The sequence below is a fragment of the Nesterenkonia pannonica genome (assembly GCF_019575955.1).
Classification (GTDB): Bacteria; Actinomycetota; Actinomycetes; order Actinomycetales; family Micrococcaceae; genus Nesterenkonia; species Nesterenkonia pannonica.
This window is the reverse complement of sequence record NZ_CP080575.1, coordinates 754,430-808,035: the sequence shown is the minus strand read 5'-3', so window position 1 is coordinate 808,035 and position 53,606 is coordinate 754,430. Positions and strand designations below refer to the sequence as shown.

Here is a 53,606-nt window from a genome sequence, read left to right as displayed (position 1 = left end):
CATGCAGCGCGGCGCGCTTGACCCCCAGGCCGCCGGCGATCTCGTAGCCCATGCAGGAGAACGCGTACTCCACGTGATAGCCGTAGGGGTCCCTGACGCGCCACAGCTTGTGGAGGTCGCCGGGAAGGGATCCCGCTGCGCAGACGACGACGTCGCGATCATCCATGGCCGCGTTCACGGCGCCGATGATCTCGGTCTGCGCGGGGAGCGGCTGATGGCGCACGCTGAAGGACTCGTCGACGGCCGCATTCCACCGGGCCCGCTCCCTGCGCACCAGCTCCGCTGCCTCCGACGGCAGCCGGAACCCCGCGGCGCTGAGCCCATCCTGAAGCTCGGGGAGCGTCTTGCCTGCATCCGCGACGATCTGCACCGACGCCCCGGCCTTGTAGGCATCCATGCCCGCAATGTTGACGTTGACGAATCGGACATCCGGGTTCTGGAACGCGGTCTTCGAGGCCGTGGTGAAGTCTTCGTACCGGGTGCCGATCCCGAGGATGACGTCAGCGTCCCTGGCGTACGCGTTCGAGGCCGTCGACCCGGTGGAGCCGATCGCGCCCAGGCACAGCTCGTGGTCCCACTCCATGCTTCCGACGCCGGACTGGGTGTACGCGACGGGAATGCCGGTGGCCTCCGCGAACTCCCGGAGCCTCTCCGCTGCGAACGCGTAGTGCACTCCCCGCCGGCGATGATGAGCGGCTGCCTGGCATCGCGGAGCACCTCAACGGCCGCGGCGATGTCCTCGGCCTCAGGCCCGGGCCGCCGGATGCGCCATCGGCGGGGAGCGAGGAACGCCTCCGGGACCTCCAGCCGCTCCGCCTGGACGTCCTGGGGAAGCGCAATCGTCACCGCGCCGGTCTCGGCCGGGTCCATCAGGACGCGCATCCCGCTGAGCAGTGCGGAGAACAGCTGCTCGGGCCGCTGCACCCGGTCGAAGTACCGACTGATCGGCCGGAAAATGTCGGCACACGTGACGTCGTAGGAATGCGGCAGCTCCAGCTGCTGAAGCACCGGGTCCGGGGCACGGGTGGCGAACTCGTCGGAGGCGAGCAGCAGGGCGGGCAGACGGTTGGTGGTGGCCAGGGCGGCACCGGTGGCCATGTTCGTCGAGCCGGGGCCTATGGACGCCGTCACACCGTAGGTCTGCCGGCGGCGGGTATGCCTGGCGTAGCCGACCGCCTGATGCACCAGAGCCTGCTCATTGCGACCCTGGTGGTAGGGCATGAGGCCGGACGCCTTGACCTGCGACTGCTTGAGCGCCTGACCGACTCCGGCAAGATTGCCGTGCCCGAAGATGCCGTGCATCCCCGGAATGGTGCGAACCTCGACGCGTTCGCCGTCGACGACGTCCACGGTCCACTGGTTGGCGAGGAACTCCACAGCCGCCTGCGCGACGGTGAGGGTGCGGGTGCGCGTGCTCATCGGGTCTCCTGGGTGGTGTGAGTCAGCAGGGATGCGGCGGTCTCGACGGCGGAGGCGACGTCGCCGTCGTCCGGGTACAGGAGGGTGCGGCCCACGGTGAGCCCCTGCACTCCGGGAAGGCGCAGGGCGCTGCGCCACGACTCGAGCGCCTCGTCGGTGCTGCTGCTGGGGTCGCCGCCGAGGAGAACCGTCGGAAGAGTGGTGGCGGCCATGACCCGCTCCATCTCCTCGACCACGGGCAGCTTCATCCAGGTGCGCGCCGAACGCGCGCCCAGGCCCTGGGCGATGGCAACCGACTGGATGACCGCCTCTGTGGTGAGCACGTTGGTGACACGCTCGCCCCGGGCGGTGGAGAGGAAGGGCTCCACCATGGCGATCATGCGCCTCTCATGCAGCGAGTCGACCGCCCGCGCCGTGGCCTCGAGGGCCGCGGTGGTGTGCTCGGAATCGAAGGCGATGCGGGTCAGCATCTTGCCCCCGTCGGCTCCGATCTCGGCGAGGGCCTCAGCCGTGTGGCCGGTGAACCGGTCATCGATCTCGTTGACCAGACCGGGCAGCCCGCCGCGGTTCATGGAGCCGAACAGCAGCTTGCCCTCCAGCGCCCCGATGAGGAGCAGGTCGTCCAGCACGTCCGGGGAGGCGAGAACCCCGTCGACCATGGGGTTGGCCAACGCGATGCGCAGGCGGTCCAGCAGGGACCGGCGGTCGGCCATGGCGTGGACGTCGTCCTTCACGGCGAGCGCGCCGCGTGCCGGATGGTCGGCGGCGATGATGAAGTTCTGCCGTCCGCAGACGGGCCCCGGGTGGGGGCGACGGGCCCGCGCGGCACGGAGCACGGCGTCGGGATCCTCGAGACGGATGCGGGTCAGCGCTTCGTAGCGCGCGGGGCTGTCATCGCCGGGTTCGCTGAGGGTCAGACTCTCGGTGGTCATCGGCTCAGCCCTGGCCCTGAGGCGCCGACGGCTGGGCTGCGGCGGTCGGAGGAAGGTCGCGGCCTCGCCCCTGCAGCATGGCGCGCAGCTCGGCCTCTGCGGGCATCGCTTCGGAGCATGCGATCCGGGCCGCCACGTGCGCCCCGGCGGCGTTGGCGAAGTCGAGGATGCTGCGCAGCGGCCAGCCTACCAGAAGCCCGTGGCAGAGCGCGCCGCCGAAGGCGTCCCCGGCCCCGAGGCCGTTGACCGTCTCCACGGGTATGGGCTCCGAGACGACCCGCTCCTCAGGCGTCGCCGCCATCACGCCGGCCGAGCCCAGCTTGACGACCGCCAGCTGCACTCCCGCCGCAAGGAGCCGGTCCGCCTGCTCGTCCGGTGTGCCCTCTCCGACAGCGACGGAGCACTCCTCGGAGTTGCCCACGGCGACCGTGACGAAGGGCAGGATGCGCTGGACCTGCTCACGGGCCTGCTCCTTGGACGACCAGAACATCGGCCGGTAGTCGAGATCGAGGATGGTGTGCTGCCCCTCGGAGAGCATGTCGCGCGGACGCACCCGATGCATCGCGACCTGGGCCTCGCGGGATGCTGGGCGCACCATGCCGGTGACGGTGGACCAGAAGATCGATGCCTCGCGCACCGCTTGGTAGTCCACCTCAGCGGCGTCGATCTCCCAGTCCGGCGCGGTGGGGCGCCGCCCGTAGAAGTACAGAGGAAAGTCTTCGGGCGGCTGGATCGCACAGAAGGTGACGGGGTCTGCAGGTCCGGCACAGGCGTGGCCCACTTGGGGTCCACGCCGTAGCGGGAGAGCTCGGACCGGAGAAAGTCTCCGAAGGGTCGTCCCCGGTCCGGGTGATGAGAGCTGTGCGACGACCGTGCCGGGCCGCGGCGACTGCCACGTTGGAGGGGAGCCTCCGAGGTACTTGCCGAAGGTTTCGACGGACTCGAGGCCGACTCCGATGTCGTGGGGTAGATGTCGACGCTGATGCGACCGGTTGTGATGACGTCGTAGTTCAACTGTCTCTCCTCAGCGGATTCGGGTGCGGGAGCCGCAGCCGCAGAGATAGCGGCGCGTTCGTGCGGCGATGGGCAGCGGAGCGTCGAAGGAGGAGACCGGGTACATGTCCTGCTCAACAATGCCGAAGAAGCTGCGGCCGAGCTTTCGAGCTCCTCGACGATCTCGGACAGGTCAGGCAGCCCGGTAAGCGGCTCCACCATGACCCTGCCCTGTTGGCCTCTGCCCAGGTCATGCTCTCGCGGCGAACAGTCTTCAGAACTGCGGGGTCGACCTGCTTCAGGTGCAGGTACTCCACACGCTCCGGGTGCTGTGTGAGGATCTCCGCGGAGGATGCGCCGCCGTATTCGGCATGGCCGGTGTCCAGGCACAGCGTCACGAACTGGGGATCCGTCCCCTCCAGGAACCGGGTGATCTGATCCTGGCTGCACACGTGGGAGTCGGCGTGGGAATGGAACTGCTGCCGCAGGCCGTACTCCTCCTGAAGAACCCTCCCGAGCTCGTTGTGGTAAGCGAAGAGACTCTCCCACTGCTGTGGGCCGAGGTGCTCCTCCTCGACGGCCTCGCCGGTGACGTCGTCGCGCCACATCGCGGGAATAACGACGATGTGCTGACCGCCGACGGCTGCCGTGAGCTCTGCAACCTCGTGGACCTGCCGCCAGACGGCCTCCCGCTCCTCAGCGTCAGTGCGGTGGAATCCGGTGAAGACGGTGCCTGCGCTCACCTGCAGATCGCGTGCGGCCAGCTCGTCCCGCAGCCGCGCCGCATCGGTGGGCAGGTATCCATACGGGCCGAGCTCCACGTAGTGGTATCCGGCTTCGGCCACCTCATCGAGAAAGCGGTGCCAGGGGGTCTGGAGCGGGTCCTCGGCGAACCAGACTCCCCACGAGTCGGGGGCGGTCCCGATGAGGAGGGGCGATGCCGTGCCGTCCTGCGCTGCGGAGGGTGTGTGCGTGGGCTTCACCGTCACCGGAGACCTCCTCGGATCCGTCCTCAGGGATGCCGCGCCGGGGACGCGGACATCACAACGTGTCGTAGAACACTCTCCACTTTGTGATGTCCGGTTGTCAAGACAATTAGGTGACAGCGCCCGCACTGTCCTGCCGCGGGCCGAACGACCGCATGCCGTCCGACGGCGCCAGCGTGCCGCTCAGCACGGACTCGCCCAGCAGAATTGGTTCCGCACTCGCCGGGCGGACCGTCGACCTGAGGTCGGGGCACCCCTCTCAGAAGCAGTCACGCCCGTCGCCCCCGAGAGGCCATGGCGCATTCGTGCAGCCTCAGAGCCCTTTCACGTTCGCAGGACACCCACGCGCTCAAGGGCGCCAGACGCGGCTTTTCGCCGCTGACCTGCGCTTTTCGATGACTTACCAGAAAAGTCCAGTGCGGCACCATAGCGGCCCTCTGCACGTACGTGCAGTTTCGTTGACTGTCGAATGTGAGCCTCCTCACAATAGTCATAGGCGAATTTTCGCTCCCAAGAAATATCAATCTAAGGACGATCATCTTGAGTGTTAAAAGTTCGCATTCATCTGATTCTCAAGATGTTTTTCGTTCGTCCTGTCTGCGCCCGTCGGCGGAGGCCCTCGCCTCACGGCCCCACGCTCAGGTTCTGGTCATCGGCGGGGCATCAACGGAGTCTCCGTCTTCCGCGACCTGGCTCTGCAGGGGGTCGATGCGGCGCTGGTCGAGAAGAATGACTACTGCAGCGGAGCCAGCGGCGCCTCGTCACACATGATTCATGGGGGCATCCGCTACCTGGAGAACGGCGAGTTCCGGCTGGTGTCGGAATCCGTGGACGAGCGCAACGACCTGCTGAAGACCGCACCGCACTACGTCAAACCCCTCAAGACCACCATTCCCATCTTCACGACCTTCTCCGGACTGCTCTCCGGTTCCGTGGGCTTCCTCTCGCGTCGCCGCGCAGAGCGCACCGAGCGCGGCGCCGCGCTCATCAAAGTGGGCCTCACCGTCTACGATGCCTTCTCCCGCCGGCGCGGCTCGGTGCCCCGTCATCGATTCGTGGGCCGCACGACCGCGCTGCGCGAGATGCCCATGCTGCACCCGGGCCTCCGCTACGCAGCCACCTACTTCGACGCCTCCGTGCACAACCCGGAGCGACTCACCCTCGACGTGCTCTCCAGCGGACTGGAGGCGAACCCCTCGGCGCGGGCCTCCAACTACGTGAGCGTCCGGTCCATGGGGCCCGACGGCATCCTCCTGCGGGACGAGAGCACCGGGACGGACTTCGGATTCACCGCCGATGTGATCCTTAACGTCACCGGCGTGTGGGTCGACGAGACCAATGCCGCCTCCGGCAGCCCCACCGCCTACATGGGCGGCACCAAAGGTTCGCACATCGTCCTGGACCACCCGCTGCTGCTGAAGGCCTGCGCGGGCCGGGAGGTGTTCTTCGAGCACTCCGACGGGCGGATCGTGCTCATCTACCCCATCGGCGAGCGCGTGCTGGTCGGCACCACCGACATCGAACCGTCGGAGGACGAGCCCGTGGGCGAGGCGGTCTGCACCGAGGAGGAGATCGACTACTTCTTCGACCTGATCGCACACGTCTTCCCCGCCATCACGGTGGACCGCAGCGCCATCGTCTACTCGTTCTCCGGAGTGCGCCCCTGCCCAGCCACGAGAATCTCGAGCCCGGGCTGATCTCCCGGGACTACCGGCTGGAGCGCAACGAGGAGACCGCCCCGAAGGGCACGCAGGCCATCATCAGCGTCGTCGGCGGCAAGTGGACCACCTTCCGCGCCCTGGGGGCCCAGCTCGCGGATGAGGTGCTGCCCATGCTCGGCATGAGCCGACAGACGACCACCCAGGGCCTGCCCATCGGCGGCGGCCGGGACTACCCCGCCTCCCGACGAGGCGGCCGCGTGGATCGATCAGCACCTCTCCGACCGCGTCAGCCGCCCACGTGCCGTCCAGCTCTTCGAGCGATACGGCACACGCGCCCCTGAGGTGCTCGACCACCTGCAGCGCCACGACGACCGGCCGCTCGCCTCAGCCCCGGAGCTGGGCACCGCCGAGGTCATACGCATGATCGAGCGCGAACAGGCCCTGCACCTGACCGACATCCTCCAGCGGCGCACTGACCTCGCCTTCACCGGACGCGTCAGCGACGAGCTGCTGGACGAGCTCGCCTCGCTCATGGGTGAGCACCTCCGCTGGAGCGACGCCGAGAAGGCATCCGAGATCACCACCACCCGCCACCTTCTGAGCCGACGGCACCATATTCGGCTCTGACCAGCACAGCCCCACACCTTCGATGAGATTGGAAAGCACATGTCACTGCTAGAAATATTCGTCTCCGAAATGTTCGGAACCGGGATCCTGATCCTGCTCGGCTGCGGCGTCGTCGCGAACGTCGCCCTGACCAAGACCAAGGGCAACAGCGGAGGGTTCCTGATGGTCAACTTCGGCTGGGGCCTGGCTGTCTTCGCTTGCGTCTTCGTCGCGTTCGCCTCCGGCGCGCACATCAACCCTGCTGTCACGATCGGGCTCCTGGTCAACCCTGACACCGCCGAGTACGCCCCGGGGCCGAGATCACCGTGGCCACCACCCTGATCTACTTCGCAGGCCAGATGGTCGGCGCCACCCTCGGGGCCGTCTTCGCATGGCTGTCCTACAAGCAGCACTTCGACGCCGAGCCGGACCCCGCCGCGAAGCTCGGCGTCTTCTCGACCGGCCCAGCGATACGGTCCAAGGGCTGGAACATGGTCACCGAGATCATCGCCACGTTCGTCCTGGTGTTCGTCGTCATCCTTTTCGCCAACACACCCAGCGGCCTCGGACCATTGGCCGTCGCGCTGCTCGTCGTCGGCATCGGCGCCTCCCTCGGTGGACCCACCGGCTACGCCATCAACCCGGCCCGTGACCTGGGCCCCGCATCGCCCACGCCCTGCTGCCCATCAAGGGCAAGGGCACCAGCGACTGGGGCTACTCCTGGGTCCCCATCGTCGGACCCGTCATCGGCGGCGCCATCGCAGGGCTCACCGCACCCTCCTCACCATGGCCAACGGCGGGTGATCCATCTCGCCCCACAGCACCGCATGACCTGAATGCCGCGCGATGCCCCGCGTTGCAGGACCCGACACCCTAAGGAGAGCACCATGTCGAACTACATCATTGCCATCGACCAAGGCACCACCAGCACTCGTGCGATCATCTTCGACCACGAGGAACCATCATTTCCAGCGGGCAGAAGGAGCACGAGCAGATCTTCCCGCACGCCGGCTGGGTGGAGCACGACCCGCCGAGATCTGGGCCAACACCCGTGAAGTCATCGGCCAGGCCCTGTCCAGCGCGAACCTGACGCGCCACGAGATCGCCTCAGTCGGCATCACCAACCAGCGCGAGACGACGGTGATCTGGGACCGGCACACCGGAGAGCCCGTCTACAACGCCATCGTCTGGCAGGACACCCGGACCCAGCACATCGTCGACGAGCTTGCCGCCGACGGAGGACCCGAGCGCTTCAAGGACCGCGTCGGGCTGCCGCTGGCCACCTACTTCGCCGGAACCAAGATCAAATGGATCCTGGACAACGTCGAGGGCACCCGCGAGCGTGCAGAGGCTGGCGACCTGCTCTTCGGCACCACCGACAGCTGGCTGGTGTGGAACCTCACCGGAGGCACAGACGGCGGAGTGCACATCACCGACGTCACCAACGCCTCACGCACCCTCTTCATGGACCTGAAGACGCTGGAGTGGGACGACGAGATCCTCGACATCTTCGGGGTTCCCAAGTCGCTGCTCCCGAGATCAAGTCATCGTCTGAGGTGTACGGCACGGTGCACGGCCGCCAGCTGCTCCGCGAGGTGCCGGTGGTGGCATCCTCGGGGACCAGCAGGCTGCGACGTTCGGCCAGGCAGCCTTTGAGAAGGGCGGCGCGAAGAACACCTACGGCACGGGAAACTTCCTCATCGTCAACACCGGCGAGGAAATCGTCCACTCCAAGAACGGGCTGCTCACCACTCTGGCCTACAAGCTCGGCGACCAGAAGCCGGTCTACGCCCTGGAGGGCGCCATCGCGGTGACGGGCTCGCTGATCCAGTGGCTGCGGGACAACCTGGGCCTCATCAGAACCGCCCCGGAGGTCGAGGAGCTCGCCAGGACCGTCGAGGACAACGGAGGCGTCTACATCGTCCCCGCCTTCTCGGGCCTCTTCGCCCCTACTGGAAGGGCGACGCTCGGGGCGTCATCGTCGGGCTCACCCGGTACGTCAACAAGGGGCACATCGCTCGGGCCGCCCTGGAGGCCACCGCGTTCCAGACCAGGGAGGTCCTCGACGCGGCGAACGCCGACGCGGGCGTGGACATGGAGGATCTGCGCGTGGACGGCGGCATGGTCGTCAACGACGCCCTCATGCAGTTCCAGTCCGACATTCTGGGAATCCCTGTCATCCGACCGAAGGTCGTGGAGACCACGGCCCTGGGCGCGGCCTACGCAGCTGGGCTCGCTGTGGGCTACTGGGAGACCACCGACGCGGTGACGGCCAACTGGTCCGAGGACAAGCGCTGGGAGCCGCAGATGGACGCAGCGGAGCGCGAGCGGCAGCTGCGGCTGTGGAAGAAGGCCGTGACCCGCACCTTCGACTGGGTCGACGACGACGTCAGGGGCTGACCCCATCCTCTGATGCGATGAGGGGCTGCGATGCACCGGCGGGCGCCGGTCGTCGCGGCCCCTTCGCGACTACTCCACGCGCTGCCGGTACGGGTCGTACTGCGGACGCTGATAGGAGAATTCCCGCCCTGGCGGCCCCGAAGGGCCTGCCGTGATCGGCGTACTCCTCACGGAAGAAGATGATTCTCCACGGGCCGATCTGCAGGCGTGAACCGGTCCGCAGGACGACTCGGTCCGTCGAGTCGGCGTTGACGCTGCCTGTGGTGACGCCGCGACTGACCACGATGTACTCGTCGCGCTCATCGTGGATGATTTCGGCGTGCTCGGCGGAGATGTCGCTCAGCTGAAGGTCGCAGTGGTCCGCGCTGCCGATGAGGGTGCGGCCCTTCTCGAGGTTGAACTCCATCAGGGGCCCCGGACCGAGCTCCGGATGGTTCTTCACCAGTCGCAGCCTGGGACGGCCCGAGCCGGGGGCGCTGTGGGTGGTGGTGACCCTGCGACGGATGCGGCGGTTGACCGTCGGCACCAGGGGCCACGGCGTCGCTAACGGCAGGAATGCTGCCCCGGCGGAGTCGTCGTCGGCGCTGGGCTTGGTCATCCGCGACAGGGTCCGCAGCGACTCGTAGCGGACCCATTTGGAGCGGGAGAGGATCCGCTGGGGCAGTCGCGCCGAGACATCGCCGATGGTCAGAACCTTGCCCTGAGGCACCACGAGCGAGAGTGTCATCCCCTGACCGGCCAAGCCTTCAGCCAGCGTACGCACCGCCTCGGTGAGAGCCCGAGACCTCTGCAGGACGGGACCTTCGCTGGTCAGAGTGACCGTGATGTGCTTCCCGGAGGCCGTGATGGACCCTTCCAGCGGTGCCGGGGTGCGCCCATTGGTTTCAGGCTCAGACCAGCTGAAGGTCATATCGATGTCCAGGCGCACCATGGGTCACCTTTCGGTCCAGTGATCGGAAGGATCAGCTTTCGTTGTCAGTGGTGGACACGCGCAGAGTGCCGTCGAACTTCCAGACGGCTCGTGGTGCGTCAGGCCCGATATCGCGGGGAACCTCCACCGTCATATCGACCAGCGTGTAGTCCACCATTGCTCCGCGGCCGGTGAGATAGGCCCACATCTCACGTCCCAGATCGGCCCAGTCACCAATTTCATGAGGCTGGTTTGATTCGTTTCCCTGAAGGTTCGATTCCGTCATGACATTCCCTTCGATCAATGAAAAACTCTCACCAAAAGAGCGTGCAACCAGTCAACTAAACCCAATTGCCGATTGAGTATTGTCAACGGTATCACCAGTTAAGCCTCTTGGGAACGGTGCAGAGCGCACTCGCAAGGGGTCCGGCTCGGGTGCTCGCGCCGGACCGTCCGTAAGGAGAGCCTCACCCTCCCTCCGAGCCTTCTCCGAGCTCTCTCTCCGGGTGGGGGCCGAAGGTGAAGTGCCTTCCGCTGATCTCGGTGGGCCGGATCTGCACGTAGTAGTCCTTCAGCGTGGACACCCAGGGCTGCAGCCCCAGCGACTCGGCCTGCTCGATCTCCGCTGCTCCCTGCAGCCAATGGGCGTGCCCTCTGACGATGACGGACCAGCCTTCATCTGTGGAGATCTGATCCGCCTCGAAGAGGACTTCATCGTTGACCGTCAGCTCGGCCAGCTTCTTGCCCGGCGCTGTCCTGAAGATGAGCGTGCGGTCCGGGGCCACTGCATAGTTCACAGGAAAGATGTCCGCCCTCGACCCAACGACGAGGACGAGTCGCCCGACCCGGGCGCCCTCGAGTCGATTCCATGCCTGTTCGGCGTCCAGCACGAGCACCGGCTCGCCCTTCTGGCGCTCGGGGCTCATGATCGGTCCTTGTGCGTGGGCACCACGAGCACGGGGCATGCCGAACGGTTCAGCACAGACTGGCTGACCGATCCGAGCAGCAGCCCGGCGAATCCGCCGCGGCCGCGTGTGCCGATCACCACCAGCCCCGCGGTCCGGGAGGCCTCGGAGACCGCCCCGGAGGGTGAGCCGTCGATGAACTGCCACCGCACCGCCACATCCGGGAACTTCTCGGCCACGTACTGCGCCATCTCCTGCAGGTGGGCGGTGTACTGGCGGCGCAGGCTCGGCAGCTCAAGGTTGTACTGCACCGGGTTGGGGTACCAGTGCGCCCCGTCGAGCGGTGCTGCCGAGACCAGCGTGAGGGGCCACTCCACAGCTGAGCCGCCTGCGCCGCCGCATCCACCACGTCTGTCGATGCGCTGTCGACGTCGACGCCTGCCACGACCTCTGAGTCGAAGTTCAGATTTTGGACGACATTGGAGAATCTGCGGCGCTGATGCGTTCGAGGTGCGGATTCCTCCATCGACGTGATCGGCTCATCCGGGGCCCCCTCAGCAGCAGGGTGCTCCTGGGCCGGGGCGAGAAGCTCCTCTGCGGACCCGGCCTCCCATTTGGCCGGTATGACAAGCGTCGGACAGTGACTGTGCGCGGCCAGCTTCGCCGACACGCTGCCCAGCATGCGCCCGGTGAACCTGTTCCGACCGCGCTTGCCGACCACCGCCACCTCTGCGGAGCTGCTCTCCTTCACCAGCGCTGCTGCCGGGTCGCTCTTCACCGCGAGGATGGTGACCTCAACGCAAGCCTCCTGGGCCTGCGCCGCGTATGACTCAAGCACGCTCTTGGTTGCTGTCGCCATTGTGTCGAGGAACTGGTCCACCTCGGGCACGTAGTCAGCACCAACCACCGCCGGGTACGCAAAGGCTCCCACGAGCCGCAGGGAAGTTCCGCTTCTCCGCGATCCGCAATGCGGCGCGGAATGCTCGCTCGCTGTCTGCAGAGCCGTCCAGCCCCACCAGGACGCCGGGGGTGCGGTCATCATGTGCTTCGTTCGAAGGATCCATAGCCTGACCGTAGACCTGCTTCGATGCTCGGAGTAGGGTCCAAAGTCCTTCGGCGAGAGATGAGGTCAGCGCTGGGCAGCGAGGATGACCTTCAGCGCCCAGAGGTCCAGTCGCATCACTGGGCAAGGGGCCCCGCGGGGTGCGCCTCTCGGTCCAGCAGCGACTGCTTCAGGCCTGTCCCCATGCGAAGCCGCCGAGGGATCCGTCGGCACGCAGAACCCGGTGGCAGGGGACGAAGAGGGCCACCGCGTTGCGGGCGCAGATCGACGCCGCTGCTCGCACGGCTCCTGCGCTTCCGAGGAGCTCGGCGAACTCGGTGTAGCTCACAGTGAGACCGGGCGGTATCTCTCGGAGCGCGGACCAGCCTCGCTGCTGCAGAGCGGTCCCCGATGGGCCACCGGCACGGCGGCTGCGGCCTCGGGGTCTCCCGCATAGTAGGCGCGTACTGCCTCTGCCGCGGCAGTGGTCCCTGCGACCATGCTCTGCGGCCGGAGGCTGGGGTGGATCCGCTGCGCTGCTGCGTGCGGATCGGCGGTCCAACCTGACGCCAGCACCTGCCCCTGAGCGTCGACGATCAGGGTGAACGCGCCGTCGGGCGTATCTATGGTCTGGGCAATCGCACTCTCGGCCATCAGGTCACTTTCTCTCTCGCTGGTGGTGTGGGGACGTCGTCTGGCGAGGGCTCAGGGCCGCACGCCAGAGGTGGGCGGTGACGTAGCTGCGCCACGGCGCGCTTCGCGAGGCCCGCTCGGTCAGCGCCTTGGTCTCAGCGGGCAGGCCTGCGCGGCGCGCCCCGCCGCGCATTGCACTGTCGCCGGGCAGGAACACATCCGGGTCATGCACCACCCTCATGCGGACGTAGTCTGCGGTCCAGGGTCCTATGCCTGGCTGTGCGAGGAGTCTGGCGCGCAGCTCAGCCGAATCGTCGGCCACCCCGAGCGTCAGTGTGCCGTCGGCAAGGGCCGCTGCAGCTCGCGTGATCGCGCGGATTCGGGCAGTAAGCCCGCGCAGCTCCTCGTGGCCCCGCTCAGCGATCGTCTCCATCGACGGGAAGAACCGCTGCGGCTCGCCTGTCCCGTCCTCGCCGACGGCCCCGAGGCTGTGCACGAGCGAGGTGACCATGGTGCGCGCCGCGGCCACGGAGATCTGCTGGCCGATCATGGCCCGGATCAGCATCTCGTGGGGTCGCTGACCCCGGCACACGGATGCCGGGAGTGCGTGCGACCAGCGGGCTGAGCCGCGGGTCGCCCGAGAGTGCCGCGTCGATGGCCAGCGGGTCAGCGTCGAGGTCGAAGAGGCGTCGCGCCCGAGCCGCGAGCATTCCCACATCGCTCAGCTCGGTGACGTGCACCTGCAGCCTCAGACGGTCGGTCCTGCCGGGATCTTCGCGCAGTGCGAACCGCGCGGGTCCGCCCGGCAGAAGAAGTGTGCGGGCGAAGCCGGTCGCGTCCGCAGCTTCCATGCCGGGGATCGCTCGGTCGGCCATCCAGCGAAGTGTTCCCCTCAGGTCGAACGGCTCACGAACCGGAAGGACGAGGTGTATGGAGCCTGGGGCTGGGGTAGGCCCGCGGCGGCGTGCTCGGAGCTCGGTGGGGGTCATGCCGAAGACTTCGCGGAGCGTGTCATTGCACTGTCTGATGCTGCCGAAGCCTGCTGAGAACGCGACGTCGGCGATCGTCAGCTCTGTGCTGGTCAGCAGCAGTCGCGCAGAGTGCGCTCGGTGGGAACGGGCAAGAGCGAGCGGTCCCGCTCCGAGCTCTTCGGTGAGCAGGCGGGTGAGGTGCCGGGGAGAATACCCGAGTCGAGCTGAGAGCGCGTGCACGCCGTCACGCTCCACGACCCCTTCAGCAATGAGCCGCATCGCCCTGCCGACGGTGTCCTGCCGCACGTTCCACTCCGGGGATCCGGGGACCGCATCCGGCAGGCAGCGCCTGCATGCCCGATAGCCAGCTTCGTGCGCGGCGGCGCTGGTGAGGTAGAACTCCGCGTTCTCGCGCTTCGGAGTACGCGCAGGGCACGACGGACGGCAGTAGATGCCGGTGGTCCGCACAGCCATGATGAACTGACCGTCGAAGCGGCTGTCACGTGCCTCGACAGCCCTGTAGCGCTCGTCGAAGCTTCGCGGGACGATCGTCATACGATCAACATCTCACGGATGCATCCGCTCCACTAGCGGGAATCGGACACGGCGGTGGTTCGGGAGCGCGACGGCCTTCCGTCGGACGAAACAGTCCCTGGCCAGCCGTCCCTCGGTACCCCAGAGTGGTCACACAGCAGTGATGCACCACCGCCCACCGCCACCGTCTGCACCCGACGCCCCTCGACACATGACTGGACTGATCACTATGACCACCCTGCAGCTCCGGCGCTCAGGTGCCACCTCATGAGCCCCGGGTCGCGCTCGTCACCGGCTGCGGGAAGGCTGATGGCATAGGACAGGCCATCGCCCGGAATCTGGCCGCGAAGGAGATCAGCGTTGTCGTTGCTGACCGGCAGGCTGCTGGGATCCCCAATCACGCGCAGGCCGCGCGCGATCAGCACAGCGATTGGCAGGGCGTCGATGCCCTGGCTCAGCAGATACAGGACGCCGGAGGCAGAGCCTTGGCCGTTCTGGGAGACATCTCTGAGCCGGAGGACGCCGACCGACTCATCGCGGAGGCGGCTGACTTCGGCGGCAGACTGGACATTCTGGTCAACAACGCAGCGGCGCCCCAGGGACTGGACCGACAGGATATCGAGGAGATCCCGCTGGAGCTCTGGGACCAGCAGATGCAGGTCAACCTGCGCGGAACGTATCTCATGTCCAGGGCTGCGGTGCACGTCATGCGCCGTCAGCGGTATGGCCGGATCGTGAATATCTCATCCATGGCGGGAGTTGACGCGGCGCCGCACTCGACTGCGTACTCCGCCTCCAAGGCAGGGGTGCTCGGCCTGACCCGCTCCCTCGCGATGGACGTGGGCCCCTGGGGTGTGACCGTCAACGCAGTCTGCCCTGGACTGATCGGGACCAGCCGGGCCTTTCTTCGACAGAATCCAGCAGATCTTGATGTTGACTCCTACCTGGCCAGCAGGGGACGGAAGATCCCGGTCGGCCGGGTGGGCACGTCGGAGGACGTCGCCGCCGCCGTCTCCTATCTCTCCTCCGAACAGGTAGGCTATGTCACGGCCCAAACACTGATCGTCGATGGCGGAGGGCTGACTCCCTTCCCCTCGCCCAGCCTGACGAGTAAGCGTAGGCGCAGCGGGCCCACCATCACGGCGGTCCGGTGAGGCTCCCGTCGGTTTATTCCCTCTCGCGCGGCCACTGCTGGTGCACCAGCTGCACCACGCTGACTCCGCGACGTGCGGCCTCGCGCTCCAGAGCAGCCACCAACGCGGGGTCGAGCGGTTCACCAGGGCGGCTCACGGGTTCGCGCTCGACGGCGGCGCCCTCTGACATCGGCGGCTCGGCGACCGCGTGGCCCGGCCCGGGGTTCGGCCTGCGCGCTTCCGCAGGCTCGAGAGCAGGGCGCCAAGACTCCGCACAGAACAGCGAGGATCAGCACCACGCCGTACAGGCGCGGAAATGATTCCCCTCCCATCCGGAGTCCCATATGAGCAGCAGCGTGAGAAGGACTGCCACCGCTGTGAGGCCCAAACATGCTGCCAGCAGGAGGCGGATCAGCTGGTCGCGGTGGGCCGTCGACGCCACCACCAGGTTCGCGAAGCTCAGCGCGATGGTCAGCGTGATTCCTGAGAAGAGAACCTGGAACGGTTCGAAGTCCCAGCTCCACTCTCTCCAGATCAGCACGAGGCTCCACCCCAGGGTGAGCATGCTGACGACCACGCCCGCCACCCCGAGGGATCTGCTTAAGCACGAGCGAAGGTGGCCCCGCAGCAGAGCATCGCCAGGCTGAAGAGTCCCACGGTCACGGTGCTCAGCAGCACCTTTCCCCGGTCTCCCGAAGCTCACTCCGAGGAGGACCAAGATCCCTGCGCCTGCCGCCACGCAGAACGAGACGACCATTGCCCAGAGAAAGACCCGCCGAATCCGCAGACCTACACCCCGCTCATCCATTGCGCCACCATCTCCCCGGCTCAGCGACATATCTATGGGCTGAGACTACCCCGCAGCGCACGTTCAGCCGGTTCGACGGCGAGCACGCGGTGCCGGGCGACGCCGCGCGGGGGCAGCGCGTGCGGGTGCCGCGCTCGACCGACAGTGCCCACCAGCTCTCCGAGGCCCTCCACGACCATGCGCACTTCGTCGTCCTCAGACAGCGGCGGGGGCACCAGATCTCCTCCGGCCTTGCCCCACAGCTCAGCGAGACACCCGCCGTTGCCGACCGTTCCTGAGCCGAGCACATCGCCGGGGACCACTCGCGACGCGCGGGATGCGTAGGCGATCAGTTCCGGGAAGGTCCAGGCCATGTTTGAGACGAGGTCTTCACCGACAAGTTCGTCGTTGACGTAGACCTCGGCGCGCACGGCGAGGAACCCGTCGGCATCACGGTGGACAGCCATCTCATCGGCGGTGACGATCCACGGCCCCAGGGATGTGGCGAAGTCCTTACCCTTCGCGGGCCCGAGGCTGTTCCGCATCTCAGCAGCCTGGATGTCGCGGGCCGACCAGTCATTCATGATGACGTAGCCGAACACATGCTCCTCGGCTGCCTCGACATCCAGGTCCTCCCGGAGCGGCCCTCGACCCCTCCGACCACCACCGCAACCTCCAGCTCGAAATCCAGCCTCTCGGTGGTAAGCGGCCGAATTCGACGACCCGCCCCAAAGACCTGATGCGGATTCGTGAAGTAGAACGTCGGAGCTTCGTACCAGGCGGCGCCGACCCGCGGATTGCCATTCTCATCAGCGCTCATGCCCTCAACATGCTCCTCGAAGACGGCGAAGTCACGAATCGATGCAGGGACCAGGGGCGCCAGCAGCGTCACCGCTGAGAGCGGGGTCGCCCGGTGAGGGTCGGCGCGGGCATGGAGCTCCGACGCCGTGCCGAGTCCCACCGAAAGAACGTCCGCCACGGTGAAGCCGTCAGGGAACGGCACGACCCCGTCATCGATCACGAAGCCCTCACCGGTGGTGCCCGCGTGGTTCCAACGCGCGATCCTCATCGCTCATCCCTTCTCTTCGGCGCTTCGAGCGCAGCCGCGTTGTCACCGAGGACAGCGCGCTCGGCCTCGGCGCTCAGCCCGCTCGCTCGGACGAACCCGACGGGGTCCTCGCTGCCCATATCGAATGGGTAGTCGCTGCCCATCAGCACCTGAGACTCTCCCGCGACCTCGATCAGCTGCCGCAGAGCACGGGGTCATGCACCACAGTGTCGAACCACATCTTCGTCAGGTAGTGAGAGGGCGGATGCTGGCACCCTGAGCATCGGCCCGGACTCGCCACGCATGGTCAGAACGACCGATCGCGGTGGGCACGTAGCCGCCGCCGTGCGCCGCCACAATCCGCAGGTCCGGATGGCGGTCCAAGACGCCCGAGAAGATGAGATGCGAGAGCGCCACAGCGTTCTCCACCGGCTGACCCACGGTATTCGCAAGATAGAAGCGATCCAGACGCTCATCGAGGCTGCACCCGAAAGGGTGGATGAAGACCGGAGCGCCGAGTTCGGCCGCCCGCTCCCAGAAGGGCTCCAGACGTTCATCTGAGAGTTCCACGTCTCCGGCGCCTGAGGAGATCTCCACACCGAGCAGCCCACGTGCGATGACGGCGTCGTCGAGCAGCTCGCGCGCGCGTTCGGGCCACTGCAGCGGTACGAGGCCGAGCCCCAGCAGCCGCTCAGGTTCGTGGGCCGCATGTTCGGCGATGAGTCGGTTGGCCTCCCCGCAGGCGAACACGGCCAGCTCCTCCCCGCCCATGGGTAGTAGTGATTGGGCGAGGCGCTGACCCACTGACGATCCACTCCTGCTCATCCATCACGCGCAGCCGCTCCGCGACGTCGATCAGACGCGGAATGCGCGCGGCGACCATGGGACCGGAGACGCGTTGGCTGGCGGCTCCGTTGCGGCGAGTGTCGAGTTCCGCTGCAGCAGCCACACCCTCGGGCGCTCGAGACTCGACCTCAGCATGAAGCGAGGGAGCAGGACATGTGCGTGAACGTCGACGATCATGCCGGCACCGCCACTCGCTGGGCCACCGACGCTAGGAGCTGGGGCACGTCGGAAGAGTGGTCCTCGCCGTCGCGCTGCCACTCCGCGAGTTGGACCGAGGCATTCACAATGGCCGCGGCCCGCTCGACGCGTCGCTGGTGGAACTGATCCCACAGGTCCTGATCCACTGCGCTGTGAGCGAGAAGCAGCTCCGTCAGCACCAGCGCATCCTCCAGGCCCTGGGCAGCTCCTGCGCGATGGTCGGCGGACACGAATGGGCCGCATCTCCGATGATCACTGCACGGCCCCTGTTCCACTGCCCGGGGACGACGTGCTTGGTGAACCAGGTGTAGTTCACCTGCGCGGCTCCGGCGGTGAGGTCCGCACGCACCTGCTCCCAGGGCCCTCCGTATCCGCGACTCTGCTCGATCACCAGTTGAGCTGCATCATCGGGGCGCATCTCGAAATGGTCCTGCGCGTCCGAGACCAGGAAGGCATACATCGAATCGTGCCCAGTGGGTGTATACCCTGCGATGTAGCAGGGACCACCGTAGTACAGCTCGGTGCATTCGACCTCAGCAGGGCGAGATACGAAGGCGCGCCAGATCCCCATCCCGGTGCGCTCAGGCCCGGATTCGATGCCCATGGCCGAGCGCACCGTGGAATGGATGCCGTCTGCCCCGATGAGGAGGTCGTAGCGGCCCGCCGAATCCGCCTCGAGGATGACCTCGACGGAGTCCTCGTGGTTGATCAGATCGACCACCCGCCTACCGAACTTCACGTGTGCCCCGGCGCGGACGGCGTGCTCATAGAGGATTCGGGTGAGCTCCGCGCGAGGCATCCCCATGGCCGAGGGCAGTCCCGTCTGAGGGTGCTCTCCGTCCTTCATGCGGGCGATGACCGGAGCCTCTGGACCGGGGGCGCGCAGACCCATCCCATCGAAGGGGAAACCCGCATCGCGGGCCTCCTCCCAGACCCCCAGCTCTTCGAAGGCGCGCAGCTGTTGCCCTGCAGAGAGATTCCCGATCCGACAGATGTCAGTTCGTGGTGGGCCTCGAAGACGTCGACTGCCACGCCTCCTTTGGCCAATTGGATGGCGGCGGCAAGTCCACTCACGCCGGTGCCGACGACGGCCACCTTCTTTGCTGCGGTCATGACGGGAACTCCTTCGGATTCAGGGGTGCTCAGAGTGTTGCGATCGGGTTGATCGGCGAACCGACCGCCCCGGTGATGGGGAGCGGCTGGGCCGAGAGCAGAAAATCAAAGCGGCCACGTTCAGCACATGCCTGCCCGATCCGTTCCAGGTCCCACATCTCGCCGACGGTCAGTCCCATGTTGGGGATGACAATCTGATGCAGCGGCTGGAAGGACTCGTGGAACTCATTGGGACGAACTTCGAACCCCACGTATCGGTCGCGATCGCGGCGATCTCGCTCCGGTAGAGCCAGCGGGCCGTGGTGATCGAGAGGCCCGGCGCAGGTCCCCCTGCGTAGTCGCCCCATCCCTCGCGACGAACCCGCGCGAGCTGGCCGGTTCGAACAAGCAGAATGTCGCCGCGGCCGACCGCGGAGGAGGCTCCCTGGGCAGCGATGCACGAGTCCAGATCCTCTTCAGTGATGGCGTACCCGTCCTCGAGCTCACCGGTCTCCGGACGCAGGTGCCTACCCATGTCGAGCAGCACCCCCGCGAGACGATGACCGACGCTGCCTTCTCGATGCCGGTCACCCCGTCGCCCTGCGTGGTGACGACATCTCCGGCTCGACGGCCGTTCCACGCGTAGCCGCGGTCGAAGATGTGGCCGAGCCCATCCCACTGGGTGGAGCACTGCAGCGGCATCATGATCAGGTCATCCGCACCTCCGATGCCGTGGGGAAAGGCGTCGAGGCTGCGCTCGGCATCCAGACCGGTGCCGGTCATGGTGTGCACCGGGTTGTTCCGCTTCTTCCATCCCTTCTGCGGGCCGTCCTCGTTGAACTCCTGACCCAACGAGACGGTGATGCCCTCGGTCACCAGTCGGGCTGCCTGGGTGCGTTTGGCGCTGTCGATGAAGTTCAGGGTGCCCAAGACATCGTCTTCGCCCCAGCGACCCCAGTTGCGGTACGCCTCTGCGCGAAGCGTGACCTCCCCCTGCGGGATCGTTCGGGTCCAGGTCTGCCGGATCAGTGGAGAGTGAGCTCATGGTGTGCCTTTCTGCGCATCCTCTGCGATGCAGCGAACCGTCTGGGTGCCGAGACCTTCGATGGAGCCCTCCATCACATCCCCGTCCCTGAGCAGGCGCCCCAGTGGGCGCCGTTGCTTACCGGACTGCCGGTCAGCAGCAGGTCTCCTGGATTCAGCGGCATATTGAGCGACGCTGCGGAGATGAGCGTAAGCAGATCGAACAGCAGATCGGAGGTGGAGGCGTCCTGCATGCGACTGCCGTTGAGATTGAGCACCACCCCAGATCCTCCGTATCGACGAAGTGTGCGGGGACCAGGAAGGGACCGGTGGGCAGGAAGCCGGGCGCATTCTTCGAGCGGTACCAGTCGGCGCCGAGCCCCTTCGAATCCTCACGAAAGACCCGATCCCGCGTGGTGATGTCATTGCAGATGGTGTAGCTTACCACGTGCGACATCGCGTCCTCGCGGGTGATGCGGAACCCGCCCCTGCCGATCACCACGGTCAGCTCCAGCTCCCAATCGTGCTGGTCGCTGTAGGCCGGGAGCTCCAGGGAACGTCATCGCCCACTACGCATGCCGGAAGTCCGATGAAGAAGTACGGCTCACCCGTTGCAGTCCGCTCGTCCATCATGCGGGCGGCAGCCTCGCGGATCTCCGTCTCCGAACGCGAGTCGTCCTTGCGCATACTTGCTGCCACCAGGTCGATGACGTGGGTTCGGTAGTTGGCGCCGGTCTGCACGATCTGCTGCGGTTCTACCGGGGCCGTCAGGCTGACCTCGTTGAGCGACCTCCATGGTCCGCCGGTGTCCACCAGCCGTTCCAAGCGGTCCCAGTCAGGCGCTGCCAAGAACTCATTGAGGTTCCCTGCCCCAAGCTCTTCGGCGCCGAGCGCATGGATCTGCTCTCCTGCGACGAGGCCGAGGCGCACTGCCTCACCGTCGCGGAAGCGTGCCAGCGCATAGGGGCGGTGAGCCCCGGAGTGAATGTCACGGCAGCCTTCCTCTCAGCGATCACTCGAGGATCCGGCGACCAGCTGGTCACGGACTTCCTCCGTGATGCCCTCCTCGGTGGCGCTGGGGCCGTCGGTAAGCGGGAAGGACTCGGACAGCGAGGCATGCATGGTGCCGTTCTGATAGATGTCGTAGGAGCCCTGCGACGTCTTCCAGGTGTTGGGCTCCCAATCCGGCACGTAGTTGCGGTATCCGCCGGTGTTGAGCTCGATGCGCATCGTGGACGGCTCGCGGTAGTAGAGGAAGGACTGTTCGCCGATCCCGTGGATCGTGGGGCCGTATTCGATGTGCACACCGTCTTCGATGAGCGTGTCGGCGGCGATGAGCATCTCTTCGCGGGTGTCGACCCAGAAGGCGAAGTGATTGACGCGACCGGAGCGGCTCGACCCGTCGAGCACGATGCCGAGATCATGGGACTTCTCATTGGTGGTGATGACCGAGAAGACCGAAAGCGGAACGTCCTCGAGAACCGTACGCGCCATGATGCGGTAGCCGAGCACCTCGCTGTACCACTCGGCGAAGGCGTCCACGTCGCTGGCGCAGATGGTGACGTGGTCCAGATAGCGGGGAGCGCCGGCGACCTTGCTGCGCTTCTGCGGGCGGTCGGGGAAGACCGAGGCGTGCTCTCCCTCCTCGAAGCGGAAGTGCCGCGCGTCCCAGTGCAGCGTCATGCTGTGGCCCCAGGGCCCCACGAACTGGTAGGCGCGACCGATGTCCAAACCATCGAACCACTCACCTGTGACACCCGCCGCCTCAATGCGGCTGACGGCCTCTTCGAGAGCCTCAGCGCTGGAGGTGCGCCATGCCATGGTCGCCAGAGCAGGCTCCTCGCCGTGCTCGATCACCAGACTGTAGGTGTAGTAGTCGCCCCAGCAGCGCAGATATACCCTGCCGTCCTTCCGCGCAACCTCCGTGAGACCTACCTTTTTGACGTAGAAGTCCACCGATGCCTCAACATCAGGACTGACAAGCGCCACGTATGACAGGTGGGAAAGAAGTGTGATCATTCTCGGTCCTTTCGGTGACCCGCAAGGGGCAGCGTCCCCGAGTGGGCCGCGTGACTCTCATAGTGCCCTGCGTCACACTCATTAGGAAAGCCGCTATTCTCTATCCTCACTATCAGAAAATCCGATAGCCAGGTTTGGACCGTGGAAGGATGCACCTCATGCCTGACGAACGTCTGCTCTCCCGACTGGACCTCAATCTGCTCGTCGCCCTGGACGCTCTGCTCGTCGAGCGAAACGTCACGCGGGCGGCAGAACGGCTGCGCCTCAGTCAGCCCTCGCTGAGTGCAGCGCTGGCCAAGCTGCGAAGGCACTTCGACGATCCGATTCTGGCCAGACGGGGCAACCAATACGAGCTCACCCCATTGGCGGCGCGGCTCGCAGAGCACACGACCATGGCCCTGGAGGCGGCGCGACGAGTCTTCGACAGTCAGTCCCAGTGGGACCCGTCGGAGTCCGAGCGTGAGTTCGTCATCCACGGCTCGGACTATGCGATGGCGACCATAGGACCGCGAGCCGCGCGGATCGCGCACGAGCAGGCACCCGGCGTTCGCCTGCGGTTCGTGCCCACTACCCCTGAGACGATCGATGACCTGCGCATGCGCCTGCCTTCGATCGACGCACTGATCCTTCCCCACGGCGTGCTGTCTCAGCTCCCGCACATGGATCTCTTCCACGATGATTGGGTAGCACTGGCAGCTTCGGAGAACACTAGAGTCTCGGGCGGCCTAACGATGAAGACCCTCGCGGAATCGCCCGTGGTGTTCACGTACCACACCCGGTTCGCCTTCACCTCAGTGGGGCGCCAGCTTGAGCAGCTTGGAGTGGACCCCTGGGTCGAAGCCAAGGTGGAGAGCTTCGTGATGCTGCCCCTGTTCGTCGAGAACACCCCACGTCTGGCGCTCATTCAGCGACACCTCTCCCCGCTCGCGGAGCGCATGGCGGACATTCAAGTGCTGGCGCTGCCCTTCAAGCCAGTGCCCCTGCTGAACGCCCTCTGGTGGCATGCGGTGCACGAACCCGACCCAGAGCACCGATGGCTGCGTGAGGTCTTCGCCCAAGCAAGCACCGAGCTCAGCATCGCCGGCGCGGAGCCGACGCCTGCAGGCGGCTCGGACGCGGCCCTCAGGTGACCGGCTCCGGGCCCCTAGAGCTGAATCTCGTTCAGCACGTGGGAGCGAAGCTGGATGAACGCAGGCTCAGCTCGAGTCGTGATCTGATCTCGCTCACGACCGAGTGGAACATCGATATCATCGACGATCCGAGAAGGGCGGCCTCCGACCACGACCACCCGGTCTCCGAGATACACCGCCTCGTCGATGTCGTGGGTCACCACAACGATGGTGATGCCGAAGTCCCTGCGCAGCTGGAGCACGAGATCTTCCAGTTCGAACCTCGTCTGCGCGTCGAGTGAGCCGAAGGGCTCATCCATCAGGAGGATCGGCGATTCGTACGCGAGCGCTCGCGCGATCGCGACGCGCTGCTGCATACCGCCGGAGAGCTGCCACGGGTAGCTGCTGATCTTGTCCGACAGCCCCACGACGGCCAGAGCCTCAGCCGCACGGGAGGTCCGTTCGGACTTGGAGACTCCTCGTCCCTCCAGAGGAAAAGCCACGTTCTGCAGCACCTTCATCCAAGGCATCAGCGAGCCGCGGTAGTCCTGAAACACCACGGCGATCTGCTCAACGGCCCCCGTGATCGGCACACCGTCCATCGAGACCTGCCCTGAGGTCGGCGAGGCCAGCCCGGCGAGCAGTCGCAGCAGGGTCGTCTTGCCCACCCCGGACGGTCCGACCAGACAAGTCACGTCCCCGGAACGGATGCTCAGATGGAGGTCTTCGATGACATCCACCCTGTCCGGTCCGGAGCCGAAGGACTTGCTGACGTGTGTCGCTGAGAGCGCGACGGGGCTGGTGAGAGTCTCACGGGTCATGGTTTGGCTCCTCTTCGAGTGAGTGGGGGCGAGTCATGCATCCTGCTGGTGGTACCACCGCAGCAGGCGATCTTCGACGACGGCGTACAGCGCGGTGAACGCCCAACCGATGACACCGATGACGAGCGTGCTTAAGCCCATGCGGAGGACAGCTGGAAGCGCTGCGCACTCTGCAGGATGAAGTAGCCGATGCCCTCCGTGGCACCGTACATCTCGCTGACGACCAGCATCACGATTCCGATGGTGATCGCAAGGCGCACGCCCACGACGATCTGCGGCAGCGCGCCGACGAGCACCACCTTCGGAATGCGCAGCCGCAGCGGAATTCGGTATGCGTCCGAGGCTTCGAAGATCCCCGCGTGGATCGACCGTACGCCCACGATGGCGTTGAGCAGGATCGGCCAGACACAGGCCAGGAAGATGAGGAACACCTTGGGCTCACGTCCGATGCCCAGGGACAGGATGATGATCGGCACAAAGACCACGACGGGCAGCGAACGCAGGAAGTCCAGGAACGGGTCTAGGACTCTGCCCACTTTTGGCATCAGCCCGATGGCTATGCCGAAGCCGAGTCCGACGAGAAGCGAGAGGAAGAGCGCGAGGAAGTAATTCGTGAAGCTGTACACAGCGTCATTCCAGAGCTCCCCGCTCAATGCCCAATCACCCATGGCGCTCAGAATCTCCGTCAGCGGCGGCCAGAACGCCGAGGTCGAGGAGGCGGAGAGCAGAAACCACAGAACGATCAGACTGACCGGCAGCCATGCCTGCAGCAGAAGTGACGTCGCCGGGCTGTAAGACCTGCTGTTCATCTCATGCCCCCGATCCGGTCGTCTGCCAGCGCAGCGAGTCTCGCCTGCACGCGCCCAAGGCCTAAGTTGACCGCATATCCCAGCAGGCCTCCAGTGACGATGTAGGCGTAGGCGAGCTGCGGGTTGCCGCCGACCTGAGCGTCCCCGATCCGCGCGCCGATTCCGGGGATCCGGTCAGGACCTCAACGGAGATCGTGACCAGCACGGCGACCGAGGCGGCCAGCCGCAGGCCCGCCATGATGGACGGGGCGGCACTGGGCAGCAGCACCTTGCGAACGAAGAGCCCACTGGGGATCTGGAAGGCCTGGGTCGTGTCCACGATGGACGAACTCACGCTCCGGACACCGTGCTGGGTCTGCAGGATGATCAGGAAGACCACCGCTACGAAGACCAGCACCGCCTTGAGCTCTATACCCCGTCCGATCATGAGCACGAGCACCGCGACGAGGGCGATCGCAGGGAACGCCCTGCCGAAGTCGACGAGAAAGCGCAGCGAAAGCTCGGCCGCGACGAACCGTCCTGTCAGAATTCCAACAGGAATTCCGACCACCACACCGAACGCCAGACCGACCAGCGCGCCAGCCACAGTCTCCCAGAGGATGGTCCAGTAGGTCGCCGTCAGCAGCGCCTGAAACAGCTCGGCGCCTACCGCGATCGGGCTGGGCAGAAGCGAGTCTGGGAGGGACCCGCTCAGGTGGACGAGATGCCACAGGGCCAGCATGCCGAAGAGGATGAGCATCTGCCATTGCCGGACCCCTCGGGGCTTCTGCCGTGCCGCGGATGGGCGGGTAGGCGCTCGTATGTCTTTGGTCAACGTCACGAAGAATGCCTTTCATTCTGAGCTCGGAGCACAGGGCGACAGCGGGCCCCTCAGCGGGCACCCTCCCAGACGACCTCCTCGTAGGTGACGTCCTCCTGGAGGTCTCCTCCTCCTTCATGACCTCGAGAAGTGGCTCCAGCCCTCCTCGTCGAACTCGACGTTCAGGGTGTCGAGCACCATCCGTTCGTCGATGAACGCTGGAGGCAGCTCGGTGTGATCGTGGTAGACCTGTCGCGCTGCATCAGGGTTCTCATTGCCATACTCGGTGCCCTGTTCGAGCCCCGAGTGGAAGCGTTCGAGAGCCTCTGAGTTCTCCTCCGCGAACTGTTCGCTGGCGATCCACACGACCTGCGGCGCGTTGGGGAGGTACTCCCGCACGCCCGTCCCCACTCGAGTGAACCCATTGTCCACGGCGCTGAGCAGGAAGATGCTGAAGGAGAACACGGCGTCGACCTGGCCGCTGGCAGCAGCCTCGACCAGCGCATCCGTCGGCAGAGGGACAAACTCGACGTCGTCGATGTCGACCCCGTTCTCCAGCAGTCCCGTCATCGTCGCCATATGGGGCAGTCCCCCAATTCCGGCACACCGATCTTGCTGCCTTTCAAGTCGGTCCATTCGGTGATGTCGCTGTCCGGGGCACGATGACCCCGTCGGAAGCCTCTCCTACCTGGTCCGGATCGGCGGACTTTGTGCCGCCCACGACTTTGATCGGCATGTCCTCAGCAACTGCGCGGATGGCCGTGACGGCATCAGTGGCCGCCACATCGAACTCACCGGAGATGACGGCCGAGTTTGCCGTCGCGCCTCCCATGCTTAAGCCGTCTGGATCTCGCTGATTTCGAGCCCCTCTTCCTCGAAGAACCCCTGCTCATGAGCCAGTAGGACATTTTCAATGCTGACGCCGCTGCGAGCGACGCCGAGTTCGATGGTCTCCTCTTCGGCCGCTTCTTCTGCTTCGGCTCCTCCCTCAGCCGTGTCCGCACATGCTGCGAGGCTCAGGAACAGTGCCGCTGCGGTCACGACAGCCGCAGTCTTGGAGGTGCGACGAGGATTCATATCAGCTTCCTTAGATGAGGCAGGGTCATCCGCACCGGACGGTGCCGAACAACCCCAATGTGTGAGGTGGATCACTACCAGCATCCCTAGACACGAACAATAAGGGAACGTGCTATCAGCTATCGCCACCATCGGAATCGCTGATAGCTCTGTGCTAGCAGGGCCGCCCACAGGCGCTCGTTCATCGCACCGACATCGACCCACTCTGACGCAGCTTCTTGGTCAGCTCATGCGCGTGATGAAGGAGCAGACGCCCCATCTCGGCGCGTCGCTCCGAGCGGAATCGAGATTCGATCCCCGTGAGGCTCAAAGACCATGCAGGCTGGTCGGCCTGATCGAAGACCGCCGCACCCATCCCCAGCTGCCCTCCACAATCAGCCCGGGATTCAGCGCCCAACCGTCGCTGCGCGTCTGAGAGATGCGCTGCCGCAGCGACTCCGGAGCATGAGCCTCGCCATATTCAGCGCTGAGATCGCGGCTCCCGAGATACCTCTCCATAGCGCTCTGGTCCATGAAGGACAGCATCACCAGTCCCGCCGAGGCCACGCCCAGCGGAAAGCGCACACCCTCGTAGAGCACGAAGGAACGGATCAGGAAGGCACCGTCCTCGCGCAGCAGGCACACCGTCTCATCTCCGCGCCGGACTGAAAGAAAGGCGCTCTCACCCGTGGCGGCGGCCAACCCTGCCACGTGCTCGCGAGCGATCGAGGTGATGTCATAGCGCTCGGCCGCCACCGCGCCCATCAGGTAGACCTCAGGGCCAAGCATCCACCGTCCGCTGCGATGGTCCTGGTCGCAGAAGCCCTCTGCCGCCAGCGCCCCGAGCAGACGGTGAACCGTGGGTCGCGGCAGGCCGGTGATCCGCGAGGCCTCGATCGCGGAGATCCCCTTCGGCATCCCGCTGCTGACCGCGCGCATCACCGCTGCGAGCCTGCCGACCATCTGAGCACCAGGAAAAGAACCACTCATGTTCACATTATGAGCGCTCCGAGCTCATCACGTCATGCATCGAGCAGTATGTGCGCGAAGAGCTCGATCCTATTGCCCGCCGTAGCAGCTGAAAGCTACCTTCATGCCATCACTGCTGATGTTCGCAGCGTGGACATATGAGAGGAACGGACCCATGAAATTCGTGGATGATGCCGTCGAGGCGCTGGGGGCGGTCGTGACCGACGGCATGACCATCGCCGTGGGAGGCTTCGGGCTCAGCGGCATTCCCATACGCCTGATCACGGCCCTGCGCGATTCCGAGGCCAAGGGACTGACCATCGTTTCGAACAACATGGGCGTGGACGGCAAAGGTCTCGGCCTGCTGCTGGAGAACGGCCAGGTCTCCAAGGTCCTGGCCTCCTACGTGGGCGAGAACAAGCTCTTCGCCCAGCAGTTCTTGAACGGTGAGCTTGAGGTCGAGTTCGTGCCCCAAGGGACGCTGGCGGAGCGGCTCAGAGCCGGAGGCGCAGGCATCCCGGCCTTCTTCACGCCTACAGGTGTGGGAACACCGATCGCAGAGGGCAAGCCCGTCCAGGAGTTCGACGGTCGCGCAGCGATCCTGGAGCGCGGCATCGTCGCAGATGTCTCCCTGGTCCGCGCTCATGAGGCGGACGTCGAGGGAAACCTGAGGTACCGGATGACTGCCCGAAACTTCAACCCTCTGGTGGCCATGGCCGGTCGGATCACCTTCGCCGAAGCTGAGGTCATCGAGGCTGACTACCTGGACCCCTCACTGGTGGACACTCCCGGCATATTCGTCCAGCGCGTCGTCGAGGCCGACAGGACGAAAGACATTGAGAAGCGGACCGTGCGCGTCCGCCAGGAGGCGTAAACCCATGTGGACACGAGATGAGATGGCAGCCATCGCGGCCAGCGAGCTGACCGACGGGCAGTATGTGAACCTGGGGATCGGCATCCCCACGCTTGTCGCGAATAACCTGCCGCCGGGGGTGCAGGTCACGCTGCAGAGTGAGAACGGACTGCTGGGGATGGGGCCTTTTCCCTTCGAGGGGGACGAGGACCCGGATCTGATCAACGCGGGAAAGCAGACGGTGACCCTGCTGCCCGGCGGCAGCTATTTCGATTCCGTCACCTCCTTCGGCATGATCCGCGGCGGCCACGTCCAGACCGCGATTCTCGGTGCCCTGCAGGTGGCCTCCAACGGTGACCTTGCGAACTGGACGGTGCCCGGCAAACTCGTGAAGGGCATGGGTGGGGCCATGGACCTCGTCGTGGGAGCACCCCGGGTGATCGTGGTGACCGACCATACAGCTAAGGACGGCACCCCAAAGATCGTCGAGCGCTGCACCCTGCCCCTCACCGGGGCCGGAGTGGCGGACCGGATCGTTACGGACCGAGCGGTCTTCGACGTGGTCGATGCCTCCCTGGTGCTGCGCAGCGCAGCACCAGGCGAGAGCCTCGACTCTCTCCGCCGGGTGACTGGGGCGGAATTCGCCGTGGATCCGACAGTGGAGCTGGCCCGTTGAGCGCGCAGATCGCAGGATATGCCCGGACTCCTTTCGCCCGCTTCAACGGCGCATTGGCCACGGTGCCCGCATCCGCGCTGGGCGCACACGCAGCTGCCGCCGCGCTGGAACGCGCCGGGATCTCCCCGATGCTGTGGAGCGCGTCCATGCTTAGGCCAGGTGCTTCAGGCGGGGTAGGCCAGAATCCCGCCCGGCAGGCTGCCGTGGCGGCGGGCATCGGGTTCACGGTCCCGGCCCTGACGCTCAACGCCGTGTGCCTCTCCGGGGCCGAGGCGGTGATCGCCGGAGAACGACTCATCACCGGCGGTGAGGTCGACATCGTCGTAGCCATCGGACAGGAGTCGATGTCACGTGCGCCTCACGCGCACGCGGCGCGAGCGGGAACCAGATACGGCGCCATCGAGATGATCGACACGCTCGAGCTGGACGGGCTCACCGACGCATTCGAGTCTCAGTCCATGGGCGCTTCGACGGAACAGGGCAACACGAGCAGGGGCATCACCCGCGAGGTGCAGGACGAATGGGCCGTTCGGTCGCACCGCAGGGCTGCGGCCGCGTCGTCCTTCCACTCTGGGGAGATCGCCCCCTCACGCTGACCACGCACCGCGGCGCGGTTCGAGTCGCCAGCGACGACGGCGTCCGCGCGGACACCACCTCAGAGACCCTTGCGAAGCTCAGCCCCGCATTCAGCAGCGCGGGGACCATCACTGCAGGGAACTCGTCTCAGCTCAGCGACGGCGCGGCGGCGCTCGTCCTCGTCAGCCAGCGAGCGGCGGACAGACTCAGCGTCACTCCCGTGGCTGAGCTTGTTTCGCACTCGTTCGTGGCCGGACCTGACGTCTCGCTGCACGAGCAGCCGTCCCGCGCCATTCTTGCGGCTCTGGAGAGGACGGGCCTGGTAGCACGGGACTTGGACGCTCTGGAGATCAACGAAGCATTCGCCGCAGTGAGCGTCCGTTCGGCCGAGGCCTTGGAGGTTGATCCATCACGGGTCAACAGGATGGGAGGAGCCATAGCGCTTGGTCATCCCATCGGAGCCTCCGGCACCCGGATCATCGGCACCCTGGCCCGTCAGCTTGCCCAGATCGGGCCCGGGGCCGTGGGCGCCTCAGGGATCTGCGGTGGGGGCGGGCAGGGCAGTGCGACGATCCTGCGTGCGCTCTGAGGTCAGCTCTTCCCCTCAGCACCGAGGCTGCTCAGTGCTGCGCGCAGCCGCTGCTCTGCGTCTTCGGCGACTTCACGGACGGCGGGCGCGCCGCTGAGCTGGACCATGGTCTGCGGGTCGATCGCGTCGATGGTGGCGTGATCCTCGTCGTCTCCTCGCCGGACCACCACGTTGCAAGGCAGCAGGGCGCCGAGCTGAGGCTCAGCGGCCAGGGCTCTGCTGGCCAGGGCGGGGTTGCAGGCGCCGAGGATGACGTAGTCCCCACCGCGTCGCCCGTCTCCTCACCGAGCTTCTTGGTGAAGGTCGCCTTGACGTCGATCTCGGTGAGGATCCCAAAACCCTGATCCGCCAGAGCTTCGCGGGTGGCCTCGACCGCCTGGGCATAGGACATCGGCACGGTGATCGTGTGGGTGTAGCTCATGACCTGCTCCTTCGACTCTCAAGTTCACCGACCCTGGATCGGGACGGTGGGATTCAGCACGGCTCAGTTCGATGCGGTCCGCTTCAGGTTCTCACATGGCGCCGCTGCAGACTGCGGCGGCCAGCAACGTGGCCGACGCACGGGTCTGGGCGAGGCACGGGTGGGACACCAAGGGTCTACGTTCCCCAGACGCAAAACAGGGCCGCTGAGCTAGTTGTACTGACCTGTCAGGTCAGTACAACTAGCGGCGGACGGTCTCCACGTAGTCTGAGGTCAGGCCGACAATGCTGGTCGACGCGCGGACGGATTGCCCCTGAGGAGGTGAACCACCGCGGTCGCGGCTCACTGATCCAGCGAGCGGTGCCGTGATCGCCTGATCATAAGGACCGTGACTCCCGCAAGGACGAGTAGTGCCCCTGCTCCGAGGATGACGCCAATAGAGCCGTTGGCTCCGGTGGCAGCCAGGGGACCACCGGACGAGTCCTGACGAGAATCGCCGCCAGAGTCTGCGGTGGTTCCTCCGGTCTCCAGTGACGTTTCTGGTCCTGCGGCAGCATCCGTCGAAGTTTCCGACGTCACGTTTGTCGGGCTGCTGCCCGCTCCACTGTCTGAGGCACCTGTTGGGGAGCCACTGGAATCGTCGGTGGGGCCGGTCGTTGGACCCTCCGAAGGACCGCCCGAAGGACCGCCCGTTGGGCCCTCAGCGGGACCCTCCGTGGGACCGTCGGTTGGCGCGTCCGTGGGACCCTCCGTTGGGCTCTCCGTGGGAGCCTCCGTGGGTCCGTCGGTGGGACCGTCGGTTGGCGCGTCCGTGGGGCCCTCCGTTGGACCTTCCGTTGGGCCCTCAGTGGGACCTTCCGTGGGACCCTCCGTTGGACCTTCCGTGGGACCCTCCGTTGGACCTTCTGTGGGACCCTCCGTTGGACCTTCCGTGGGACCCTCAGTCGGACCTTCCGTTGGGCCCTCAGTGGGACCTTCCGTTGGGCCCTCAGTGGGACCCTCCGTTGGACCTTCTGTGGGACCCTCCGTTGGACCTTCTGTGGGACCCTCCGTTGGACCTTCTGTGGGACCCTCCGTTGGACCTTCCGTGGGGCCCTCAGTTGGGCCCTCAGTCGGGTCTTCACTGGGATCCTCGGTCGGTGGCGCGGCAGTGTCGCAGCCCGGATCGACGAATGTGTTGGTGTCCAGGGTGACTGCGCCGGTGCTTGCCAGGGCGCGTCCCTCCACTGCAGCTCCCGTATTGGCTGTGATGGAGGCCAGGGCAAGAATGGACCCCGCGAACGTGGAGCCGGTCCCCAACGTTGCGGAGCTTCCAACCTGCCAATAAACATTGCAGGCCTGTGCCTCATTGGCGAGCAAGACGTTGCTGGATGAGGCCGTGATCAGCGTCGACCCCGCCTGGAAAATGAAAACTGCATCAGGATCTCCCTGAGCGTCCAGCGTGACAGTGCCAGTGAGGCTCAGTGCTCCCCTGAAGAGTAGACCCCCTCCTCGAAGGTCTGTCCGCCCAGGTCGCCGGTAACAGTCGCCGTGGAAGAACGGCCCGCGAGATCATCGTAGGCGATCCCCAGGTCTGACTGTGCCTGCGCGGCCTCGGCGCTGCCCTCATAGATGGTGCCGCCTACTATCCCTGGCGGAAAGCCTGTGACCGCTGTTCCTGGGCTCACACCCACGTCACCGCTCAAAGTCGTGAGCCCGGTGTTGGTCACAGTCTCCGCGCCGAGCACTGAGAACGAGGCCGCCGTGCCGAGATTCGGAGGGGTAGTCGCTGCGTGAGCGTCAGAGGTGAACGGCGACAATGCCGCCATCGACAGAAGGACGGCAAGAACAGCAGTGACAAGAGCGACAGGCCACGCACGGACAGTAAGCCTCCGTCCTGTCAACGCACGTTGGTTGGAGTCGGCATGCCTATTCATTTTTCCTCCAGAATGAGACACGCTACGCGCCGGTCAGCCCTGGTGCTCCTAGATACTGTGACAGTACGGCCCCAGCGAGTGATGCACAATAGGCAACTTTTCAGAGACACGACATTCTGCACCGATGGGACCAGTCGCCGGAGTCCTGCTGACCTGCCCGTCATGAGCAGCCCATGCATGAGAAAAGCCCCATCCGATGGATGAGGGCTTTTCCTGCTGCTTCAGTTGCGGGGGCAAGATTTGAACTTGCGACCTCCGGGTTATGAGCCCGGCGAGCTACCGAACTGCTCCACCCCGCGTTGGGTTTCCCTGAACGGGACTTGTCTATCTTACATACACATGAACAGCACACAAAATCGGTGTGCTGATCGGTTCTTGGAGCAAGGAAGCGCCCCGGAGCATACGTGCTCCGGGGCGCTTCCAGTCAGCTGGTGGCGGGCTCTATCAGCCCTCCTGCTGCTCCAGCATCTGCTCGATGACCTGATCCAGCTCGTCCTGGGCCTCGCCGTAGGCGGTCCAGTCAGACTCGGACATCGCTTCCTGCGACTCGTTCATGAGCTCACCGGCGCGCTGGAGGAGCTCCTCCATGTCACCGTCGATGGGCTCAGCAGGCGCTGCCTCCTCGGCAGGCTCGTCGGCGTCGTCATCCTCGTCCTCCTCAGGCATGACCGCTTCCTCGTCCTCGACGGCCTCAGGATCCACGCCGTCGAGGTCCTCCTCGACAGCCTCGGCGTCGACGCCGGCACCCTCGGCCGCCTCAACGCCTGCATCACCGTCGAAGATCATGTCCAGCGCCTCCTGGAGGGTGTCGCCGTAGCCGACCTCCTCGCCGAAGGCGACCAGCACCATGCGCAGCGCCGGGTAGGCGGCGCCGGTGCCGGTGGCCTGAACGTAGATCGGCTGAGCATTGAGGATGCCGTCACCGGCAGGCATGGAGATCATGTTGCCTCGGAGCACCTCGGAGCCGCCGAGCTCCAGGATGTTCAGCTGGGACGCGATCGTCGAGTTCGAGTCGAAGTTCGCCTGCGTCTGCCCCGGTCCAGGGATCGCCGTGTCACGCGGGAGCTCCAGCAGTCTCATGTCACCGTAGCCCTCGTTCTTGACGCCGTCCTCGCCTGTGCCTGCATCCCCGGACGCTGCCAGGAACCCGTAGAGCACGTTGCGCTGCTGGCCGTCCGCCTCAGTCGCCGGAATGAACGTGGAGGTCAGCTGGAAGCTGGGGTCCTCCTGCCCAGGCATCTGCATCGTCATGTAGTACGGAGGCTGAGCCATCGCGTCGTCGCCCCCGGTGGGGTCCGACGGAATGGACCACGCATCGTTGCCCTCGTAGAACGTGCCGGGGTTGTCCACGTGGTACTCAGTGAGCAGCTGGCGCTGAATCCGGAACATATCCTCCGGGTAGCGGATGTGGTCCAGCAGCTCGGCCGACATGTCCTCGTAGGACTGCAGGCTGCTCGGGAACACGTCCTGCCACGCCTGGAGGATCGGGTCCTCGTCGTCCCACGCATAGAGCTCAACGGAGCCGTCGTAGGCGTCCACGGTGGCCTTCACCGAGTTCCGCATGTAGTTGACCTGGCCCGTCAGCGCCGGACCGTCCGTCAGTGCGTCCTCCGTTGCCGACTCCAGCTGCTGCTGGGTGGAGTACGGGAAGCTGTTGGAGGTGGTGTACCCCTCGATGATCCACTTCACGCCGCCGTCGACGATGGCGGGGTATATGTTCTGGTCGACCTCCAGATACGGAGCCACCTCCATCACACGCTCACGCGGGTGACGGTTGTAGAGGATCTGCGACTCCTCGTTCATATCGCCCGAGAGGAAGATCTCCGGGGAGCCGAACTCCATGGCGTACACCAGGCGGGAGAACAGGTTCCCCACCGAGGGGCCGCCGTCTCCCGTGAAGGTGTACTGCGTGTCCTGGCCGTCGTCGCCCTCCTCAACAGCCTCGCCGTCCTCATCCTCGACGATCTGAGCCGCCGGGCGGTCCAGCTCCATCGGTGAGGTGCCCTCAGGAGCACCGGCGATGGAGTACTGAGGAGAGTTCTCGCCGAAGTAGATGCGGGGCTGGTAGTCATCATCCGATGCCAGCTCGCCCGTGGTGGGGATCCCCTGGAGCGTGAACTCAGGACGACCCTCATCCGTCACCGTGTTGGCGCTGGCCGCCACCAGGCCGTAGCCGTGGGTGTAGATGAGGTGCTGGTTGACCCACGAGCCCTCCGTGGGCGCATTGACCTCACGTGCGGCGATCACGGTGTCGTGCATCTCGCCGTCGATCTCGTACCGGTCGAAGCTGAGCGTGTCCGGGAACTGGTAGTAGGGACGGAACTGTTGGAACTGCCGGTACGCCGGTGAGACCAGGTTCGGGTCCAGGAGGCGGAGGTTCTCGATGTTGGCCTCATCGCCCGCCAGGGCGCCCTGCTGGGCCTGGGGAGTGGCCTGGTAGTCCTCCTGCTCGAGGTCGTCGAGCCCGTAGGCGAACCGGGTCAGGTCCATGTTCCGCTCAATGTACTCGGACTCCAGCGTCTGCTCGGTGGGGCCCACCTGGTACTCCTGCACCAGGAAGGGGTAGACGCCGGTGCCGACGATCGCCGTAATCACCAGCATGGCCGCACCCACCAGGGAGAGCCTCCACCGAGCGGTGATCGCTGTGACGATGAAGATCAGCGCCACCAGCACCGCGGCCACAGCCAGGATGGTCTGGGCGGGGATGACCGCGTTGACGTCGGTGTACATGGCGTAACCCAGTTGCCGCTCTGGTCCTGCAGCGTGCCGAAGCGGCCGAGGAACCAGTTGGCGCCCTGCAGAAGCAGAAACAGCGCTGCGGCAATGGCGATGTGCCAGCGTGCCGCCTTCTCCACGACGAACTTGCCCGACTGCTCGATCCGGATGGAGCCGAACAGGTAGTGGCAGAGGATTCCGGCGATTCCCGCCACCAGCAGCGCCGAGATCAGGAATCCGACGACGAACGTCAGGAAGGGAAGCGTGAAGACGTAGAAGCCGTAGTCCAGGCCGAACTCCGGGTCAGTCTGGCCGAAGGGCTGCTGGTTGAAGAACAGCAGGACCCCGTCCCAGTTGGCCTGGGCTGCGGTGCGGCGAAGACGCCCATCAGGGCAGGAAGCCCGAACATCAGCAGACGACGCATCGAGGTCAGCGAGCGCTGGTACTGTGCCACCGACTCGCTGACCTGCCGCACCCCGTCCGGCCTGTATTTGAAGGCGATGAAGAGGGAGAGCCAGACCAGCACCGCCATGATGAGGAAGGCTGCGGCGAACACGGCGACGCGGGCGATGCGTTCGGTCCAGAAGACTTCCTGGTAGCCGAGCTGGCTGAACCACATCACGTCGGCGTATATGCTTAGGCGAAGAACACGAACGCGGCCAGCAGGGCCACGATGATGATGATCGTCAGAATCAGCGCAGAGGGCCTGCGGAATCCTCCTGACTCATCGGATGAGGCGCGGCCGCCGCCGTTGGAGCCGCCCTCACCGTCACTGCCGCGGCCGGGGCCGCCGGAATTGCCGAAGATGCCCCTGCCGAAGGGGTTCTGGGAGCCGAAGCCCGGGTTGGAGCTCACGCGTGTGTTGTCCTCTATCTTTTGTACTTATTCAAGGGGAGTGATCTGCGAACCCCTACTGCCTCATCTAGCGTCCGCAGGATTCCAATTGTCTCAAAAAGTTCTGATCGTCGTCACGAACGGCCTCCAGCACATCCACTGCCTCATCGACCGTCTCGATGCCGTAGACGTCCAAGCCGTCCACAAGCCTGCCGTTCAGCTCATCACAGTTTCCTCGGGGGCCAAAAGTGGTCCGCTCCGGAGTTCCGGGCGCCCACAATCTTCTGCGGGATGCCGCCGATGGGGCCCACTGTGCCGTCCGGGTCCACAGTGCCCGTGCCCGCCCAGCTCTCGCCCCCGGTCAGGGACTCCTCACTCATGGTGTCAATGACACCGAGTGCGAACATCAGCCCGGCAGAGGGCCCGCCCACGTTCTCTGAAAGCCGGATCTGCGCCTCGACCGGGAATTCGAACTGAGTGCCCATGAGGGTTCCGATGTAGTACTCGCCGTCGGTCTCCTGGTACGTGGGAACCTCCACGTCGATCTGCTCGCCCTCGCGCTGCACGCTCAGCCGAACCGGCTCGCCCGCAGCGTCATTGACCGCGCCGCGCAGACCCTCAATGCCGGTGATCTGCTCTCCATGCGGCGCGGAGGATGCGGTCTCCCGGCTGAAGCTGATCGCCCACGCCGGCCTCCTCCGCCTCAGGGGTGAAGCCCTCGACGAACAGCTCCAGGCCGAAGTCGATGCCCTGCTGGTCCAAGGCTGCGGCGAAGGCGAGATCCTGTGAGGACGCCATCGCAGCAGTGTTGCGCTCCCGAACCTCCTCGGCAGTGGTGCCGGAGGGATATACAAGCTCCTCGGGGATGAGGTCGATGCTGGGGCTCACCCAGCCTCGCACCGCGTCGGGCACGAAGAGCGTTCCGGTGGGGCGCCGTTGACGTAGACGGTGGTCAGGGCCAGGGCGCCGTCCGTGTCGTATGTCTCCGCGCCCGCGACTTCGATCACCGGCTCGGCGCCATCTCCCTCATTCTCCAGCTCCACCTCTGCGGTGGTGTTGAAGATCGGGCCAGGCGCCTCGCTGATGTACGGAGCAGGAAGGGCGAGCGCGACGATGCCCCCGACGGCTGCCACAGAGGCCGACCCCATTGGACGGTCCTGCGAAGACCCACTAATCGTCCTTGCCGGGCTCGCCGCCGAGCTCATCGTCGAGAAGCTTCTTGAGCTCATCGTCCATGCTGGCACTGGCCTGCTCCTGCTCCCTGCGGCGCGTGTAGAACGTGGAGGGTCGTCCAAATCAGCCTCGTCCGGCTGAACGTCGGGGTGCGACCACACCTCGTCCCGGGCCTCGATGCCGCCGCTCTCGCGCAGGTGCGCCCACAGGGCGGCAGCGTCGCGAAGGCGCTGCGGGCGCAGCTCCAGGCCCACCAGGGCAGCGAAGGCGTCCTCAGCTGGGCCGCCGGTGGCGCGGCGGCGGTTCATCATCTCCCGGAGGCGCTCGGCCGACGGCAGGTGGGCACCCGCCTGGCCGACCACATCGTCGACCCACCCTCCACCAGCGCCACGGTGGTCTCGATGCGCCGCAGAGCTGCCTTCTGCATGTCCGTATGCTCGGCGAAGAGGTCCACCCCCAAGTCGATCTCGAGGGTCTCAGGATCCTGCGGGTCGATGCCCTGGGCGATCTCCTCGAGGCGAGTCATGTCCACCCGAAGATCGGCCGCGGGTGGACCACAGCGTTGAACAGGTCATCCGTCAGCCACGGCGAGTGTGTGAAGAGCCGAATCCGGGCCGCTTCGCGAAGCGCCAGGTAGAGCATGACCTCCTCGTCCTCGACATCGAGGCCCTTGCTGAACTCGCGGATGCTCGTAACAGCAGGACCGCACGGGATCCGGCCATCGGCAGGCCCACGTCCGAGCCTGAGAGCACCTCGGCGGAGAGCTTCCCGATCGCCTGGCCCATCTGCCCGGCGACGGACATCCCCGTCATGCGCTCCATCATGCTTGTCATCTGGCCCAGAGCCTCGGGAGGAATCATTCCTTTGAGCTCCTCCGGCACCTGAGGACCGCCGTTCTCCTCCAGCTGCTCACGCATGACGCTGCTGAGGGCTTCGACGGTGGAGTCCGCCACCGGCTGGCTCAGCCGCTGCCATGACTCGGAGGTCTGCTCGATCCACTGCTTAAGCGGGTCCAGCCCTGTCCGATCTGGCTCTGCGCCTCGAAGACCGTCGACTCATTGAGCCACATGTCAGCCAGTCGCAGGGCGGAATCGATCTGGTGCTGCTCGCCCGGAGTGACCGACGGGTCGTCCTCCGCAGCCGCCGAGAGCGCCGCCGATTCGGCGACCTCCCAATTCACCGGACCGGAGCCCTCATCGTTCTGCATGGCGGAGAACATGGCCTGCACCTGCCCCATGATCTGCTGCATCATCGGGTTGTTGGGGTCCATTCCGAACGGTCCGGATCCGCCGAGCATCGAGGGGTCGAACCCTGCGAAGGGGTTCTGCTGACCGCCCTGCGATCCCCACTGCCGGGGCTGCCGGTGAAGCCCATACTCGGGCCCCGGCTCTTTCCGCTCTGCTCGGAGTCCTCGTCGGTCTTCGACTCCTCGTCCGGCTCGTCCTTGTCCCCGTCGGGGAAGGCCTCGCCGAAGAGGCGCCGCAGCATCTCCTCGGGGTCCTGGCTGTCCCCTTGGCCTGGGTTCTGGCTGTTGTCGCTCACGCGTCACGCTCCTTGAGGCATTGGTCTGGGCGTGCTGACCTCTGTGACCAAGGGTAGCCCCCACACCCGAGGCACCGCCTCTCAGTTCGCCGAAGGGATAAGCCGCAGACCGATCACCCCTCAGAGGCGGGCGAACAGACAGTCGCAGCGATCGGCGGCCTCTGCCTCCGAACAGCCCAGCCGTCCCGACTCCAGACCTCCCCACAGCGTGTGCTGCTCCACCGCCGCCGCGGTGCTGCCGTCGACCAGCCGCAGCGCCTGCTGAGCCACCGCAGCGGCCACCAGCGAAGCATCCGCCTCGTCCAGCCCCCTTGCGGATCCTCCGAAGGCGCCGCCTCCGCCAGCAGACAGTCCGGACAGACGCCGCCCTCACGCGTCAGAAGCGGGCCGATCCGCCATTCCCGGTCTCCGATCACCACCGGCAGCGCCCCCTGCCCCTCCTCCACCGCTGGGCGCACACGGCCCAGAAGCTTCTCGAGGAGTCGCCCAGAGCAATGTGCAGATCCACACCCGCGGTGCCGAAGTCCTCCGGCGCAGCCAGCACCGCGGCGTCGGCTCCCACCAGCTTCAGCTCCTCCACGGCCGCATCCTCACGCCGCCGCCCCTGATGCAGCGCCCGATAGCCGAGAGCGCCTGCAGCCTGCCGCAGATCCGCCGCTCCCACCGGGGCTGCGTCGCGCAGCAGCAGCGTTCCGAGCCCTGAGCGCGCCAGGTGCTCCGCGACCCGCAGGCCCACCGGCGATGCCCCGTCGATGAGGACGGTGGCCAGTTGGCGGCGAGCATGGACACGGGGCGCGGCGCGAGGAGTCATGAGGACATTCTGGGTCGAAACGGCCTCCGCCGCCGTCGCTGTCCACAGGCACTACAGTGGGCGGCTGTGACCGCAGAGAGGCAGAGCGAAGAGCGCATCACCGTGGACGGCGCCGACGTCATCGTCATTCGGTCGGCACGTCGCCGACGAACGATCTCAGGCGACCAGGTCCGGGGCGTGCTCCGGCTCCGCGTACCTGCCCGCACAAGCCGCAGAGAGATCGAGAAGCACGCACGGGCCTTCCGCAAGCGGCTCAGCGCCCGGGGCTCCGGCGGAGCAGGCGGCGATCACGCCCTGGCCGAACGTGCGCGCCGACTCTCGGACGAATATCTCGACGGTGAGGCCGAGTAGGCATCCGTCACCTGGTCCGCCCAGCAGCTCCGCCGCTGGGGCTCCACGACGTCTGCCTCAAGGACCATCAGACTCTCCTCCCGTCTGAAGGAGATGCCCGGGTGGGTGGTGGACTCGGTGCTCGTCCACGAACTGGCTCACCTCATCGAGCCGGGCCACGGACCCGCGTTCGTCCGTCTGGTCGCTAAGTACCCGCGGACCGCCGAGGCCGACGCCTTCCTGGCCGGGGTCAGCTGGGCGGAGCAGCACCTCGAGGCAGCGCCGACGCAGGCGCACTCACCGTCCTAGGCCCCCGAGCTGCTCGAAGTACTCCATCGACTTGTCCGAAGAGTTCACCAGAGCCCGATAGCGGGCGCCCGGCAGGGCCCGGGATGACCGGGCGGAAGATAGGACGCACGAAGGGCACCCGCGATCCCCTGGCCGCCCGCTTCAGCAGCTCCACGTAAGGACCTGCTTACTCGTCATCGTTGGCGACCACCACCCCCAATGCGGCCACGACCGCCCCGTCGCTGCTGCGAATGGGCACCGCAATGCCGCGCGCGTCGGGATGGACCAGACCGTTGCCGACCGCGTGGCCCTGGCTCTTCACCTGGGCCTGGATGGCCCTGATCTCCTCGACCGTGGTCGGCGTCTTGGAGGTCAGTCTGGGGACGCCCGCCGCCACGAGCCGCTCCACAAAGTCCTCGCTCATCTGGGCGAGGAGGACATGGCCGCTGCTTGAGGCGGCAAGGGAATACGGCCCCCGATCACCGTGGCGTTGACGACGGCAGAGCGAGCGGAGAGCCGCTCGAGGAAGAGAACGTCGTACTCGCTCATCACGCCCAGCTGCACATGCTGCCGCACCTGGTTGTGGGCCCACTGCATGAAGGGCATGGCGATCTCGCGCAGGCCCAGCGCCCCGGGCGTTCGGCTGGCAAGCTCCCACAGCCTGATGCCCAGCCGGTAGCTGCGATCGGGCATCCGCTCCACGAGCTTCTCGTGCTCAAGAATGCCGATCAGGCGATGCACGGTGGACACAGGGAGCTGCGTGCGCGCTGCTATCTGGGACAGCGTCAGGAAAGCGGCATCCATGTTGAAGGCGTCCAGCACGCGCAGGTGGCGGGCCAGCACCGACTCGGACTGCTCAGCTCCGGGCATCAGGATCCCTCCGGTCTTTCCGCTCAGTCGAAATCGAACTATGCGCAAAGTGTGTCACAGCTCACACTCAGGAGTACATGATCGGCACGCTCAAAGGAGAGCACCATGACAAGCAACCACCGGACGCTGCGCACCGCAGCATTCGTCAGCATCGCCTCCCTCGCCCTCACGGGCTGCTCCGACGCCGTCGCAGATGACGAGGAGGAGATGCCTGCCGAAACCTCAGAGGCAGCCGTCGGATACTTCCCGCTGGCCCACACAGCTACGGCCGTGCACGGGTCGAGAACGGGCTCTTCGACGCGCACAACCTCGACGTCGAGCTCGTCGAGACCGAAGGCGGAGCCGAAGCGATCGCGGCTCTGGTCTCAGGCCAGTACGACATCACCTACTCGAACTACACCTCGGCGGTCCTCGCGAACGCTCAGGGCCTGCCGCTCGTCATCGTCGCCGCCAACGACGTCGGAGCCGATGACCACGGAGTGTTCGTCTCCCCGACTCGGACATCGAATCCCTCGACGACCTCGCAGGAACGACCGCGACGGTCAACAACCTGCAGAACATCGGGACGATCGCCTACTACTCACACATGGAGGCCGCAGGAGAGTCGCCGGAGGACATCAATCTCGTCGAGATGCCCAACCCCGATATGCGCAGCGCCCTGGACAGCGGCAGCGTCGACGCGATCTGGCAGGTGGAGCCCTTCCAGACCATGGCAGCCAACGAGGGCTACAAGCGCATCGACAACCTGTTCTCCGGGGAGATGGAGGGAGCGCCCGTCGCCGGATGGGTCACCACAGAGGAGTTCGCCGAAGAGAACCCCGAGATACTCCGCGCCTTCCAGGCAGCGATGAGCGAGTCCACCCAGGAGCTCAACGACGACGGCGACATCACCCGCGACCTGGTGCCCACCTTCACCATGCTCGAGGAGGACCTCATCGAAGACATGGAGCTGCCGCAGTACCAGTCGGATCTGGACCTCGAATGGCTTCAGCGCATGGTTGAGCTCATGGAGGGCTACGGCATGCTCGATGAGAGCTTCAGCATCGAGGACATGGTGTTCGAGGCCGAGTGACCATGACCATTGCTCCTCACCCCTCCCCGTCGGCCGATCGCACCTCACCGAAGGCCTCGGCCGACACGCTCACGGTGCTCAGCCGGAGAACCCTGACGTCCGACATCGTCGAACTGACGCTGGGCAGGCCCGAAGGGGGCCGACTGCCCGACTGGACGCCCGGATCCCACATCGACCTGATCCTGCCCAGCGGCAGTGTGAGGCAGTACTCACTGTGCGGCGACCGGATGGATCCCCTCTCATACCGGATCGCCGTGCTGCGCACCCCGACGGCCGAGGCGGCTCCGCCGAGGCCCACACCCTGACTCCGGGGACGGCCGTGCGATTCGGCGGACCGAGGAACAACTTCCGCCTGGGCCCCGCCTCCAGCTACCGCTTCATTGCAGGGGGAATAGGCATCACACCTCTGCTGCCCATGATTCGGCAGGCCGCGGAGCTCGAAGCAGATTGGCGCCTGCTCTACCTGGGACGCCGCAGCTCCGCACTGGCCTACCTGCCGGAGCTCGCCCCTCACGGGGACCGGGTCCAGGTCCACTGCTCGCACGATGCCGGACGGCAGGACATCGCCGCATGGCTGGGCGAGATGCCCGATGACTGCCTCGTCTACGCGTGCGGCCCCAACCCCCTGCTCGACGACGCGGAGGCCCTCCGTGACCGGTTCTCAGGCCCACGCATCCGCACCGAGCGGTTCACGGGACGGGCACAGTCCCAGAGCATCGACTCCTCCCCTACGACATCACCCTGGCGCAGAGCGGCCGGGTGATTCGCGCCGAAGCGGACCAGACGATCGGCGAAGCGCTGCGCGCCGGCGGCACGGAGGTCGTCATGTCCTGCGGCCAGGGAGTATGCGGCACCTGCGAGCTCTCCGTGCTCCGCGGGGAGCCGGACCACCGCGACAGCATCCTGGATGAGCAGGAGCGCGACGAGGGCGCCTGCGTCTACCCCTGCGTCTCCCGGTCGCTGTCCAAGACCCTCGTCCTCGACCTGTGAAGGAGCTCCCATGAGCCTCGCCGCCGAACAGCACACCCGCCCAGCCCCGGTCTCGGAGCTGGACCCGTTCATTCCTGAGAACCTCAGGGCCCCGGTGCGATGCACCATCAGCTGCGCGAGCTCGGGCCCGTGGTGCACCTCTCCGCCTACAACGTCTACGCCATGGCTCGGTACGAGGAAGTCAGGAGGCCCTCGAGAACTGGCAGGAGTTCTCCAGCGGAGTAAGCGTCGGCCTGTCGAACTTCCGCTACGAGAAGCCGTGGCGCCCGCCCAGCGTCCTGCTCGAAACCGACCCGCCCCGGCACGATGCGCCGCGAGCGGTCCTCTCCAAAGTCCTGGGGCCCCGTCAGCTGCGCCGGTTCAGGGAGTCCTGGTCGCAGACGGCCGAGTCCCTCGTCTCCGAGATCATCGACCGCAGAGCGCCCTCCGGCGGAGTCCTCTCCCTGGAGGCCGTCGAAGACCTCGCCGAGGCGTACCCCTGCGCGTCTTCCCACGAGCAGTGGGGCTCGACGGCAGCGGCCTCGAGCACCTCCTCCCCTACGGCGACCATGCCTTCAACGCCTTCGGACCGGACAATGAGCTCGTCGCCCAGCGCGCAGAGCAGCTTCCCCAGCTGATCGGGTGGGTGAACGAGCAGTGCCGCCGCGAACGGCTGAGCGACAAGGGCTTCGGCGCGGACATCTGGCAGGCCGCTGACCGCCTGGACATCACAGAGGAGCAGGCCCCCTGATCGTCAGATCCCTGCTGACCGCAGGAGTGGACACCACCGTGTACGGCATCGCAGCGGTGCTCTACCACCTGGCGACGAACCCGGAGGAGTACCAGAGGCTGCGCCGCGAACCGCAGCTGGCGCGAGCGGCCGTCGAGGAGGCATTCCGACTGGAGTCGCCGGTGCAGACCTTCTTCCGCACCGCTCTGAGCGATGTCCGGGTCGGCGACGTCGTCATCCCCGACGGGCACAAGATCCTGATGTTCCTCGGCTCCGCGAACCGGGACCCCCGGCGATGGGAGGACCCGGACCGATTCGACCTGTCACGCGACCCCTCCGGACACGTCGCCTTCGGCAGCGGACTGCACCAGTGCGTCGGACAGCACGTCGCGCGGTTGGAGGCCGTCTGCCTCCTCCAGGCCATCCTGCCCCGGGTCGAGAGCCTCCGCCTCCCCGAAGAGCCCACCCGCCACCTGAACAACACGCTCCAGGGGTGGGAGCGGCTCCCGCTGGAGATGACGCTCGCATGAGAGGAGCCGACCCAGCCGACGCACTGTGGTGGGAGTTCAAGCCCTCCTTCACCCAGTACATCGAGGCGCTCCCCGACGGAGCCGTGACCCACACGGGAGCCCGCCGACGCGACGAGGAGTCCGGCCTCGACCTGTTCTGCTTCGAGGGCCGCCCGCCGCTGGGGCCGCAGGACGAGCGGTTCTCCGGCACGCTGCGATTTACGGGCCATCAGCAGATGCTCGACGTATGCCTGTCAGACCCCGCATCGAGGGTGAGGGCACGCAGAGGATGCTCTTCGTCGGGGACGGCGGCGATGACGGCTGGGAGCTGCCTCTGGCGCATATGAGGCCGCAGGACGGGCCGAGCGGAGGCCCGGGCTGGTGGGAGGCCATCCTCACTGAGGAGGGCACCGACCTCTTCATGGGCAGGTACCTGCCCGGCGATTCAGTGGGCCGTGTGCTTCGGGCCCGCTCGTCTATGCGACCTCGGGAGCATGCTCCTGCAGCACGCTCTTGAGGCCGTCGCCATGCGTCTCAAGCTTCTTCGGGCCGATCCCGGGGAGCTTCAGCAGCGCCTCATCGGAAGCCTCCGGCCGGTGCTCAGCGATGATCTCCAGCTCCGCGTCCGCGAAGATCATGAACGCCGGGCGGCCCGCCTCCTGAGCGGCCTGCCGCCTCCACTCCCGCAGCGCCTCGAACAGCTCGGGATCGTACCTGGGCGGACAGTCCTCGCAGCGCTGGCGGCGCACCTGGGTCGCGACGGTGAGCACGGTTCCGCATGTCGCACAGACGGCCGTCTTCTTCCGCGACGCCGCATTCGGGCTCCGCCGTCCTGACCCGGGCGCGATCTTCCGCACAGTCGGCTCCAGTCCCAGCTCCGCGCGGAGCGGCTCGAGGAAGCGCGAGGGCTTGCGCCGACCCCTGCCGCCCGCATGACGCGCCGCGGATGAGCTCAGCGACAGATGCTTCCGCGCCCGTGTGATGCCCACATAGAGAAGGCGCCGCTCCTCGTCCACCTCAGCCTGCGTCTGGGCGAAGCTGATCGGCATCAGGCCCTCGCACAGGCCTGCGAGGAACACAGCGTCCCACTCCAGGCCCTTGGCCGAATGCAGCGAGGCCAGCGTGACCCCCTCCACCGTGGGCGCATGCTGAGCCGCGGATCGCTCCTCCAGCTCAGCGAGCAGATGCCGCATCGTGAATCCCTCGCGCTCAGCCGAGAGGTCATCCGCCAGCGAGACCAGTGCGGCCAGAGACTCCCACCGCTCACGCACCGCACCGGCGGAGGTCGGTGCCTTCTCGGCCCAGCCCAGCGAGGACAGCACCGCCCGCACCGCCTGGGGCACCGTCTCGTCGGAGTCCACCATCGAGGTGGTGCGCAGGGCCGCCAGCGCCTCCTGACCTCCCGGCGCGAGAAGAACCTCTCGGAGCCGCGCAGCTGGTACGAGATCCCGGCGGTGGCCAAAGCCTGCTCGAAGGTCTGCGACTGCCCATTGGTCCGGTACAGCACCGCAACCTCGCTCAGCGGCGTCCCCTCCTCGGAGAGGCGGGCTATCTCCGAGGCGATCCAGGCGGCCTCCGCATCATCGTCGGGGTGCTGGGTGATGCTGGGGTCCGGGCCCGCGTCGCGCTGAGAGATCAGCTGCAGCGGGTCGGGCCACTCGGGCGGGTCCTCTGCCTGCTCGCCCGTCGACCGCTTCCAGTCGGTGCGGCGCTGAAGCCTGGGCTGCTCGGCGCTGCGCTCGGCCAGAAGAGTGTTGGCCAGCTTCACCACCTGGGGCGTGGACCGATAGTCCCGCACCAGCTTCACCACCTCAGCCTGCTGGTAGCGCGCGGAACTCCAGGAGGTACCGCGGGCTGGCCCCGGTGAAGGAGTAGATGGTCTGAGCCGCATCGCCCACCACGCAGATCTCCTCGCGGCCGCCGAGCCACAGGTCCAGGAGCCGCTGCTGCAGAGGGAGACGTCCTGGAACTCGTCCACCACAAAGTGTCTGTACTGCTGCCGGACCTGGGCGGCGACACGCTCGTCCTCAGTGAGCATCCCGGCGGTCAGAAGCAGCACATCCTCGAAGTCGATGACGTGCTGGTCGTCCTTCAGCTCCTCATAGGCGGCATAGAGGCGGGCGAAGCTCGCATGGTCAAGCCCTGTAAGCTGATCCCGGCCCGCTGCCGCCGCCGCGTAGTCCTCGGGGGTGATGGTCGAGACCTTCGCCCACTCGACCTCCGAGGCGAAGTCCCGCAGGGAGGCCCTGTCCGTGGTGAGCCGCAGGCGTTTGGCCGCCTCGGCGATCAGCCGGACCTTGTGGTCCAGCAGCTGCGGCATCTGGCCTCCCACCGAAATGGGCCAGAAGTACTGGAGCTGCCGCAGGGCGGCTGCATGGAAGGTGCGCGCCTGAACCCCGGGCGCGCCCAGACCGTGAGCCGTGACCTCATCTCTGCGGCAGCGCGAGGCGGTGAACGTCACGGCCAGCACGCGGTGCGGATCGTAGACGCCCGCACGGACCCCATAGGCGATGCGGTGCGTGATCGCCCGCGTCTTGCCCGTCCCCGCCCCGGCAAGGATGCACAGGGGCCCCGTAAGAGTGGATGCGGCCGCGCGCTGCTCGTCGTCGAGTCCGTGCAGGACTGCTTCGGCTGATTGCATGGCCTCTACCGTATCCGCCGCAGCTGACGAGCTGCCGGGTCGATCCACAGGCCCGCCCCTCTCCACTGCACGCCCCCTCCCCGGCGTTTCAGCCGAGCACGGGCCCTCCGCGCTCCTAGGCTTGCATCCGTGCGATGGACATCGATGGAACTGGCGGCGCTGGCGACGCGCGCTGTGCCGGGGCTCGCCCCCACCGGGGTGGCCTCCGCGGCTGACGACGCCCGTGACTTCGCCTCCGCCGTCGTCACCGATGCCGCCGAGAACCGGTGGCGGGTCCGTGCGCCTCAGCATGCCCAAGCAGCTATGCGTCTGGAGACCGAAGTCCAGGTCCTGCGCGGCTTCTCCACCTCGATCCGCGCGGAGCTTCCCTTCCGCGTGCCGAGCGTGGCAGGAGCGGCGAGGTCGATGAGATGCGCGTCTTCGTCTACAACCATCTGCCGGGCAGCGCTGAGACCCTGGACGAGCTCGTGGAGTCGCCCGAGGCTCTGGTCGACGACGTCGGGCGCACGCTGGCAGCGGTGCACTGCCTCACCGAGGCCGTCGTGGACCATGCTGAGCTGCCCCGATACTCCTCGGAGCAGCTCAGGCAGCGCCGCCTCAACGAGCTGGACAACGCTGCCGCCACCGGCGAGTGCAAGCCGAGCTGCTGCGCCGGTGGGAGCACGCCATGGAGGACAAGGAGCTCTGGGACTTCGCGCCCACCGTCGTCCACGGCGATCTGCACGAGGACAACCTCCTCGTCGAGGGCGAACGCGTGGTCGCGGTGACCGGATGGACCGACCTGCACCTCGGGGATCCGGCGCTGGATCTCGCATGGCTGGTCTCCTCCCCCAGCAGAGCTTCGTCGACGCCGTGCTCGCCGCCTATCGCACGCATCGGACCGAATCCGGCGTAAGCGCGGATGAGTATGTGATGCGACGCGCGGCCCTCTCCGCCGAGTTCTCCCTGGCCCAGTGGCTCGTGCGCGGCCGAGCCGAGCAGAACGATGACATGGTCGCTGAGGCCAAGGCCCTGCTGGAGAAGCTCGCAGCGGACATCGACACCTACGGAGGCCGCGAGATCTCCGCCACTCCTCTGGAGGGCGAGGACGAAGGCCCCGCAGGCCGCATGGACTCCCAGCCGGTGGCTCGCGCGCGCTCCGCCGCCACGGTGGCAGGCTTCGGGAGCCGGAGGACGACGGCGAGTAAGCCGTCATCACAGACTCCGACGCATACGGCCTCTCTGCCGACTCGGCCGAGGAGCACGAGGACTACGACGAATACGCCGATGATGCTCAGCCCACCGACAAGGTGGCACCTCTTCGGCCCCGGCACGGACGAACCTTCGATGAGGATCCCCCACTGAGGAGATCCCCGCCTACGTGGACGATTCGGAGTTCGACACCGGTGAGGCGCCGGTCATCAGGAACTCCGCGAACGGCGAGCCGCTCCCCATTCAGCCTGACGCGGTGAGCGAGAAGCGCGCCAAGCAGAAGAAGTTCTTCCCCACCTCCGCAGCATCGGCAGGCTCTGCCCGATCGGCGGAGTCCGCGCGCTCCACCGGCTCCGCACAGTCGGCCGGGTCGGCCCAGTCGGCTGCCTCTGCCCGATCGGCGGAGTCCGCGCGCTCCACCGGCTCCGCACAGTCGGCCGGGTCGGCCCAGTCGGCTGCCTCTGCGCGCTCGGTAAGCTCTGCGGCGGACGCCGGGAGCACCGCCGACGAGACGCCCGCGGCACCTGCCGATGCGGGCACGGACGAAACCGCCGACGATCAGCCTCAGGACGCGATGTCGCGTTCAAACCCCTCTGGCATCTATGATCGTCACCCGGGCCTGCGCCCGCCCGGCGCCTAAAGCTTCTAGGATCAGCCGGAAATTTCTGCGCGCATTGTGCGTTGAAGCAGTTCGTGTCGATGGCGACACCCCTTTTCGATGAACGCCGTACCGAAGGGTCGAGGCCAGACATGCCCAAGACGAACAAGCCCGATTACAGCAACGTGGAGCCCGAGACCTCACCGATCGGGCCCATGACCAGCCCGCTGTCGATCCTGACCGGGTCCATCCCAGCGGTCACCGGGGCGATGCGCACCGTCTCCGGGCGCACGGGCCCGCAGTACTCCACCAAGCAGATCGTCGTCGCCGTGATCGCGCTGGCCATGGGCGGATTCGCGATCGGTGTGACCGAGTTCGCCATCATGGGGCTCCAGCGCGATGCCCGCGCGGACCTCGCAATCAACGAGTTCGAAGGCGGACTGCTCATCTCCTTCTACGCCTTCGGCGTGGTGCTGGGCTCCCCGGTGCTGGCGCTGATGGGCGCGCGCCGGGAGCGGAAGTCCTACGGGATGTTCCTCCTCGGGTTCTTCGCCGTCGCCCACCTGCTGAGCTTCATCGCCCCGAACTACGAGATGATGCTGGTCTCCCGCTTCCTCTCGGGGATGCCCCACGGCGCGTACTTCGCCACCGCCGCCCTCATCGCCGCGCATATGGCCGGTCCAACCCGGCGTGCCCGGGCGATCGCCGCCGTTCTGTCCGGACTGACGATTGCGAACATGGCGGGCGTGCCCCTGGTGGTCTGGCTGGGCCAGCTGTGGGGCTGGCGGACGATGTTCCTGGTGGCGGCGCTGATCGCGATCGGGACGATGGTGGCCGTCGGCTTCGCCGCGCCCCGGCAGTAAGCCGCACCCGGCGCCTCCGTCGCCTCTGAGCTCAAGGGCCTGAAGAATCAGCGCCTCTGGGTGGGCGTCTTCCTGGCTGTGTTCGGCTTCCTGGGGATGTTCGCGGTGTACTCCTTCATCGCAGACATCGCCGTGGACCTTGCCGGGTTCAGCGACTCGAGCCTGCCCTTCGTCACGTTCATCTTCGGCACCGGCATGGTCATCGGCACCTTCGTCGGCGGCTGGCTGACGGACAAGTCGGTCCTCTACACCGTGCTCGGCATGGCCATCGCAGTCTCCATCTCCATGACCCTCTTCGGCCTGCTCGCCAGCGTCGGCTGGGTCATGATCCTGCTGCTGCTCTTCCTCGGCGCAGCATCGGTAAACCTGGGGCCCGCAATGCAGACTCACCTGATCGACACCGCACCCAGGGCGCCGCAGCTGGCGGCGACCTTCCAGCACTCGGCGTTCAACGCCTCCAACGGTCTGGGCGCCCTGATGGGCGGACTGGTGATCGACATGGGACTCGGGCTGCGCGCCCCTGCCTTCGCCGGTGCGCTCTTCGCGGTGCTGGGCGTTGTCGTTACGCTGTATGCAATCCACCTGACGAAGCGAGAAGGACTGAAAGTCTGAGCAATCCCCAGGGGCCTGAGGGCTCACAGAAGCCTTCAGGCGCGCGGTCCGGCGCCTCCATCGACGCCCGCAGCGGGCCGGTTCCGCTTGTCACCGGTTCGGTGCTTTAGCGATCACAGGACAGGAGCCCGCCGCGCCGGGCAGTCAGACGCCCTATTCGCGCAGGCAGGTGATGGTCGCGATCCTCGCTCTGGCCCTCGGAGGGTTCTCCATCAGGGTCACCGAGTTCGCGATCATGGGCCTTCAGCGCGAAGCTGTGGAGGACCTGGGGATCTCGATCTCGCAGGGCGGCATGCTCGTCACCTTCTACGCGCTGGGGGTGGTGCTGGGCTCACCGGTGCTCGCCCTGCTGGGCGCCAAGCGTGAGCGCCGGTCGTTCCTGCTGATGCTTCTGGTGCTGTTCATCGCCGCTCACATCATCAGCTTCTTCACCGCCAGCTTCGAGCTGATGCTCGTCGCGCGCTTCCTCTCGGGGCTGCCGCACGGCGCGTACTTCGCTGTGGCCGCCCTGATGGCCGCGCAGATGGCGGGTCCCGCGCAGCGAGCGAAGGCCATCGCGACGGTGCTCTCGGGCCTGGCGGTCTGCAACGTCATTGGTGTGCCCGCGGTGACGTGGCTGGGCCAGAACACTCATTGGCGTGCCATGTTCCTGGTCACGGCGGCCCTGGCTGTGGTGACCATGGTGGCCATCGTGCTCTTCGCACCCAAGCAGCAGCCCCTGCGGGCGCCTCCCTTTCGGGAGAGCTGCGCGGGCTGGCGAACGCGCGCCTGTGGGTGGGCATCGCGATGGGCGTCATCGGCTTCTCCGGCATGTTCGCCATCTATGCCTACATCTCTCACATCGCGGTGGATGTGACGGGCCTGGCGGAATCGGCGCTGCCCATTGTGGTGCTCCTGTTCGGAGTGGGCGGGCTGCTGGGAAACTTTGTGGGCGGCTGGATGTCGGACAAGTCTGTGCTGTGGACCGCGCTGGTCGCGATGGCCCTGGTGGCGGTCTTCATGACGGCGTTCGGCCTCTTCGCTCATATTCCGTGGCTGATGATCACTCTGCTGGTGCTGGTGGGGATCTCTGCGTCGAGCTTGGGCCCGACCCTGCAGACCCACCTGATCGATGTGGCGCCGAAGGCTCGCAGCTCGCTGCGACGTTCCACCATTCGGCGTTCAATGCGGCGAACGCGATGGGCGCCTTCGTCGGAGGAATGGTGATCGATCTGCAGATCGGCGACGAGCCGCTGCGTTCGCCTGCCTATGCGGGTGCGATCGCCGCGGCGGCGGGCGTCGTCATCGCCTTCATTGCGATCCGGATGGCCCGCCGAGGGGCCACCCGGTCTGAGCCGGTGTGGCCTCTAGTCTCTGAGCTGCTGCTGCATCTGGGTCATGAGGACGAACAGTTGGGGCAGGAGCCGTTCGAGGCGCTCCTGGGCGGGGACGTCGCCGGGTTCGCCTGCGACGCAGATCAGGTCGAAGTAGACCCGGCCCTGGTGGTCGGGCAGGGCGCGTCCTCGCGCTCGGATGGTCATGTCGTCGAACTGCTGCTTGACTGTGACGCTCTCGAGCTGGTCGGGGTCCGCGGTGATGGGCTCGGTGGGGTAGCCGACGAGGTGGATGCGCTGGGGCACCACGCTGGCGGTGTTGCGTACGACGTATTCGGCGTCTTCGACGGTCACGGTGATGTCGTTGAACGGGCCCACCTGGTGGCTCAGGCTCTTCGCCTCGAGGGCGGAGGTGTACCGGTCGATCCAGGATGCGCTGATGGTGATGGCAGACATGCCCTGCACCCTAGCGGATCTGGGCTCAGCCGAATGCTGAGCGCGCCTCGAGGATGAGTGCTTCGAGCTCGTCCTCGGTCTGAAGGGCCTCGGGGGTCAGCGTCTGCCCGTGGTCCAGGTACACGAACTGGGTGCGTATCTGCTCGACGGGTACCCCGTAGAGTAGGCTGAAGGCGAGCCGGTACACGGCCAGCTGCAGCTGCTTCTCGTGGAGGGTCCGTCCGGTGGGCACCCTGCCTGTCTTCCAGTCGACGAGGTCCCATGTGCATTGGGCCATGGCCGCGTTGCGGTCGGCTTAGGGCAGCCGCTCCCAGCGGTCGTAGTCGGCAGTGCCGAGCTGCCGCCCCTCTGGGTCTGTGCCGAAGACCGCGTCGAGGCGTCCGCGCAGGGTCACTCCGGCGACGGAGACTTCTACAGGGATCTCCATGGCGTAGACCTGCTTAGCGCGCCCATTCGGTGGCCCGGAAGCTCTCCCGGACGGTGTCGAGATCAAAGAGGCGCTCGAGATCCTTATCGGCTGAGACAGCGTCGTCGATCTCGGGGAAGGGCGCTGTGGCGTCGAACTGCTGCTCCACCCAGGCGTGGACGACCGTGCCGCGCCTGGCTGCTCGCGAGGGCCGCCGGGGCACGGGGCGCCGCACCTGCTCCGCCACCTCGGCGGGGTCTTGGGCCAGGGCGATGAGCCGTGAGGCGCTGAGGTGCTTGGGCAGGTCAGGCCGCCGGGCGCTGCGACGTGCGAGCTCGGCCCGTCTGATCACGTGGTGGACCCGCTCCGCCCAGGGGTTCTCGGCAGGCACGTCCGCGCTGCCGACGGCTGTCTGCGCGTCGCGCACCAGCTGCGCGGCCGCCTCCAGGGCGGGCCGTCGGGTCTTGGGGACAGGGGCGTCATCCTCCAGGTCCACGTACTCGTCGATGGAGGTGGGGTCCTCCGGGTCGGCCTGACGGTGCTCGACACGGCGAATGGTCACCTCGGTGAGCGGGTCGTAGGGCCATTCGGCGACGGCCAGCTGCCCGGCGTCTGGGTTCTCCGGCTGATCGTCGGGGTCGTACTCGTACCAGCTGAGCTCGGCGAAGCCCTCTCCCCGGCCGCTTGAGCAGCCTTCCGAATCTCGGCGAGGAACTCGGAGGGCTCCTTGCCCCCTGCCGAGCCGTAGAAGCTGGCGCCGGTGCACAGCAGCAGCCGTCGGGCTCGAGTGAAGGCGACGTAGGCCAGGCGGCGCTGCTCCTCCCGTGCGAAGGAGACGCATTCCTCCTTGAAGATGCCTCCTTCGTACTTTGTGGAGCTGGCCACCCCTGCGGAGCAGGCCCAGAACTGGGCGGTCTCCTGGTCGGAGTCCCACTGCGGGATCGATTCCCG

Annotated in this window: 57 protein-coding genes, 1 tRNA gene and 19 pseudogenes (2 of these 77 running past the window's edge); 26 read left to right on the top strand and 51 right to left on the bottom strand. The window is 66.5% G+C overall.

From position 1 onward, the window contains the following. From iolD to K0H76_RS06115, 4 genes and pseudogenes are all read right to left on the bottom strand, one after another. Nucleotides 1–1,419 (bottom strand): annotated as a pseudogene (gene iolD / locus K0H76_RS06130) (3D-(3,5/4)-trihydroxycyclohexane-1,2-dione acylhydrolase (decyclizing)) (it extends 565 nt beyond the left edge of the window). Next, nucleotides 1,416–2,351 carry a deoxyribose-phosphate aldolase gene (locus K0H76_RS06125; protein WP_258934823.1) on the bottom strand — a complete coding sequence of 312 codons (936 nt, stop codon included), beginning with the start codon at nt 2,349–2,351 and terminating at the stop codon, nt 1,416–1,418. The pseudogene iolD and the gene K0H76_RS06125 overlap by 4 nt, the downstream one beginning before the upstream one ends. A gap of 4 nt (nt 2,352–2,355) precedes the next feature. After that, nucleotides 2,356–3,365 (bottom strand): annotated as a pseudogene (gene iolC / locus K0H76_RS06120) (5-dehydro-2-deoxygluconokinase). A gap of 10 nt (nt 3,366–3,375) precedes the next feature. Further along, a pseudogene (locus K0H76_RS06115) lies at nt 3,376–4,327 on the bottom strand (sugar phosphate isomerase/epimerase). Between the two features lie 600 nt (nt 4,328–4,927). On the opposite strand from K0H76_RS06115, the pseudogene K0H76_RS06110 reads away from it, so the two are divergent. The 3 pseudogenes from K0H76_RS06110 to glpK all read left to right on the top strand — a co-directional run bounded on the left by K0H76_RS06110 (nt 4,928) and on the right by glpK (nt 8,997). Beyond that, nucleotides 4,928–6,618: pseudogene (locus tag K0H76_RS06110) on the top strand (glycerol-3-phosphate dehydrogenase/oxidase). Between the two features lie 39 nt (nt 6,619–6,657). Then, nucleotides 6,658–7,366 (top strand): annotated as a pseudogene (locus K0H76_RS06105) (aquaporin family protein); the annotation flags it as partial. 118 nt (nt 7,367–7,484) lie between these two features. Further along, nucleotides 7,485–8,997 (top strand): annotated as a pseudogene (gene glpK / locus K0H76_RS06100) (glycerol kinase GlpK). Here glpK and K0H76_RS06095 read toward each other — a convergent pair. From K0H76_RS06095 to K0H76_RS06080, 4 genes are all read right to left on the bottom strand, one after another. After that, entirely contained in the window at nt 8,987–9,928 is a 942-nt protein-coding gene (locus K0H76_RS06095; protein WP_258934822.1) for an FHA domain-containing protein, read from the bottom strand. The pseudogene glpK and the gene K0H76_RS06095 overlap by 11 nt on opposite strands. 31 nt (nt 9,929–9,959) lie before the next feature. Further along, on the bottom strand, nt 9,960–10,193 hold the full coding sequence (locus K0H76_RS06090; RefSeq protein WP_146339723.1) for a hypothetical protein: 234 nt from the start codon (nt 10,191–10,193) through the stop codon (nt 9,960–9,962). A gap of 181 nt (nt 10,194–10,374) precedes the next feature. After that, the gene (locus K0H76_RS06085; protein WP_146339725.1) at nt 10,375–10,833 is read right to left on the bottom strand and encodes a pyridoxamine 5'-phosphate oxidase family protein; all 459 of its coding nucleotides are present in this window, start codon (nt 10,831–10,833) and stop codon (nt 10,375–10,377) included. Beyond that, nucleotides 10,830–11,189, bottom strand: coding sequence for a universal stress protein (locus K0H76_RS06080; protein ID WP_258934821.1), 360 nt, complete (start codon nt 11,187–11,189; stop codon nt 10,830–10,832). Before K0H76_RS06080 ends, K0H76_RS06085 begins: the two co-directional genes overlap by 4 nt. 303 nt (nt 11,190–11,492) lie before the next feature. On the opposite strand from K0H76_RS06080, the gene K0H76_RS06075 reads away from it, so the two are divergent. Then, nucleotides 11,493–11,705 (top strand): hypothetical protein, encoded by a 213-nt coding sequence (locus K0H76_RS06075; RefSeq protein WP_258934820.1) that lies wholly within the window; start codon nt 11,493–11,495, stop codon nt 11,703–11,705. 286 nt (nt 11,706–11,991) lie between these two features. Here K0H76_RS06075 and K0H76_RS06070 read toward each other — a convergent pair. Further along, nucleotides 11,992–12,508, bottom strand: a pseudogene (locus tag K0H76_RS06070) (methylated-DNA--[protein]-cysteine S-methyltransferase). Between the two features lie 4 nt (nt 12,509–12,512). Further along, a pseudogene (locus tag K0H76_RS06065) lies at nt 12,513–14,013 on the bottom strand (helix-turn-helix domain-containing protein). Between the two features lie 236 nt (nt 14,014–14,249). Here K0H76_RS06065 and K0H76_RS06060 point away from each other — a divergent pair. Next, a complete protein-coding gene (locus K0H76_RS06060; protein ID WP_258934819.1) occupies nt 14,250–15,146 on the top strand; it encodes an SDR family oxidoreductase in 897 nt (298 codons plus the stop codon). 13 nt (nt 15,147–15,159) lie between these two features. Here the strand turns inward: K0H76_RS06060 and K0H76_RS06055 are convergent, their stop codons facing one another. The 9 genes and pseudogenes from K0H76_RS06055 to K0H76_RS06015 form a co-directional block, all read right to left on the bottom strand. Continuing rightward, complete coding sequence (locus K0H76_RS06055) at nt 15,160–15,315, bottom strand: hypothetical protein (RefSeq protein ID WP_258934818.1); 156 nt, start codon at nt 15,313–15,315, stop codon at nt 15,160–15,162. Nucleotides 15,316–15,414: 99 nt separating this feature from the next. After that, nucleotides 15,415–15,882, bottom strand: a complete 468-nt coding sequence (locus K0H76_RS06050) for a hypothetical protein (protein WP_258934817.1) — start codon at nt 15,880–15,882, stop codon at nt 15,415–15,417. 83 nt (nt 15,883–15,965) lie between these two features. After that, nucleotides 15,966–16,514 (bottom strand): fumarylacetoacetate hydrolase family protein, encoded by a 549-nt coding sequence (locus K0H76_RS06045; protein WP_258934816.1) that lies wholly within the window; start codon nt 16,512–16,514, stop codon nt 15,966–15,968. Further along, nucleotides 16,493–16,981, bottom strand: a complete 489-nt coding sequence (locus K0H76_RS06040) for a hypothetical protein (RefSeq protein WP_258934815.1) — start codon at nt 16,979–16,981, stop codon at nt 16,493–16,495. Before K0H76_RS06040 ends, K0H76_RS06045 begins: the two co-directional genes overlap by 22 nt. Continuing rightward, nucleotides 16,978–17,983 (bottom strand): annotated as a pseudogene (locus K0H76_RS06035) (amidohydrolase). Before K0H76_RS06035 ends, K0H76_RS06040 begins: the two are co-directional and overlap by 4 nt. After that, a pseudogene (locus K0H76_RS06030) lies at nt 17,980–19,117 on the bottom strand (FAD-dependent monooxygenase). The pseudogenes K0H76_RS06035 and K0H76_RS06030 overlap by 4 nt, the downstream one beginning before the upstream one ends. A gap of 29 nt (nt 19,118–19,146) precedes the next feature. Next, nucleotides 19,147–20,141, bottom strand: a pseudogene (locus K0H76_RS06025) (cyclase family protein). Continuing rightward, nucleotides 20,138–21,106, bottom strand: a pseudogene (locus K0H76_RS06020) (fumarylacetoacetate hydrolase family protein). Before K0H76_RS06020 ends, K0H76_RS06025 begins: the two co-directional pseudogenes overlap by 4 nt. A gap of 18 nt (nt 21,107–21,124) precedes the next feature. Beyond that, the gene (locus K0H76_RS06015; RefSeq protein ID WP_258934814.1) at nt 21,125–22,138 is read right to left on the bottom strand and encodes a VOC family protein; all 1,014 of its coding nucleotides are present in this window, start codon (nt 22,136–22,138) and stop codon (nt 21,125–21,127) included. Nucleotides 22,139–22,296: 158 nt separating this feature from the next. Here K0H76_RS06015 and K0H76_RS06010 point away from each other — a divergent pair, with 158 nt between their 5' ends. Next, on the top strand, nt 22,297–23,268 hold the full coding sequence (locus K0H76_RS06010) for a LysR family transcriptional regulator (RefSeq protein ID WP_258934813.1): 972 nt from the start codon (nt 22,297–22,299) through the stop codon (nt 23,266–23,268). Between the two features lie 14 nt (nt 23,269–23,282). Here the strand turns inward: K0H76_RS06010 and K0H76_RS06005 are convergent, their stop codons facing one another. The 7 genes and pseudogenes from K0H76_RS06005 to K0H76_RS05975 all read right to left on the bottom strand — a co-directional run bounded on the left by K0H76_RS06005 (nt 23,283) and on the right by K0H76_RS05975 (nt 27,722). Next, nucleotides 23,283–24,068, bottom strand: a complete 786-nt coding sequence (locus K0H76_RS06005) for an ABC transporter ATP-binding protein (protein ID WP_146339769.1) — start codon at nt 24,066–24,068, stop codon at nt 23,283–23,285. A 131-nt stretch (nt 24,069–24,199) separates the two neighbouring features. Next, a complete protein-coding gene (locus K0H76_RS06000; protein WP_258934812.1) occupies nt 24,200–24,877 on the bottom strand; it encodes an ABC transporter permease subunit in 678 nt (225 codons plus the stop codon). A 61-nt stretch (nt 24,878–24,938) separates the two neighbouring features. Further along, nucleotides 24,939–25,616 carry an ABC transporter permease subunit gene (locus K0H76_RS05995; protein WP_258934811.1) on the bottom strand — a complete coding sequence of 226 codons (678 nt, stop codon included), beginning with the start codon at nt 25,614–25,616 and terminating at the stop codon, nt 24,939–24,941. Nucleotides 25,617–25,811: 195 nt separating this feature from the next. Beyond that, nucleotides 25,812–26,255, bottom strand: a complete 444-nt coding sequence (locus K0H76_RS05990) for an ABC transporter substrate-binding protein (protein ID WP_258934810.1) — start codon at nt 26,253–26,255, stop codon at nt 25,812–25,814. Nucleotides 26,256–26,298: 43 nt separating this feature from the next. Further along, nucleotides 26,299–26,508 (bottom strand): hypothetical protein, encoded by a 210-nt coding sequence (locus tag K0H76_RS05985; protein ID WP_258934809.1) that lies wholly within the window; start codon nt 26,506–26,508, stop codon nt 26,299–26,301. Nucleotides 26,509–26,510: 2 nt separating this feature from the next. Further along, nucleotides 26,511–26,753, bottom strand: a complete 243-nt coding sequence (locus tag K0H76_RS05980; protein ID WP_258934808.1) for a hypothetical protein — start codon at nt 26,751–26,753, stop codon at nt 26,511–26,513. A 181-nt stretch (nt 26,754–26,934) separates the two neighbouring features. Continuing rightward, nucleotides 26,935–27,722, bottom strand: a pseudogene (locus K0H76_RS05975) (IclR family transcriptional regulator). 154 nt (nt 27,723–27,876) lie between these two features. Between K0H76_RS05975 and K0H76_RS05970 the strand changes: the two are divergent. The 3 genes and pseudogenes from K0H76_RS05970 to K0H76_RS05960 all read left to right on the top strand — a co-directional run bounded on the left by K0H76_RS05970 (nt 27,877) and on the right by K0H76_RS05960 (nt 30,395). Next, nucleotides 27,877–28,575, top strand: a complete 699-nt coding sequence (locus K0H76_RS05970; RefSeq protein WP_146339779.1) for a CoA transferase subunit A — start codon at nt 27,877–27,879, stop codon at nt 28,573–28,575. A gap of 4 nt (nt 28,576–28,579) precedes the next feature. After that, the gene (locus tag K0H76_RS05965; RefSeq protein WP_146339781.1) at nt 28,580–29,230 is read left to right on the top strand and encodes a CoA transferase subunit B; all 651 of its coding nucleotides are present in this window, start codon (nt 28,580–28,582) and stop codon (nt 29,228–29,230) included. After that, nucleotides 29,227–30,395: pseudogene (locus K0H76_RS05960) on the top strand (acetyl-CoA C-acyltransferase). Before K0H76_RS05965 ends, K0H76_RS05960 begins: the two are co-directional and overlap by 4 nt. 2 nt (nt 30,396–30,397) lie before the next feature. On the opposite strand, the pseudogene K0H76_RS05955 reads toward K0H76_RS05960, so the two are convergent. The 17 genes and pseudogenes from K0H76_RS05955 to K0H76_RS05875 all read right to left on the bottom strand — a co-directional run bounded on the left by K0H76_RS05955 (nt 30,398) and on the right by K0H76_RS05875 (nt 39,807). Then, a pseudogene (locus K0H76_RS05955) lies at nt 30,398–30,816 on the bottom strand (DUF302 domain-containing protein). A 675-nt stretch (nt 30,817–31,491) separates the two neighbouring features. Beyond that, a pseudogene (locus tag K0H76_RS05950) lies at nt 31,492–31,911 on the bottom strand (hypothetical protein); the annotation flags it as partial. A 135-nt stretch (nt 31,912–32,046) separates the two neighbouring features. Continuing rightward, a pseudogene (locus tag K0H76_RS05945) lies at nt 32,047–32,624 on the bottom strand (ice-binding family protein); the annotation flags it as partial. A 333-nt stretch (nt 32,625–32,957) separates the two neighbouring features. Then, nucleotides 32,958–33,031, bottom strand: a tRNA-Met gene (locus K0H76_RS05940). A gap of 145 nt (nt 33,032–33,176) precedes the next feature. Further along, on the bottom strand, nt 33,177–35,462 hold the full coding sequence (locus tag K0H76_RS05935; RefSeq protein WP_258934807.1) for a UPF0182 family protein: 2,286 nt from the start codon (nt 35,460–35,462) through the stop codon (nt 33,177–33,179). Continuing rightward, nucleotides 35,390–35,785 (bottom strand): UPF0182 family protein, encoded by a 396-nt coding sequence (locus tag K0H76_RS05930; protein WP_258935347.1) that lies wholly within the window; start codon nt 35,783–35,785, stop codon nt 35,390–35,392. Before K0H76_RS05930 ends, K0H76_RS05935 begins: the two co-directional genes overlap by 73 nt. After that, a complete protein-coding gene (locus K0H76_RS05925) occupies nt 35,698–36,066 on the bottom strand; it encodes a UPF0182 family protein (protein WP_258934806.1) in 369 nt (122 codons plus the stop codon). The genes K0H76_RS05930 and K0H76_RS05925 overlap by 88 nt, the downstream gene beginning before the upstream one ends. A 17-nt stretch (nt 36,067–36,083) precedes the next feature. Then, nucleotides 36,084–36,302, bottom strand: a complete 219-nt coding sequence (locus K0H76_RS05920) for a hypothetical protein (RefSeq protein ID WP_258934805.1) — start codon at nt 36,300–36,302, stop codon at nt 36,084–36,086. A 203-nt stretch (nt 36,303–36,505) separates the two neighbouring features. Beyond that, on the bottom strand, nt 36,506–36,847 hold the full coding sequence (locus tag K0H76_RS05915) for a hypothetical protein (protein ID WP_258934804.1): 342 nt from the start codon (nt 36,845–36,847) through the stop codon (nt 36,506–36,508). A gap of 52 nt (nt 36,848–36,899) precedes the next feature. Next, nucleotides 36,900–37,169 carry a hypothetical protein gene (locus tag K0H76_RS05910; protein WP_258934803.1) on the bottom strand — a complete coding sequence of 90 codons (270 nt, stop codon included), beginning with the start codon at nt 37,167–37,169 and terminating at the stop codon, nt 36,900–36,902. Next, entirely contained in the window at nt 37,166–37,816 is a 651-nt protein-coding gene (locus K0H76_RS05905) for a zinc-dependent metalloprotease (RefSeq protein WP_258934802.1), read from the bottom strand. Before K0H76_RS05905 ends, K0H76_RS05910 begins: the two co-directional genes overlap by 4 nt. Further along, nucleotides 37,762–37,980 (bottom strand): hypothetical protein, encoded by a 219-nt coding sequence (locus tag K0H76_RS05900; RefSeq protein WP_258934801.1) that lies wholly within the window; start codon nt 37,978–37,980, stop codon nt 37,762–37,764. Before K0H76_RS05900 ends, K0H76_RS05905 begins: the two co-directional genes overlap by 55 nt. Further along, nucleotides 37,977–38,407: pseudogene (locus K0H76_RS05895) on the bottom strand (zinc-dependent metalloprotease). The gene K0H76_RS05900 and the pseudogene K0H76_RS05895 overlap by 4 nt, the downstream one beginning before the upstream one ends. Before the next feature lie 8 nt (nt 38,408–38,415). Beyond that, entirely contained in the window at nt 38,416–38,724 is a 309-nt protein-coding gene (locus tag K0H76_RS05890; RefSeq protein WP_258934800.1) for a zinc-dependent metalloprotease, read from the bottom strand. Next, nucleotides 38,703–38,996, bottom strand: a complete 294-nt coding sequence (locus K0H76_RS05885; RefSeq protein ID WP_258934799.1) for a hypothetical protein — start codon at nt 38,994–38,996, stop codon at nt 38,703–38,705. The genes K0H76_RS05890 and K0H76_RS05885 overlap by 22 nt, the downstream gene beginning before the upstream one ends. A gap of 120 nt (nt 38,997–39,116) precedes the next feature. After that, nucleotides 39,117–39,278, bottom strand: coding sequence for a hypothetical protein (locus K0H76_RS05880; protein WP_258934798.1), 162 nt, complete (start codon nt 39,276–39,278; stop codon nt 39,117–39,119). 130 nt (nt 39,279–39,408) lie between these two features. After that, entirely contained in the window at nt 39,409–39,807 is a 399-nt protein-coding gene (locus K0H76_RS05875; RefSeq protein ID WP_258934797.1) for a hypothetical protein, read from the bottom strand. Between the two features lie 66 nt (nt 39,808–39,873). Here K0H76_RS05875 and K0H76_RS05870 point away from each other — a divergent pair, with 66 nt between their 5' ends. Both K0H76_RS05870 and K0H76_RS05865 read left to right on the top strand, forming a co-directional pair. Continuing rightward, nucleotides 39,874–40,158 (top strand): hypothetical protein, encoded by a 285-nt coding sequence (locus K0H76_RS05870; RefSeq protein WP_258934796.1) that lies wholly within the window; start codon nt 39,874–39,876, stop codon nt 40,156–40,158. An 84-nt stretch (nt 40,159–40,242) separates the two neighbouring features. Further along, nucleotides 40,243–40,446, top strand: coding sequence for a M48 family metallopeptidase (locus tag K0H76_RS05865; protein WP_258935346.1), 204 nt, complete (start codon nt 40,243–40,245; stop codon nt 40,444–40,446). A 166-nt stretch (nt 40,447–40,612) separates the two neighbouring features. Here K0H76_RS05865 and K0H76_RS05860 read toward each other — a convergent pair whose 3' ends face one another. Together K0H76_RS05860 and K0H76_RS05855 are read right to left on the bottom strand one after the other, a co-directional pair. Beyond that, a complete protein-coding gene (locus K0H76_RS05860) occupies nt 40,613–40,849 on the bottom strand; it encodes a hypothetical protein (protein WP_258934795.1) in 237 nt (78 codons plus the stop codon). Then, nucleotides 40,846–41,295 (bottom strand): helix-turn-helix domain-containing protein, encoded by a 450-nt coding sequence (locus tag K0H76_RS05855; RefSeq protein ID WP_258934794.1) that lies wholly within the window; start codon nt 41,293–41,295, stop codon nt 40,846–40,848. The genes K0H76_RS05860 and K0H76_RS05855 overlap by 4 nt, the downstream gene beginning before the upstream one ends. Nucleotides 41,296–41,797: 502 nt before the next feature. On the opposite strand from K0H76_RS05855, the gene K0H76_RS05850 reads away from it, so the two are divergent. The 8 genes from K0H76_RS05850 to K0H76_RS05815 all read left to right on the top strand — a co-directional run bounded on the left by K0H76_RS05850 (nt 41,798) and on the right by K0H76_RS05815 (nt 44,922). Further along, nucleotides 41,798–42,367: an ABC transporter substrate-binding protein gene (locus tag K0H76_RS05850; RefSeq protein WP_258935345.1), complete on the top strand. Its 570-nt coding sequence runs from the start codon at nt 41,798–41,800 to the stop codon at nt 42,365–42,367. Between the two features lie 2 nt (nt 42,368–42,369). After that, on the top strand, nt 42,370–42,672 hold the full coding sequence (locus tag K0H76_RS05845; RefSeq protein WP_258934793.1) for a hypothetical protein: 303 nt from the start codon (nt 42,370–42,372) through the stop codon (nt 42,670–42,672). Nucleotides 42,673–42,686: 14 nt separating this feature from the next. Then, the gene (locus tag K0H76_RS05840; RefSeq protein WP_258934792.1) at nt 42,687–43,130 is read left to right on the top strand and encodes a hypothetical protein; all 444 of its coding nucleotides are present in this window, start codon (nt 42,687–42,689) and stop codon (nt 43,128–43,130) included. Continuing rightward, nucleotides 43,127–43,357 (top strand): 2Fe-2S iron-sulfur cluster binding domain-containing protein, encoded by a 231-nt coding sequence (locus K0H76_RS05835; protein WP_258934791.1) that lies wholly within the window; start codon nt 43,127–43,129, stop codon nt 43,355–43,357. The genes K0H76_RS05840 and K0H76_RS05835 overlap by 4 nt, the downstream gene beginning before the upstream one ends. Nucleotides 43,358–43,456: 99 nt before the next feature. After that, nucleotides 43,457–43,582: a hypothetical protein gene (locus tag K0H76_RS05830; protein WP_258934790.1), complete on the top strand. Its 126-nt coding sequence runs from the start codon at nt 43,457–43,459 to the stop codon at nt 43,580–43,582. A gap of 274 nt (nt 43,583–43,856) precedes the next feature. Continuing rightward, complete coding sequence (locus tag K0H76_RS05825; RefSeq protein WP_258934789.1) at nt 43,857–44,087, top strand: hypothetical protein; 231 nt, start codon at nt 43,857–43,859, stop codon at nt 44,085–44,087. 26 nt (nt 44,088–44,113) lie between these two features. Continuing rightward, entirely contained in the window at nt 44,114–44,596 is a 483-nt protein-coding gene (locus K0H76_RS05820) for a cytochrome P450 (protein ID WP_258934788.1), read from the top strand. Further along, nucleotides 44,593–44,922, top strand: coding sequence for an HtaA domain-containing protein (locus K0H76_RS05815; RefSeq protein WP_258934787.1), 330 nt, complete (start codon nt 44,593–44,595; stop codon nt 44,920–44,922). Before K0H76_RS05820 ends, K0H76_RS05815 begins: the two co-directional genes overlap by 4 nt. A 129-nt stretch (nt 44,923–45,051) precedes the next feature. On the opposite strand, the pseudogene K0H76_RS05810 reads toward K0H76_RS05815, so the two are convergent. Continuing rightward, nucleotides 45,052–47,216, bottom strand: a pseudogene (locus K0H76_RS05810) (ATP-dependent DNA helicase UvrD2). 410 nt (nt 47,217–47,626) lie between these two features. Here K0H76_RS05810 and K0H76_RS05805 point away from each other — a divergent pair. The 7 genes from K0H76_RS05805 to K0H76_RS05775 all read left to right on the top strand — a co-directional run bounded on the left by K0H76_RS05805 (nt 47,627) and on the right by K0H76_RS05775 (nt 51,686). Next, complete coding sequence (locus tag K0H76_RS05805) at nt 47,627–47,983, top strand: hypothetical protein (protein WP_258934786.1); 357 nt, start codon at nt 47,627–47,629, stop codon at nt 47,981–47,983. 46 nt (nt 47,984–48,029) lie between these two features. Further along, nucleotides 48,030–48,560, top strand: a complete 531-nt coding sequence (locus K0H76_RS05800) for a hypothetical protein (RefSeq protein ID WP_258934785.1) — start codon at nt 48,030–48,032, stop codon at nt 48,558–48,560. Nucleotides 48,561–48,576: 16 nt separating this feature from the next. Next, a complete protein-coding gene (locus tag K0H76_RS05795) occupies nt 48,577–49,047 on the top strand; it encodes a hypothetical protein (protein WP_258934784.1) in 471 nt (156 codons plus the stop codon). A gap of 59 nt (nt 49,048–49,106) precedes the next feature. Next, complete coding sequence (locus K0H76_RS05790) at nt 49,107–49,868, top strand: MFS transporter (RefSeq protein WP_258934783.1); 762 nt, start codon at nt 49,107–49,109, stop codon at nt 49,866–49,868. A 60-nt stretch (nt 49,869–49,928) separates the two neighbouring features. After that, nucleotides 49,929–50,480 carry an MFS transporter gene (locus tag K0H76_RS05785; protein ID WP_258934782.1) on the top strand — a complete coding sequence of 184 codons (552 nt, stop codon included), beginning with the start codon at nt 49,929–49,931 and terminating at the stop codon, nt 50,478–50,480. Between the two features lie 172 nt (nt 50,481–50,652). Beyond that, nucleotides 50,653–51,336, top strand: coding sequence for an MFS transporter (locus tag K0H76_RS05780; RefSeq protein ID WP_258934781.1), 684 nt, complete (start codon nt 50,653–50,655; stop codon nt 51,334–51,336). Continuing rightward, nucleotides 51,267–51,686 carry an MFS transporter gene (locus K0H76_RS05775; RefSeq protein ID WP_258934780.1) on the top strand — a complete coding sequence of 140 codons (420 nt, stop codon included), beginning with the start codon at nt 51,267–51,269 and terminating at the stop codon, nt 51,684–51,686. The genes K0H76_RS05780 and K0H76_RS05775 overlap by 70 nt, the downstream gene beginning before the upstream one ends. A gap of 140 nt (nt 51,687–51,826) precedes the next feature. On the opposite strand, the gene K0H76_RS05770 is transcribed toward K0H76_RS05775, so the two are convergent. The 5 genes in view from K0H76_RS05770 to K0H76_RS05750 are tightly spaced (at most 25 nt apart) and all read right to left on the bottom strand, a layout consistent with a single transcriptional unit that may run on beyond the window. Further along, nucleotides 51,827–52,249, bottom strand: coding sequence for a hypothetical protein (locus K0H76_RS05770; protein WP_258934779.1), 423 nt, complete (start codon nt 52,247–52,249; stop codon nt 51,827–51,829). A 25-nt stretch (nt 52,250–52,274) separates the two neighbouring features. Then, nucleotides 52,275–52,526, bottom strand: coding sequence for a PD-(D/E)XK nuclease family protein (locus tag K0H76_RS05765; RefSeq protein ID WP_258934778.1), 252 nt, complete (start codon nt 52,524–52,526; stop codon nt 52,275–52,277). An 18-nt stretch (nt 52,527–52,544) separates the two neighbouring features. After that, nucleotides 52,545–52,676: a hypothetical protein gene (locus K0H76_RS05760; protein ID WP_258934777.1), complete on the bottom strand. Its 132-nt coding sequence runs from the start codon at nt 52,674–52,676 to the stop codon at nt 52,545–52,547. Nucleotides 52,677–52,689: 13 nt separating this feature from the next. Beyond that, nucleotides 52,690–53,217 (bottom strand): hypothetical protein, encoded by a 528-nt coding sequence (locus tag K0H76_RS05755; RefSeq protein ID WP_258934776.1) that lies wholly within the window; start codon nt 53,215–53,217, stop codon nt 52,690–52,692. Next, nucleotides 53,214–53,606, bottom strand: the 3' portion of a protein-coding gene (locus tag K0H76_RS05750; RefSeq protein WP_258934775.1) for a hypothetical protein. The gene runs 366 nt beyond the window's last position; only the last 393 of its 759 coding nucleotides appear in the window; the start codon falls outside the window, past its right edge; the stop codon is at nt 53,214–53,216. The genes K0H76_RS05755 and K0H76_RS05750 overlap by 4 nt, the downstream gene beginning before the upstream one ends.

Excerpts from the sequence above, each read along its gene's own strand:
- K0H76_RS05815 (WP_258934787.1), top strand. The coding sequence starts at position 44,593 with ATGAGAGGAGCCGACCCAGCCGACGCACTGTGGTGGGAGTTCAAGCCC.
- K0H76_RS05990 (WP_258934810.1), bottom strand. The coding sequence starts at position 26,255 with ATGGCGACGATGACGGGACTGCTGGAGAACGGGGTCGACATCGACGAC.
- K0H76_RS05855 (WP_258934794.1), bottom strand. The coding sequence starts at position 41,295 with ATGCCCGGAGCTGAGCAGTCCGAGTCGGTGCTGGCCCGCCACCTGCGC.
- K0H76_RS05965 (WP_146339781.1), top strand. The coding sequence starts at position 28,580 with ATGTGGACACGAGATGAGATGGCAGCCATCGCGGCCAGCGAGCTGACC.
- K0H76_RS05860 (WP_258934795.1), bottom strand. The coding sequence starts at position 40,849 with ATGAGCGAGGACTTTGTGGAGCGGCTCGTGGCGGCGGGCGTCCCCAGA.
- K0H76_RS05980 (WP_258934808.1), bottom strand. The coding sequence starts at position 26,753 with ATGAATCCTCGTCGCACCTCCAAGACTGCGGCTGTCGTGACCGCAGCG.
- K0H76_RS06090 (WP_146339723.1), bottom strand. The coding sequence starts at position 10,193 with ATGACGGAATCGAACCTTCAGGGAAACGAATCAAACCAGCCTCATGAA.
- K0H76_RS06055 (WP_258934818.1), bottom strand. The coding sequence starts at position 15,315 with ATGTCAGAGGGCGCCGCCGTCGAGCGCGAACCCGTGAGCCGCCCTGGT.
- K0H76_RS06050 (WP_258934817.1), bottom strand. The coding sequence starts at position 15,882 with ATGGTCGTCTCGTTCTGCGTGGCGGCAGGCGCAGGGATCTTGGTCCTC.
- K0H76_RS05765 (WP_258934778.1), bottom strand. The coding sequence starts at position 52,526 with ATGGCCCAATGCACATGGGACCTCGTCGACTGGAAGACAGGCAGGGTG.
- K0H76_RS06095 (WP_258934822.1), bottom strand. The coding sequence starts at position 9,928 with ATGGTGCGCCTGGACATCGATATGACCTTCAGCTGGTCTGAGCCTGAA.
- K0H76_RS05775 (WP_258934780.1), top strand. The coding sequence starts at position 51,267 with ATGGGCGTCATCGGCTTCTCCGGCATGTTCGCCATCTATGCCTACATC.
- K0H76_RS05935 (WP_258934807.1), bottom strand. The coding sequence starts at position 35,462 with ATGTACACCGACGTCAACGCGGTCATCCCCGCCCAGACCATCCTGGCT.
- K0H76_RS06015 (WP_258934814.1), bottom strand. The coding sequence starts at position 22,138 with ATGATCACACTTCTTTCCCACCTGTCATACGTGGCGCTTGTCAGTCCT.
- K0H76_RS05925 (WP_258934806.1), bottom strand. The coding sequence starts at position 36,066 with ATGTGGTTCAGCCAGCTCGGCTACCAGGAAGTCTTCTGGACCGAACGC.
- K0H76_RS05805 (WP_258934786.1), top strand. The coding sequence starts at position 47,627 with ATGCGCGTCTTCGTCTACAACCATCTGCCGGGCAGCGCTGAGACCCTG.
- K0H76_RS05985 (WP_258934809.1), bottom strand. The coding sequence starts at position 26,508 with ATGGGAGGCGCGACGGCAAACTCGGCCGTCATCTCCGGTGAGTTCGAT.
- K0H76_RS05890 (WP_258934800.1), bottom strand. The coding sequence starts at position 38,724 with ATGGACCCCAACAACCCGATGATGCAGCAGATCATGGGGCAGGTGCAG.
- K0H76_RS05830 (WP_258934790.1), top strand. The coding sequence starts at position 43,457 with ATGCACCATCAGCTGCGCGAGCTCGGGCCCGTGGTGCACCTCTCCGCC.
- K0H76_RS06075 (WP_258934820.1), top strand. The coding sequence starts at position 11,493 with ATGCGCCCGGTGAACCTGTTCCGACCGCGCTTGCCGACCACCGCCACC.
- K0H76_RS05995 (WP_258934811.1), bottom strand. The coding sequence starts at position 25,616 with ATGCTCATCCTCTTCGGCATGCTGGCCCTGTGGCATCTCGTCCACCTG.
- K0H76_RS05845 (WP_258934793.1), top strand. The coding sequence starts at position 42,370 with ATGACCATTGCTCCTCACCCCTCCCCGTCGGCCGATCGCACCTCACCG.
- K0H76_RS05760 (WP_258934777.1), bottom strand. The coding sequence starts at position 52,676 with ATGGAGATCCCTGTAGAAGTCTCCGTCGCCGGAGTGACCCTGCGCGGA.
- K0H76_RS06005 (WP_146339769.1), bottom strand. The coding sequence starts at position 24,068 with ATGACCCGTGAGACTCTCACCAGCCCCGTCGCGCTCTCAGCGACACAC.
- K0H76_RS05780 (WP_258934781.1), top strand. The coding sequence starts at position 50,653 with ATGGTCGCGATCCTCGCTCTGGCCCTCGGAGGGTTCTCCATCAGGGTC.
- K0H76_RS05875 (WP_258934797.1), bottom strand. The coding sequence starts at position 39,807 with ATGACTCCTCGCGCCGCGCCCCGTGTCCATGCTCGCCGCCAACTGGCC.
- K0H76_RS05770 (WP_258934779.1), bottom strand. The coding sequence starts at position 52,249 with ATGTCTGCCATCACCATCAGCGCATCCTGGATCGACCGGTACACCTCC.
- K0H76_RS05970 (WP_146339779.1), top strand. The coding sequence starts at position 27,877 with ATGAAATTCGTGGATGATGCCGTCGAGGCGCTGGGGGCGGTCGTGACC.
- K0H76_RS06010 (WP_258934813.1), top strand. The coding sequence starts at position 22,297 with ATGCCTGACGAACGTCTGCTCTCCCGACTGGACCTCAATCTGCTCGTC.
- K0H76_RS06085 (WP_146339725.1), bottom strand. The coding sequence starts at position 10,833 with ATGAGCCCCGAGCGCCAGAAGGGCGAGCCGGTGCTCGTGCTGGACGCC.
- K0H76_RS06000 (WP_258934812.1), bottom strand. The coding sequence starts at position 24,877 with ATGAACAGCAGGTCTTACAGCCCGGCGACGTCACTTCTGCTGCAGGCA.
- K0H76_RS06125 (WP_258934823.1), bottom strand. The coding sequence starts at position 2,351 with ATGACCACCGAGAGTCTGACCCTCAGCGAACCCGGCGATGACAGCCCC.
- K0H76_RS05800 (WP_258934785.1), top strand. The coding sequence starts at position 48,030 with ATGGCTGGTCTCCTCCCCCAGCAGAGCTTCGTCGACGCCGTGCTCGCC.
- K0H76_RS05790 (WP_258934783.1), top strand. The coding sequence starts at position 49,107 with ATGGCGACACCCCTTTTCGATGAACGCCGTACCGAAGGGTCGAGGCCA.
- K0H76_RS05900 (WP_258934801.1), bottom strand. The coding sequence starts at position 37,980 with ATGACTCGCCTCGAGGAGATCGCCCAGGGCATCGACCCGCAGGATCCT.
- K0H76_RS06040 (WP_258934815.1), bottom strand. The coding sequence starts at position 16,981 with ATGAGGATCGCGCGTTGGAACCACGCGGGCACCACCGGTGAGGGCTTC.